The organism is Streptomyces sp. NPDC053431, from assembly GCF_044544925.1.
Classification (GTDB): Bacteria; Actinomycetota; Actinomycetes; order Streptomycetales; family Streptomycetaceae; genus Streptomyces.
Map to the genome: position 1 here is coordinate 1,084,421 of NZ_JBITXX010000001.1, position 57,671 is coordinate 1,142,091.

The 57,671-nt window shown below is 72.9% G+C and carries 47 protein-coding genes and 1 tRNA gene (1 of these 48 cut by a window edge); 26 read left to right on the top strand and 22 right to left on the bottom strand.

Features of this window, described 5'->3' with window-relative positions; all coding sequences use genetic code 11:
- The 3 genes in view from ACIGXE_RS04815 to ACIGXE_RS04825 are tightly spaced (each overlapping or abutting the next) and all read left to right on the top strand, a layout consistent with a single transcriptional unit that may run on beyond the window.
- Nucleotides 1–142: the final stretch of a VOC family protein gene (locus ACIGXE_RS04815; RefSeq protein ID WP_399743032.1), read on the top strand. The gene continues 755 nt to the left of window position 1, outside the view; only the last 142 of its 897 coding nucleotides appear in the window; the start codon falls outside the window, past its left edge; the stop codon is at nt 140–142.
- Entirely contained in the window at nt 130–588 is a 459-nt protein-coding gene (locus tag ACIGXE_RS04820) for a flavin reductase family protein (RefSeq protein ID WP_399743035.1), read from the top strand. Before ACIGXE_RS04815 ends, ACIGXE_RS04820 begins: the two co-directional genes overlap by 13 nt.
- Nucleotides 585–2,228 (top strand): FAD-dependent oxidoreductase, encoded by a 1,644-nt coding sequence (locus tag ACIGXE_RS04825; RefSeq protein WP_399743038.1) that lies wholly within the window; start codon nt 585–587, stop codon nt 2,226–2,228. Before ACIGXE_RS04820 ends, ACIGXE_RS04825 begins: the two co-directional genes overlap by 4 nt.
- A gap of 178 nt (nt 2,229–2,406) precedes the next feature.
- On the opposite strand, the gene ACIGXE_RS04830 is transcribed toward ACIGXE_RS04825, so the two are convergent.
- Entirely contained in the window at nt 2,407–3,906 is a 1,500-nt protein-coding gene (locus ACIGXE_RS04830; protein ID WP_399743040.1) for an ankyrin repeat domain-containing protein, read from the bottom strand.
- A gap of 55 nt (nt 3,907–3,961) precedes the next feature.
- Nucleotides 3,962–4,789: a hypothetical protein gene (locus ACIGXE_RS04835; protein WP_399743779.1), complete on the bottom strand. Its 828-nt coding sequence runs from the start codon at nt 4,787–4,789 to the stop codon at nt 3,962–3,964.
- Nucleotides 4,790–4,972: 183 nt separating this feature from the next.
- Between ACIGXE_RS04835 and ACIGXE_RS04840 the strand changes: the two genes are divergently transcribed.
- On the top strand, nt 4,973–5,755 hold the full coding sequence (locus ACIGXE_RS04840) for a S1 family peptidase (RefSeq protein ID WP_399743043.1): 783 nt from the start codon (nt 4,973–4,975) through the stop codon (nt 5,753–5,755).
- A gap of 51 nt (nt 5,756–5,806) precedes the next feature.
- Here ACIGXE_RS04840 and ACIGXE_RS04845 read toward each other — a convergent pair whose 3' ends face one another.
- Nucleotides 5,807–7,561 carry a beta-galactosidase family protein gene (locus ACIGXE_RS04845; protein WP_399743046.1) on the bottom strand — a complete coding sequence of 585 codons (1,755 nt, stop codon included), beginning with the start codon at nt 7,559–7,561 and terminating at the stop codon, nt 5,807–5,809.
- Nucleotides 7,562–7,656: 95 nt separating this feature from the next.
- Here ACIGXE_RS04845 and ACIGXE_RS04850 point away from each other — a divergent pair, with 95 nt between their 5' ends.
- From ACIGXE_RS04850 to pepN, 4 genes are all read left to right on the top strand, one after another.
- Nucleotides 7,657–8,544: a helix-turn-helix domain-containing protein gene (locus ACIGXE_RS04850; protein WP_399743049.1), complete on the top strand. Its 888-nt coding sequence runs from the start codon at nt 7,657–7,659 to the stop codon at nt 8,542–8,544.
- An 11-nt stretch (nt 8,545–8,555) separates the two neighbouring features.
- Nucleotides 8,556–8,867 (top strand): chorismate mutase, encoded by a 312-nt coding sequence (locus tag ACIGXE_RS04855; RefSeq protein WP_399743052.1) that lies wholly within the window; start codon nt 8,556–8,558, stop codon nt 8,865–8,867.
- The gene (locus ACIGXE_RS04860; protein ID WP_399743054.1) at nt 8,867–9,880 is read left to right on the top strand and encodes an asparaginase; all 1,014 of its coding nucleotides are present in this window, start codon (nt 8,867–8,869) and stop codon (nt 9,878–9,880) included. The genes ACIGXE_RS04855 and ACIGXE_RS04860 overlap by 1 nt, the downstream gene beginning before the upstream one ends.
- 259 nt (nt 9,881–10,139) lie before the next feature.
- Nucleotides 10,140–12,629: an aminopeptidase N gene (gene pepN, locus ACIGXE_RS04865; RefSeq protein WP_399743057.1), complete on the top strand. Its 2,490-nt coding sequence runs from the start codon at nt 10,140–10,142 to the stop codon at nt 12,627–12,629.
- 15 nt (nt 12,630–12,644) lie between these two features.
- Here pepN and ACIGXE_RS04870 read toward each other — a convergent pair whose 3' ends face one another.
- The gene (locus tag ACIGXE_RS04870; protein ID WP_399743059.1) at nt 12,645–13,535 is read right to left on the bottom strand and encodes a LysR family transcriptional regulator; all 891 of its coding nucleotides are present in this window, start codon (nt 13,533–13,535) and stop codon (nt 12,645–12,647) included.
- A 108-nt stretch (nt 13,536–13,643) separates the two neighbouring features.
- On the opposite strand from ACIGXE_RS04870, the gene ACIGXE_RS04875 reads away from it, so the two are divergent.
- From ACIGXE_RS04875 to ACIGXE_RS04890, 4 genes are all read left to right on the top strand, one after another.
- Nucleotides 13,644–14,021: a hypothetical protein gene (locus ACIGXE_RS04875; protein WP_399743062.1), complete on the top strand. Its 378-nt coding sequence runs from the start codon at nt 13,644–13,646 to the stop codon at nt 14,019–14,021.
- A 4-nt stretch (nt 14,022–14,025) separates the two neighbouring features.
- Nucleotides 14,026–15,600: a multicopper oxidase family protein gene (locus tag ACIGXE_RS04880; protein ID WP_399743064.1), complete on the top strand. Its 1,575-nt coding sequence runs from the start codon at nt 14,026–14,028 to the stop codon at nt 15,598–15,600.
- 356 nt (nt 15,601–15,956) lie between these two features.
- Nucleotides 15,957–17,342, top strand: a complete 1,386-nt coding sequence (locus ACIGXE_RS04885) for a pyridoxal phosphate-dependent decarboxylase family protein (protein ID WP_399743067.1) — start codon at nt 15,957–15,959, stop codon at nt 17,340–17,342.
- The gene (locus ACIGXE_RS04890) at nt 17,339–18,751 is read left to right on the top strand and encodes a lysine N(6)-hydroxylase/L-ornithine N(5)-oxygenase family protein (RefSeq protein ID WP_399743070.1); all 1,413 of its coding nucleotides are present in this window, start codon (nt 17,339–17,341) and stop codon (nt 18,749–18,751) included. Before ACIGXE_RS04885 ends, ACIGXE_RS04890 begins: the two co-directional genes overlap by 4 nt.
- Before the next feature lie 10 nt (nt 18,752–18,761).
- On the opposite strand, the gene ACIGXE_RS04895 is transcribed toward ACIGXE_RS04890, so the two are convergent.
- On the bottom strand, nt 18,762–20,582 hold the full coding sequence (locus ACIGXE_RS04895; RefSeq protein ID WP_399743073.1) for a bifunctional metallophosphatase/5'-nucleotidase: 1,821 nt from the start codon (nt 20,580–20,582) through the stop codon (nt 18,762–18,764).
- Nucleotides 20,583–20,708: 126 nt separating this feature from the next.
- On the opposite strand from ACIGXE_RS04895, the gene ACIGXE_RS04900 reads away from it, so the two are divergent.
- Both ACIGXE_RS04900 and pyk read left to right on the top strand, forming a co-directional pair.
- A complete protein-coding gene (locus tag ACIGXE_RS04900; protein WP_399743075.1) occupies nt 20,709–21,383 on the top strand; it encodes an SIMPL domain-containing protein in 675 nt (224 codons plus the stop codon).
- 146 nt (nt 21,384–21,529) lie between these two features.
- Complete coding sequence (pyk, locus tag ACIGXE_RS04905) at nt 21,530–22,960, top strand: pyruvate kinase (RefSeq protein WP_399743078.1); 1,431 nt, start codon at nt 21,530–21,532, stop codon at nt 22,958–22,960.
- 3 nt (nt 22,961–22,963) lie between these two features.
- On the opposite strand, the gene ACIGXE_RS04910 is transcribed toward pyk, so the two are convergent.
- Nucleotides 22,964–23,749, bottom strand: a complete 786-nt coding sequence (locus ACIGXE_RS04910) for a transcriptional regulator (protein ID WP_399743080.1) — start codon at nt 23,747–23,749, stop codon at nt 22,964–22,966.
- A gap of 109 nt (nt 23,750–23,858) precedes the next feature.
- Nucleotides 23,859–23,933: transfer RNA gene (locus ACIGXE_RS04915), tRNA-Leu, on the bottom strand.
- Nucleotides 23,934–24,033: 100 nt separating this feature from the next.
- Here ACIGXE_RS04915 and ACIGXE_RS04920 point away from each other — a divergent pair.
- Entirely contained in the window at nt 24,034–24,699 is a 666-nt protein-coding gene (locus tag ACIGXE_RS04920) for an ANTAR domain-containing response regulator (RefSeq protein WP_399743082.1), read from the top strand.
- 107 nt (nt 24,700–24,806) lie between these two features.
- Here the strand turns inward: ACIGXE_RS04920 and ACIGXE_RS04925 are convergent, their stop codons facing one another.
- The 9 genes from ACIGXE_RS04925 to ACIGXE_RS04965 form a co-directional block, all read right to left on the bottom strand.
- A complete protein-coding gene (locus ACIGXE_RS04925; RefSeq protein WP_399743085.1) occupies nt 24,807–25,523 on the bottom strand; it encodes an ABC transporter ATP-binding protein in 717 nt (238 codons plus the stop codon).
- Entirely contained in the window at nt 25,520–26,599 is a 1,080-nt protein-coding gene (locus ACIGXE_RS04930) for an ABC transporter ATP-binding protein (RefSeq protein ID WP_399743782.1), read from the bottom strand. The genes ACIGXE_RS04925 and ACIGXE_RS04930 overlap by 4 nt, the downstream gene beginning before the upstream one ends.
- 5 nt (nt 26,600–26,604) lie before the next feature.
- Nucleotides 26,605–28,353 carry a branched-chain amino acid ABC transporter permease gene (locus ACIGXE_RS04935; RefSeq protein WP_399743784.1) on the bottom strand — a complete coding sequence of 583 codons (1,749 nt, stop codon included), beginning with the start codon at nt 28,351–28,353 and terminating at the stop codon, nt 26,605–26,607.
- Nucleotides 28,354–28,358: 5 nt separating this feature from the next.
- A complete protein-coding gene (locus tag ACIGXE_RS04940; protein ID WP_399743088.1) occupies nt 28,359–29,291 on the bottom strand; it encodes a branched-chain amino acid ABC transporter permease in 933 nt (310 codons plus the stop codon).
- Between the two features lie 141 nt (nt 29,292–29,432).
- A complete protein-coding gene (locus tag ACIGXE_RS04945) occupies nt 29,433–30,671 on the bottom strand; it encodes a branched-chain amino acid ABC transporter substrate-binding protein (RefSeq protein WP_399743090.1) in 1,239 nt (412 codons plus the stop codon).
- Nucleotides 30,672–31,109: 438 nt separating this feature from the next.
- Nucleotides 31,110–31,550 (bottom strand): hypothetical protein, encoded by a 441-nt coding sequence (locus ACIGXE_RS04950; RefSeq protein WP_399743093.1) that lies wholly within the window; start codon nt 31,548–31,550, stop codon nt 31,110–31,112.
- Complete coding sequence (locus ACIGXE_RS04955; RefSeq protein WP_399743096.1) at nt 31,547–32,422, bottom strand: trypsin-like serine protease; 876 nt, start codon at nt 32,420–32,422, stop codon at nt 31,547–31,549. The genes ACIGXE_RS04950 and ACIGXE_RS04955 overlap by 4 nt, the downstream gene beginning before the upstream one ends.
- Nucleotides 32,423–32,856: 434 nt before the next feature.
- Nucleotides 32,857–33,366, bottom strand: a complete 510-nt coding sequence (locus tag ACIGXE_RS04960) for a PaaI family thioesterase (RefSeq protein WP_399743099.1) — start codon at nt 33,364–33,366, stop codon at nt 32,857–32,859.
- 85 nt (nt 33,367–33,451) lie between these two features.
- The gene (locus tag ACIGXE_RS04965; RefSeq protein ID WP_399743102.1) at nt 33,452–35,740 is read right to left on the bottom strand and encodes an FdhF/YdeP family oxidoreductase; all 2,289 of its coding nucleotides are present in this window, start codon (nt 35,738–35,740) and stop codon (nt 33,452–33,454) included.
- A 153-nt stretch (nt 35,741–35,893) separates the two neighbouring features.
- On the opposite strand from ACIGXE_RS04965, the gene polA reads away from it, so the two are divergent.
- Nucleotides 35,894–38,614: a DNA polymerase I gene (gene polA / locus ACIGXE_RS04970; protein ID WP_399743106.1), complete on the top strand. Its 2,721-nt coding sequence runs from the start codon at nt 35,894–35,896 to the stop codon at nt 38,612–38,614.
- 96 nt (nt 38,615–38,710) lie between these two features.
- Here polA and ACIGXE_RS04975 read toward each other — a convergent pair whose 3' ends face one another.
- Nucleotides 38,711–39,601 carry a DUF4184 family protein gene (locus ACIGXE_RS04975; RefSeq protein ID WP_399743109.1) on the bottom strand — a complete coding sequence of 297 codons (891 nt, stop codon included), beginning with the start codon at nt 39,599–39,601 and terminating at the stop codon, nt 38,711–38,713.
- 200 nt (nt 39,602–39,801) lie between these two features.
- On the opposite strand from ACIGXE_RS04975, the gene ACIGXE_RS04980 reads away from it, so the two are divergent.
- From ACIGXE_RS04980 to ACIGXE_RS04990, 3 genes are all read left to right on the top strand, one after another.
- Nucleotides 39,802–41,538, top strand: coding sequence for a lytic murein transglycosylase (locus tag ACIGXE_RS04980; protein ID WP_399743112.1), 1,737 nt, complete (start codon nt 39,802–39,804; stop codon nt 41,536–41,538).
- Nucleotides 41,539–41,703: 165 nt separating this feature from the next.
- Nucleotides 41,704–41,844: an SPW_0924 family protein gene (locus ACIGXE_RS04985; RefSeq protein ID WP_365341662.1), complete on the top strand. Its 141-nt coding sequence runs from the start codon at nt 41,704–41,706 to the stop codon at nt 41,842–41,844.
- Between the two features lie 11 nt (nt 41,845–41,855).
- Entirely contained in the window at nt 41,856–42,863 is a 1,008-nt protein-coding gene (locus tag ACIGXE_RS04990) for a DUF3068 domain-containing protein (protein WP_399743115.1), read from the top strand.
- Here ACIGXE_RS04990 and hrpB read toward each other — a convergent pair.
- A complete protein-coding gene (gene hrpB / locus ACIGXE_RS04995) occupies nt 42,847–45,432 on the bottom strand; it encodes an ATP-dependent helicase HrpB (RefSeq protein WP_399743118.1) in 2,586 nt (861 codons plus the stop codon). The two genes, ACIGXE_RS04990 and hrpB, sit on opposite strands and share 17 nt — an antisense overlap.
- Before the next feature lie 125 nt (nt 45,433–45,557).
- Nucleotides 45,558–46,391 carry a class I SAM-dependent methyltransferase gene (locus ACIGXE_RS05000; RefSeq protein ID WP_399743121.1) on the bottom strand — a complete coding sequence of 278 codons (834 nt, stop codon included), beginning with the start codon at nt 46,389–46,391 and terminating at the stop codon, nt 45,558–45,560.
- A gap of 362 nt (nt 46,392–46,753) precedes the next feature.
- Between ACIGXE_RS05000 and rpsA the strand changes: the two genes are divergently transcribed.
- From rpsA to ACIGXE_RS05020, 4 genes are all read left to right on the top strand, one after another.
- Nucleotides 46,754–48,247 (top strand): 30S ribosomal protein S1, encoded by a 1,494-nt coding sequence (rpsA, locus tag ACIGXE_RS05005; RefSeq protein ID WP_031072721.1) that lies wholly within the window; start codon nt 46,754–46,756, stop codon nt 48,245–48,247.
- Nucleotides 48,248–48,394: 147 nt separating this feature from the next.
- Nucleotides 48,395–49,333: a PAC2 family protein gene (locus tag ACIGXE_RS05010; RefSeq protein ID WP_399743125.1), complete on the top strand. Its 939-nt coding sequence runs from the start codon at nt 48,395–48,397 to the stop codon at nt 49,331–49,333.
- Between the two features lie 31 nt (nt 49,334–49,364).
- Nucleotides 49,365–49,970 carry a dephospho-CoA kinase gene (coaE, locus tag ACIGXE_RS05015; protein ID WP_399743128.1) on the top strand — a complete coding sequence of 202 codons (606 nt, stop codon included), beginning with the start codon at nt 49,365–49,367 and terminating at the stop codon, nt 49,968–49,970.
- A gap of 127 nt (nt 49,971–50,097) precedes the next feature.
- On the top strand, nt 50,098–50,469 hold the full coding sequence (locus ACIGXE_RS05020; protein WP_399743131.1) for a tetratricopeptide repeat protein: 372 nt from the start codon (nt 50,098–50,100) through the stop codon (nt 50,467–50,469).
- A 62-nt stretch (nt 50,470–50,531) separates the two neighbouring features.
- On the opposite strand, the gene ACIGXE_RS05025 is transcribed toward ACIGXE_RS05020, so the two are convergent.
- On the bottom strand, nt 50,532–50,801 hold the full coding sequence (locus tag ACIGXE_RS05025; protein ID WP_399743134.1) for a DUF6343 family protein: 270 nt from the start codon (nt 50,799–50,801) through the stop codon (nt 50,532–50,534).
- Nucleotides 50,802–51,077: 276 nt separating this feature from the next.
- Nucleotides 51,078–51,413 carry a hypothetical protein gene (locus tag ACIGXE_RS05030; protein ID WP_399743136.1) on the bottom strand — a complete coding sequence of 112 codons (336 nt, stop codon included), beginning with the start codon at nt 51,411–51,413 and terminating at the stop codon, nt 51,078–51,080.
- 205 nt (nt 51,414–51,618) lie between these two features.
- On the opposite strand from ACIGXE_RS05030, the gene ACIGXE_RS05035 reads away from it, so the two are divergent.
- From ACIGXE_RS05035 to ACIGXE_RS05045, 3 genes are all read left to right on the top strand, one after another.
- Nucleotides 51,619–54,492, top strand: a complete 2,874-nt coding sequence (locus ACIGXE_RS05035; protein WP_399743139.1) for a DEAD/DEAH box helicase — start codon at nt 51,619–51,621, stop codon at nt 54,490–54,492.
- Nucleotides 54,489–55,805 carry an SWIM zinc finger family protein gene (locus tag ACIGXE_RS05040; RefSeq protein ID WP_399743141.1) on the top strand — a complete coding sequence of 439 codons (1,317 nt, stop codon included), beginning with the start codon at nt 54,489–54,491 and terminating at the stop codon, nt 55,803–55,805. The genes ACIGXE_RS05035 and ACIGXE_RS05040 overlap by 4 nt, the downstream gene beginning before the upstream one ends.
- Nucleotides 55,806–56,195: 390 nt before the next feature.
- The gene (locus ACIGXE_RS05045) at nt 56,196–56,954 is read left to right on the top strand and encodes a chaplin (RefSeq protein ID WP_399743144.1); all 759 of its coding nucleotides are present in this window, start codon (nt 56,196–56,198) and stop codon (nt 56,952–56,954) included.
- Nucleotides 56,955–57,008: 54 nt separating this feature from the next.
- Here the strand turns inward: ACIGXE_RS05045 and ACIGXE_RS05050 are convergent, their stop codons facing one another.
- Nucleotides 57,009–57,668 carry a DUF2293 domain-containing protein gene (locus tag ACIGXE_RS05050; RefSeq protein ID WP_399743147.1) on the bottom strand — a complete coding sequence of 220 codons (660 nt, stop codon included), beginning with the start codon at nt 57,666–57,668 and terminating at the stop codon, nt 57,009–57,011.
- Nucleotides 57,669–57,671 lie beyond the last annotated feature (3 nt).

The following is a 57,671-nucleotide window of genomic DNA, read 5'->3' on the forward strand; positions in this document are numbered from 1 at the left end:
CCACATGCTCTCCTTCTACGCCCAGGCCCCCGGCGGCTTCCAGGTCGAGTACGGCTGGGACGGACTGCTCGTCGACCCGGCCACCTGGACGACGAAGGAGATCACCTCCGACAGCCTGTGGGGCCACCAGTGGAACGGCTGACCGACGTCCTCGGGCACTTCGCCACCGGAGTCGCGGTCGTGGCCGCGCGGACCGCCGGAAGCGGGCGGCCGGCGGCACTGACCGTCCGGTCCTTCGCCTCCCTCTCCCTCGACCCGCCGCTCGTCCTCTTCTGCGTCCCGCGCACCTCCACCGCCTGGCCGGAGGTCGAGCGCGCCGGCCGGTTCGGCGTCTCGGTGCTCGCCGAGGAACACCAGGCCCTCGCCGCCGGCGGCGACCCGCTCGCGGACGCCGACCGGACCGCCGGACCCGACGGCGCCTGCCACGTCCCCGGGGCGCTCGCGACCCTCGACTGCGCGGTGCACGCCGTCCACGAGGCGGGCGACCACCTCGTCGTCACGGCCCGCGTCCTCGGCCTCGACGCCCGCCCGGACGGCCTGCCCCTGCTCTCCTACCGCAGCGACTACACGACGGGAGTGTTCCCGTGACCCGGACGCCCACCTACGACGTCGTGGTCGTCGGCTCCGGCGCCGCCGGGTTCGCCGCCGCGCTCACCGCCCGGCTGCGCGGTCTCACCGTCCTCGTCGTCGAGAAGACCGACCGCTACGGCGGCTCCACCGCCCTGTCCGGCGGGGCGATCTGGGTGCCCGGCAACCAGCTCCTCGACGCGGCCGGGCTCGGCGACACCCACGAGAAGGCCCGCGCCTACCTCGACGCCACCGTCGGCGACCGGGTCCCGGCCGCCCGCACCGAGGCCTATCTGCGCCACGGACCGCGCATGGTCCGGGAGTTCCACGAGCGCACCCTGGTCCGCTTCCGCCACACCCCCGGCTACCCCGACTACTTCCCCGAAGCGCTCGGCGGCATGGCCCAGGGCCGCTCGATCGAGCCGGAGATCTTCGACCTGAAGCGGCTGGGCCCGCTCGCGGCCGGCCTGCGCCGGGCCGGACTGCCCACCTACGGGCTGACCATGACCTCGTACGACTTCCGCTTCCTCAACATGGTCGCCCGCACCTGGGCGGGGCGGCGGGCCGCCCTCCGGGTCGGGCTCCGTGCGGTCGGCGCCCGGCTCACGGGGCGCACCCTGCTGTCCCTCGGCGAGGCGCTGGTCGCCCGGATGCGGCTCTCCCTGCACGAACTCGGCGGCGACCTGTGGCTCTCCGCGCCGCTCGCCGGACTGCTCACGGCGGACGACGGCCGGGTGACCGGTGTCCGGCTCGCCGACGGACGGACCGTGCGCGCCCGGCGCGGGGTCGTCCTCGCCTCCGGCGGCTTCTCGCACGCCCAGGACCTGCGCGAGAAGCACCTCCCGGCACCCACCTCGACCGCCTGGACGCACGCCTCCGAAGGGCAGACCGGGGACGCGCTGCGGCTCGGCGAGGAGCTCGGCGCGGCGACCGACCTGCTGGACCGGGTGTGGGGCGCGCCGTCGGTGTGCCCGCCGGGCGAGCGCCCCTTCTTCCTCGTCGCCGACCGGGGCATCCCGGGGATGGTGATCGTGAACGCGGCGGGGGAGCGGTACGCGAACGAGGCCGCGCCGTACCACGCCTTCGTGGACCGGATGTACGCGTGCGACCGGCCCGGCGCGACGACCGTGCCGTCCTGGCTGGTCCTCGACGCCCGCTCCAAGGCCCGTTACCTCTTCGCCGGCCTCTTCCCCGGACAGCCCTTCCCGAAGCGCTGGGACGGCTTCGTCCGCCGGGCCGGGACGGTCGAGGAACTGGCCCGCGCGATCGAGGCGCCGCGGCTCCCGGCGACCGTCGCCCGCTTCAACGCCTTCGCCGAGCGGGGCGTCGACGAGGACTTCGGCCGCGGCGACTCCGTCTACGACCGCTACTACGGCGACCCGACCCTCCCCAACCCCAACCTGGCCCCGCTGGAGAAGGGCCCGTTCTACGCGATCCCCGTCCACCCCGGCGACATCGGCACCAAGGGCGGCCTGGTGACGGACGCCGACGCCCGGGTCCTGCGCGAGGACGGCGCCGCCGTCCCCGGCCTGTACGCGGCGGGCAACTGCTCGGCCGCCGTGATGGGCGAGACCTACCCGGGCCCCGGCGCGACGATCGGCCCGGCGATGGCCTTCGCGTGGGCGGCGGTCAACACGATGGCCGAGGGCGCCGCTTCCTAGGGCGTGTCGTCGAACTCCCGCCTGCCCGCGACGCCATGCACGCCCTACGACGTGCCCGTCCGGACCGGCCGGCTCCGCGCCCTCCCGCCCGGTCCGAAGGTCCCCCCCACCTCCTGGGCCGTCGTCGAACTCCCGCCTGCCCCGCCCTCCGGGCGACGACGGGAGTTCGACGACAGGACTAGCGGCACCGCGGCGTCGTCCACTCCAGCCGGGTCCTGATCCGCGGATCCGCGATGTGCTCCAGGGCGGCCAGGGCCGTCTCGCGGGCCGGGTCGTCGGGAGCGGCGTCCGCGAGGATGCGGGCCAGCACCTCGACGGCCCGGGGATCCTGACGGATCGCCAGGCCGCGGGCCGCCTCGGCGGCCGTCTCCGGGTCCGGGTCGCCGAGCCGGGCGGCCAGCGCCTCACGGACCGACGGGGTGTCGTCGGGCAGCTCGCCGAGGGCGAGCGCCGCCCAGTCCCGCACCCGCGCGTCGGTGTCCCGGCTGAGGGCCACGAGCACGCGGACCGCCTCCGCGTGCCCGGCCGGTACGAGGCCGGCGAGCGCCGCGGCCACCTGCTGCCGCACCCGCGCCACGGGATGCGCGGCGAGCCCGAGCAGCTCGCCCACGGCGCTCGCGTCCCCGCACCGCCCGAGCGCGTCGGCGACGGACAGTGCGGGCTCACGGGCCCCCACCCGCTCCGCGAGCCCCGCCGGGTCCGCCGTGGCGCACTCCGACGCCAGGCGGCGCAGGATCGGCACCGCGCGAGACCTCCCCTCCGGGAGGGCGCCCAGGACGTGGGCGCCGAGGGCGCGGCGCAGGGGTTCCGGGTGGGCGCACCAGGCGGCGGCGGTGGCGGACACGGTCTCGTCGGCGCGGTCCACGAGGGCCGCGACGGCCGTGGTCCAGTCGTCCTGTTCGGGGTCGCCGCAGCGCAGCGCCCGCCCGGCCAGCTCCTCCGGCGGGACGCGGATCCCGAGAGCGCCCTCCAGGAGGGTGGCGATCGCGGCGTGCCCGGTCTGGCGTTCGTCGCCGCGGCTCGGGGCGCCGTTCTCGCGGAGCAGCTCGACGACCACGGTGACGCCGCCGTCCTCGGGGACGCGCCGCACCACCGCCTCGTACGTCTCCGCGACGCCGCCGCTCTCGACGAGCCCGCGCCGCAGCACGCCCGCCATGTCGACGCCGATCCACCGCCGGGCCTCGTCGAGCGCCTCCTCGTGGTGCCCCGCGCCGTGGTCGAGCAGGACCCGGACGAGGGAGGCCGAGCCGCGCCGGGCGGCGGCGACGAGCGGCGGGAGCCCGTCGGGGCCCGGCCGGTCGGGCGCCGCGCCCGCCTCGAGCAGCGCCCGCGCCACCCCGGTGTGGCCGAGTCGCACCGCCCAGGCCAGGGCGGTGAACCCGTAGGCCTCCTCCTGGTCCGGCTCCGCGCCGGCCGCGAGCAGCGCCCGTACGACCTCGGTGTGGCCGCCGCACGCGGCCCCGCACAGCGGCAGGTCGCCGTCGTCCGCACCGCTCGGCCGCGCGGGGTCCGCACCCGCCGCGAGCAGCACGCGGACCGCCACCGGGCGGTTCCCGACGGCGGCCCGGTACAGCGGTGTCTCCCCGTCGTCCCGTCCCTCCGGGTCGGCCCCCTCCCGCAGGGCCCGGACCACCCCGTCGTCGTCCTCGTCCACCAGCGCGTCGAACAGCTTGCTCATGCGCCGACCCTCACCCGGAGCGCCCGAACGGCGCAAACCCATTCCGCGCGGGGAGTTACGGCGCGCAGTCCAGGACCGTCCGGCACACCCCGCACCGCGCCTTCACCCGGCGCTCCCGTGCCACCCGCAGCCGCTGTCCGCAGACCGGGCAGGGGAAGACGCCGTCGCCGGTGGCGCGGGCGCGGCGGCGGGCGGCCCAGCCGGCGCCGGCGAGCGGCGGGCGGCGCCAGTCGCGGGCGGCCTCGGCCCGGCCCCGTACCCAGGCCTCGTAGGCCACCGCGCTGGTGAACCACGGCGAGGGGTCCTCGTCGAAGACCTCGGCCCGCTTGGCCAGCACGTAGCCGAACTCCTCCGGCGTCAGATAGCCGAGCTTCTGGTGGGAGACGCCGTCCTGCCGGAAGGCGTCGAGGAGCAGCCAGCCCGCGCCGAGGTAGGTGGTGACGACGTCGGTGAGGATCTCGTTCCGGGCCGTCGTGGGGAAGGCGAGGCCGAGGCGGTGCAGCAGCACGTGGGTGATCTCGTGCGCGAGGGCCGCGCCGATGTCGCGCCGGTGGGTGCGGAAGCGGTCGTTCAGCTCGACGAAGTACTCGGGGCCCGCGGACAGCTCGACGCTCGCCGCGTGCTCCATCGTCCGGAAGCCCACCACCATCCGGGCGTCCGGCAGCCGCAGGTGCCGGACGAGGGCGCGGGCCGCCCGCTGGGCGCCGAGGTGGAGCCCTCCGTCGGCGTCGTCGACGACCACGTCCCCCGCCGGGACGCTCGTCCCGTAGCGCCGTACGCCGTCCGGGGAAAGGCGCCGGTAGAGCGCGGCGATCGAGGCACGGACCGTGTCGAGGTGCGGGAACCCGTGGATCACCGGGGAGACTTCATCGCTGTGCGACACGTACGGCACGCCGGACCACCCCCTGCCGTCCAGGGTACGGGCGGTCTCCCGCCGCTCCCAGGACGTCCCCCATATGGCCGAAAAGGCCTTCTTGTGACGCCTGTTGGGCGCTGTTCATAATCCCGACACGTCTTGACGGGCACATGCCATCAAGATCAACCCCCCATGAAAGAAGGCAGTCCTATGCAGAAGAACAGACTCGTTCGTGCCCTGCAGAAACTCGCCGCCGCCGGCGCCGTCGTTCTCGCGGCCGTCAGCCTCCAGCCCACCACCGCCTCCGCCGCGCCCGCACCGGTCGTCGGCGGCACCCGCGCCGCCCAGGGGGAGTTCCCCTGGATGGTCAGGCTCTCCATGGGCTGCGGCGGCTCCCTGATCACCCCTCAGGTCGTCCTCACCGCCGCGCACTGCGTGAGCGGCTCCGGCGCCAACACCGGCATCACCGCCACCGCCGGAGTCGTCGACCTCCAGTCGAGCAGCGCCATCAAGGTCAGGTCCACCAAGGTCTACCAGGCCCCCGGCTACAACGGACAGGGCAAGGACTGGGCCCTCATCAAGCTCGCCTCGCCCATCACCGGCCTGCCGAACCTGAAGATCGCCGAGACCACCGCGTACAACAGCGGCACCTTCACCGTGGCCGGCTGGGGCGCCACCCGCGAGGGCGGCGGCCAGCAGCGGTACCTGCGCAAGGCCACCGTCCCGTTCGTCTCGGACGCCGCCTGCCAGTCCGCGTACGGCAGCTCCCTCGTCCCGAGCGAGGAGATCTGCGCCGGCTTCGACCAGGGCGGCGTCGACACCTGCCAGGGCGACTCCGGCGGCCCCATGTTCCGCAAGGACGACAGCGGTGCCTGGATCCAGGTCGGCATCGTGAGCTGGGGCGAGGGCTGCGCCCGCGCCGGCTACCCCGGCGTCTACACCGAGGTCTCGACCTTCGCCGCCGCGATCAAGAGCGCGGCGGCCACGCTGTAACGGCGACCGGCGTACGGGTGCCCGGGCCGGACGGCTCCGGGCACCCCCCGTTCAGGCGAGCTCGACCGGTCCCCCCGGCCCGCCCGCCAGCTCCAGGAGCCACACCTCGTTCGCGCCCTCCCGCAGCACCGGGCCCGGCACGAACAGCGACTCCTGCGGGCCCGCGCTCCAGTAGCGCCCCAGGCAGAAGCCGTTGACCCACACGAAGCCGCGGGTCCATCCCGGCAGCCGCAGGGCCGCGTCCCCCGGCGACCCGACCGCCACCGAGCCCCGGTAGAGCCCCGGCCCGGCGCCCTCCGGCACGGGACCGCACGGCACCTTCGCCACCGCCGCCGCCTCGAACGCGTCGAGCCGCAGGCCCCGCGCCCGCACCCCGTGCAGAAACTGACGCTCGTGCCGCACCCCGCCCGTCACGCCCTTCGGCTCCGCGAGCCGCGGCCCGTAGTTGACCCGGCCCAGGGACTCCACCCACAGCTCGACCACCGCCGGCCCCGCCACCGGCTCCGGAAGCTCCGCCTCCTCCGCCTCCAGCACCCCCGCGAACACCCCGTCCACGTACACCGTCGCCCGGTCCCGCAGCCCCGACACCGCCAGCGGATACGGCTGCCGCGGCCCCGGCACCTCCAGCCGGTAGCGGACCAGACCCCGGTCCACCCCCAGCTCCTCGAACGACGGCGGCAGCGGCGTGTCCGACTCCTCGTCACCGAGCGCCTCCAGGACCTCCGCCAGCGGCGCCCACTCCGCCACCACGCCCGCCACCGGCGCCCCGATCCGCGCCGGCGGCTCCGGCACCTCCGGCAGCGGCCCCTCCGCGAACTCCGCCAGCACCTCACGGAAGCGCCAGAACTTCTCCGTCGGCAGCCCCGCCTCGTCCACCGGCGCGTCGTAGTCGTACGAGGTCACCGTCGGCCGCAGCGCCCCGCCGTGCAGCCGGCCCGCCCGGTTCGCGCCCGCCCAGCCGGCGAAGCTCGTCCCGCCGTGCGCCATGTAGACGTTGACCGACGCCCCGCACTCCAGGATCTCCCGCAGCGTCGCCGCCGCGTCCGCCGCGTCCCGCCCCACGTGGTCCGCCCCCCAGTGGTCGAACCAGCCGCACCAGAACTCCATGCACATCAGCGGCCCCGTCGGCCGGTGCCGCCGCAGCACCTCGAACGCCTCCCGCGCCCCCGAGCCGAAGTTCGCCGTCGCCAGCACCCCCGGCACCGAACCGCCCGTCAGCATGTGGTCCTCCGCGCCGTCCGAGGTGAACAGCGGCACCTCCACCCCGCACGCCACCAGCAGCTCCGCCACGCGCCGCAGATACCCGGCGTCCGTGCCGTAGCTGCCGTACTCGTTCTCCACCTGCACCATCAGCACCGGACCGCCCCGCCCGACCTGCCGCTCCACGACCTGCGGCAGCAGCCGCCGGAACCAGCGGTCCACGTGCCCCAGGTACGCGGCGTCGTCCGTCCGCACCCGCCGCCCGAGCCGCCCCGTCAGCCAGTGCGGCAGCCCCCCGTTCTCCCACTCTGCGCAGATGTACGGCCCCGGGCGCACGATCGCCCACAGCCCGGCCCGCGCCACCGCGTCGAGGAACCGGCCGAGCGCCGCCACGTCCCCGTACCGGCCCGGCTCCGGCTCGTACAGATTCCACGGCACATAGGTCTCGACACAGTTGAGGCCCATCGCCCGCAGCATCCCGAGCCGGTGCTCCCACTGCTCCTCGTGCACCCGGAAGTAGTGCAGCGCCCCCGACAGCAGCCGCACCGGCCGCCCGTCGAGAAGGAAGTCCTCGTCACCCACCACGAACTGGCTGAACTCGCTCATGCGCCTCACCTTCACCCTCTGGCGGCGGACGGGTCCATGGACAAAGATCGTCGCAGTTTGGACGTTCCGATCGAGGTCAGGAAGGCGGTCGCGCCGTGTACCACACCTGGATGCGCTACTTCACGCCCGGCCCGGCCCACCACCGCCTCGGCCTGGTCTGCCTCGGCGTCGGACTCCAGCACGGCGCCCTGCCCACCGTCGGCCCCCGCACCCTCGACCACCACGTCGCCGTCCTCGTCAGCTCCGGCAGCGGCTGGTACCGCGGCACCGACGGGCGCCGCACCACCGTCACCGCCCCCGCCCTCATCTGGCTCACCCCCGGCACCCCGCACCACTACTCCGCCGACCCCGGCACCGGCTGGGACGAGTCCTTCGTCGACTTCACCGGACCCGCCACCGCCACCTACACCGAACTCGGCTACATCGAACCCGACCGGCCCGTCGTCCCCCTCGCCGACGCCGCCCCCGCCCGCGCCGTCATCGCCCGCATCGCCCGCGCCGCCCGCCCCGGCAACCCCCTCCTGGAGGTCGAGACCGGCGCCGCCGTCCACGAGCTCCTCGTCGCCCTGCGCCGCGCCCGCGCCGACACCGACGCCGACGGCGCCCCCCTCCTCGCCGCCCTCGCCCGCGACGCCTTCAGCCGCCTGTCCGTCGCCGAACACGCCGCCCGCCACGGCATGACCCCCGCCGAGCTGCGCACCGCCGTCCGCCGCACCGCGGGCTGCAGCCCCAAGGACTACCTGCTCACCGTGCGCCTCGGCCGCGCCAAGGAGCTCCTCGCCGGCACCGACCTGCCCGTCGCCGCCGTCGCCCGCCGGGTCGGCTACGACGACCCCGCCTACTTCTCCCGGCTGTTCACCCGCCGGGTCGGCGCCGCCCCCGTCCGCTTCCGCGAACAGCAGGGCAGGACCGTGCCGGGCGGCTGGAGCACCACCGTTCCGGATTCCGAACACCCGCCGACCGTCCTCACCGGATCCGGATAGGCTCGCGCATCATGAACGACAGCGATATCGACGAGTCCGTACGGGCCGAGCTGACCCGACTGCGCGAGAGCATCGACAACATCGACGCGGCGGTGGTCCACATGCTCGCCGAGCGCTTCAAATGCACCCAGCAGGTCGGTGTCCTCAAGGCGAAGCACAACCTGCCGCCCGCCGACCCCGCCCGCGAGGCCCGCCAGATCGCCCGGCTGCGCGAACTCGCCGAGAGCGCGAAACTGGACCCGGCGTTCGCGGAGAAGCTGCTGAACTTCATCATCGCGGAGGTCATCCGCCACCACGAGACGATCGCGGACGGAGCACGCTGATGGCCCGCGTCACCGTATTCACCCTGGGGGGCACCATCTCCGCGCGGGGCGGTGACGCGTCCCGCATGTCCGGCGCCGAGGTCCTCGCCGAGCTCGGCGTCGACCCCGTGGGCCCCTCGAACGTCGAGGTCGAGCTCCGCGACTTCCGGCGCGTCCCCAGCTCCTCCCTCTCCTTCGAGGACCTGGCGGCCCTCGCCGACGAGGTCGCCAGGACCGTCGCCGCCGGCTCCGGCGTGGTCGTCGTCCAGGGCACCGACACCCTGGAGGAGACCGCCTTCCTGCTCGACCTGCTGTGCACCACCGAGGAGCCGATCGTCGTCACCGGCGCCATGCGCCGCCCCGACCTGCCCGGCGCCGACGGCCCCGCCAACCTGGCCGCCGCCCTCGCCGTCGCCGCCGCCCCCGGCTGCCGCGAGCTCGGCGTCCTCGTCGTGCTCGCCGACGAGATCCACGCCGCCCGCTTCGCCCACAAGACCCACACCACCTCGATCGCCACCTTCGCCTCACCCGGCGCCGGCCCCCTCGGCTCCGTCGTGGAGGGCGAGCCGCGCCTGCTGCTCCGCCCGGCCGTCCCCACCCGGATCCACCCGCTCCGCTTCGACCCGGCCGTCCGGGTGGCCCTGCTGACCCTCTCCCTCGGCGACCGCGGCGACCTCCTCGAACACGTCACGGAGCGGCCCGAGCGATACGACGGCCTGGTCGTCGCCGCCTTCGGCGCCGGACACGTCCCCAGCTGGCTCGTCGAGCCGCTCGCCGCGCTCACCGAGCGCATGCCCGTCGTCCTCGCCTCCCGCACCGGCGCCGGCGCGACCCTCTCGCACACCTACCGGAGCCCCGGCTCCGAGTACGACCTGCTGCACCGCGGCCTCATCCCGGCCGGCCCCCTCACCCCGGTCAAGGCCCGGCTGCTGCTGCACGCCCTGCTCTCCAGCGGCGCCAAGGGACCCGCCGGCTACGACCGCCCCCGGATCTCCGCCGCCTTCGCCCACCTGGACGGCGCGGGCCTCGCCTGACGGACCCCGCGACGGACCTCCCGGGGTCTCCGACAGGCATCTCCCGGCATCTCCGCCACGGATCTCCCAGGGATCCCCGTCCGGGATCTCCCGGCGGTCTCCGCCAGGGTCCGCGGCGGACCCCTGAGGGATCTCCCGTGGATCGGGTCCTAGATCTCCCGGGGACCGCGTCCGGGATCTCCCGGGGATCTCCCGGGATCTCCTGAGCTCTGGGTGAACGCCCCTCCCCGGGCCCGACGCCATCGGGCAGCATGGCCCCATGTCCGTACTGACGCGCGACGAAGCGCAGACCCGTGCCCAGCTCCTCGACGTCCACCACTACACCGTGGACCTCGACCTCACCACCGGCGACGAGACCTTCGAGTCCACCAGCCTCATCCGGTTCACCGCCCGCGCCGCCGGGGACACCTTCGTCGAGCTCAAGCCGGACGCCCTCCACTCCGCCGTCCTCGACGGACAGCCGCTCGACACCGCGGCCCTCGACGGCAACCGGCTCCCGCTCACCCTCACCGAGGGCGAGCACACCCTCAGCCTCGCCACCACCATGCGCTACTCCCGCACCGGCGAGGGCATGCACCGCTTCACCGACCCCACCGACGGCGAGGCGTACGTCTACACCCAGCTGTTCATGGAGGACGTCCAGCGCGTCTTCGCCGCCTTCGACCAGCCCGACCTCAAGGCCGTCTTCGAGGTCACCGTCACCGCCCCCGAGGGCTGGACCGTCCTCGCCAACGGCATCACCGAGCAGCAGGCCGACGGCCGCTGGAAGGCCGCGCCCACCCCGCTGCTCTCCACCTACTTCGTCTGCGTCGCCGCCGGCCCCTGGCACTCCGTCCGCACCGAGCACGCCGGCCTGCCCTTCGGCATCCACTGCCGCCGCTCCCTCGCGCCCCACCTCGACGCCGACGCCGACGAGATCCTCGACATCACCAAGGCCTGCTACGACCGCTACCACGAGAAGTTCGACGAGCCGTACCCCTTCGACTCGTACGACCAGGCCTTCGTGCCCGAGTTCAACGCCGGCGCCATGGAGAACCCCGGACTCGTCACCTTCCGCGACGAGTTCGTCTTCCGCTCCGCCGTCACCGACACCGAGCGGATGACCCGCGCCATGGTCATCGCCCACGAGATGGCCCACATGTGGTTCGGCGACCTGGTCACCCTGCGCTGGTGGGACGACATCTGGCTCAACGAGTCCTTCGCCGAGTACATGGGCTTCCAGACCGTCAACGAGGCCTGCGCCGACCGCTTCGCCGACACCTGGATCGACTTCGGCGTCACCCGCAAGTCCTGGGGCTACGAGGCCGACCAGCGGCCCTCCACCCACCCCGTCGCCCCCGACCCGGACGCCGTCCCCGACACCGCCTCCGCCCTGCTCAACTTCGACGGCATCTCCTACGCCAAGGGCGCCTCCGCGCTGCGGCAGCTCGTCGCCTGGATGGGCGAGAAGGACTTCCTCGCCGGCATCAACATCCACTTCAAGCGCCACAGGTTCGGCAACGCCACCCTCGCCGACTTCATCGACAACCTCGCCGCAGCCACCGACCGCGACGTCCACGGCTGGGCCGAGCAGTGGCTGCGCACCACCGGGGTCGACACCCTCACCCCGCGCCTGGAAGGCGAGGGCCAGCACTGGCGGCTCACCGTCGACCGCGCCGGCAGCCGTCCGCACCGCCTCGCCGTCGGCGTCTACGACCGCGGCGCCGCCGGCGACCTCGTGCTCCGCGAGCGCCCGTGGGTCGACGTCCCGCAGGAGACGCCGCTCGACCTGAACGGCCCGCGCCCCGCCCTCGTCGTCCTCAACGACGGCGACCTCACGTACGCCAAGATGCGCTTCGACGAGGTGTCGGAGGAGACCGCCCTGCGCGGCCTCTCCCGCATCCCCGACGCCCTCACCCGGGCCGTCGTGTGGAACGCGCTGCGCGACATGGTCCGCGACGGCGAACTGGAGCCCGCCGCCTACCTGGAGACCGCCCTCGCCCACCTCCCCGAGGAGACCGACCTCGCCCTCGTCCAGGGCGTCCTCGGCTTCGCCCGCACGCAGATCGCCGACCGTTACGTCACCGAGGCCGACCGCCCCGCCGCCCTCGCCACGATCTGCGAGATCGCCCGCGCCCTGATGCGCCGCACCGAGGACGGCGACGCGCCCGGCCTGCGCCTCACCGCCGTGCGCACCTACATCGACAGCGCCACCACCCCGGACAAGATCGCCTCCTGGCTCGCCGACGGCACCGTCCACGGCGGCCCCGAACTCGACCCGGAACTGCGCTGGCGCATCCTCGCCCGCCTCGCCGTCCTCGGCGCCACCGACGAGGCCGCCATCGCCGCCGAGCTCGACCGCGACCCGAGCGCCACCGGCCAGGAAGGCGCGGCCCGCTGCCGCGCGGCCCTGCCGACGGCGGAGGCCAAGGAGGCCGCCTGGGCGGCCATGTTCGCCACCGACGACCTGTCCAACTACCTCTTCACAGCCACCGCCCAGGGCTTCTGGAAGCCCGAACAGGCCGAGCTGGTACGGGACTACGTGGCCCGCTTCTACCCCGACGCCGTCGCCATGGCCGGACGCCGCAGCCCCGCCATGGCCGAGGCGGCCGGCCGCTTCGCCTTCCCGGCGTACGCGGTCGACGCCGAGTCCCTGGCCCTGGGCGAACGCCACCTCGCGGAGGACGACATGATCCCGGCCCTCCACCGCAAGCTGGTCGACCAGCTGGACGACCTGCGCCGCGCCCTGCGCGTACGGGGCGAAGGCTGACCCGCCGGACTCCGCCTACACGGGACCCGACGCCCAGTCCCAGCCGGTGAGCGCCGCGTGCAGAAGACGCGCGGCGCCCGCCGGACACCCGTCCGCGCTCCGGAGCAGGGTGAGGGTGCGCCGGCAGTCCGGCGCCTCGACCGGGATCCAGGCGACCGGCGCGCGGGTGGCGCTGCGCCGGGCCATGTCCGGGATGAGGCCGATGCCGAGCCCCGCCGCGACCAGGATCGCGGTGGCGCTCGGCTCGTCGCCCTGACAGACGATCCTCGGCGGGCCCAGGCCGTTGCCGACGAAGAGCCGGTCGAGGAGCCGCCGCTGCCAGTGCCCCCGGCGGGTGGTGACGAAGGGCTCGTCGGCCAGCTCGGCCACCGACACCGAGGAGCGGCCCGCCAGGGGGTGGCCGAGCGGGGTGACCACCCACACCGCCTCGTCGAGCAGTTCCACCGCCTCGAGCCCCTCCCCGCCCACCGGCTGCGAGGCGACGCACAGGTCGACCTCCCGGGCACGGAGCCGGCGGGCCATCTCCCCGGCGGCCATCTGGTGCAGCTCGACCTCGACGGCGGGATGGGCCCGCTTGAACGCCCCGAGCGGTCCGGTCAGCGTCAGGAAGGTCTCCGACGCGAGCCGTACGGTGCCGAAGCCCTCGCCCGAGGCCTCGGCGACGGCCCGGCGGCCCGCGTCCAGCTCACCGAGGCAGCGCTCCGCATGCCGGAGGAAGACCCGCCCCGCGTCGTTCAGCCGCATCCGGCCGCCGCGGTCGAAGAGCGGCGTGCCCAGGTCGCCCTCCAGGCGGGCGATGGTGCGGCTCAACGAGGGCTGCGCCACCCGGAGTTCCTCCGCCGCGCGGCTGAGGTGCTCCAGGCGTGCCACCACGACGAACTGCCGGAGCGCGTGGAGATCCATCATGTCCCCCCGGGTATGACGCCATAGCGATATTGATCTTGGACAGGCTAGCGCCCACAGCCCTAGCGTCGAAGGCGTTCACCCACCGACGACAAGGGGGAGAGGCGCCTCATGCTGAGGAGCGTATGGCGGGCCGTCGTCACCGCGCACGTGGTCGCGATACTCGGCCAACCGGTGTTCGCCGGCGTCTATCTGAGCGGCGACTTCGACGGACTCGGCCTGCACGGGACGGGCGCCGACGTCGTCACGTCCCTGTGCCTGGTCCAGCTGGTCGTCGCCGTCGTGCTGTGGGTGCGACTGCGCCGCTCCTGGCCGTTCCTGGTCACCGTGGGCCTGACGGTCGCCGAGTCGGTCCAGTACCTGGCCGGCCTGTCCGGCGCACTGTGGCTGCACGTCCCCCTGGGCGTGTTCACCGTCGTCGCCGCCGTCCTGCTCTTCGTCGCGGTCTGGGCCCGGCCCCTCGCACGACGGGAGACCGCCGATGCCTGAGGGGATGACACGACGACAGGTCCTCGCCGTCGGCGGAGCGCTCGGCGCACTGGCGGCCGGCGGACTGACCGCCGCGGCCGGGCTGTCCCGCCGCCCGGCCGTCACCGGCGCCGAACTGCGCAGCGCCGTACCCCTGCCGCCTCCGTTCACCACACCGCTGCCGCTCCCCACCGTCCTCCGGCCGGTGGCGACCACCGGCGGCACCGACCGCTACGAGATCGTCCAGCGCGAGACGACCGCGGAGATCCTGCCCGGCGTCGCCACGCGCCTGTGGACGTACGGAGGCACCTTCCCCGGCCCGACGATCGAGTCGCGCCGCGGCCGGCCGGTCACCGTGACGCACCGCAACGAACTGCCCGTACCGACCGTCGTCCACCTGCACGGCGGACGGACACCGGCGGAGTCGGACGGCTACCCCACGGACCTGGTCACCCCGAAGGACTGGCCCGCGCCCGGAACCCACGGCGCCCCTCACACGATGCACGACCCGCGAGCCGTGCGCACCGCGCTGACCCGGGACTACACCTTCCCGCTCGACCAGCGGCCGGCACTGCTCTGGTACCACGACCACCGCATGGACTTCACCGCTCCCGCGATCTGGCGGGGCCTCGCCGGGCTGCACATCGTCCGCGACGACGCCGAGGAGGCGCTCGGCCTGCCCGCCGGGCCGCGCGAACTGCCCCTGATGATCACCGACCGGGCGTTCGCCGCCGACGGCAGCCTCGACTACCCGTCCCTCGACCCCACCCTCCGCAGCCACCCGGGCGTCCACGAGCCGTACCTCGCCGGAGTCCTCGGCGACGTCGTCCTCGTCAACGGCGCCCCCTGGCCGGTGCACGAGGTCGACGCGGCCCGCTACCGCCTGCGCGTCCTGAACGCCTCGAACGCCCGCCACTACGACCTCGCCCTCGTCGACGGCGACGGCCGCGGCCTCCCCCTGGTACAGATCGGCTCCGACCAGGGCCTGCTGGCCGCACCGGTCACCCACGGCAGCCTGCCGGTCGCGCCCGCCGAACGCTACGACCTCGTCGTCGACTTCGCGCACGCACCCGTCGGCGGCCTCGTCCGCCTCGTCAACCGCCTGGGCACCGGCCACACCCGCGACGTGATGGCCTTCCGCGTCGCCCGCAAGGCCCCCGACCCCAGCCGCGTGCCCGGCACCCTCTCCACCGACCTGCCCACCTGGCGCCGCCAGGACGCCGTCCACGTCCGGGACTTCGGCTTCCGCGCCGGCCGCACGGGCGAGGACGGCGGCCACGGCTGGCTGATCGGCGGCCGGCCCTTCGACCCGGCCCGCCCCGACGTACGGGTCCGCCTGGGCGACGTCGAACTCTGGCGCCTGGTCGCCGACGTCCACCACCCGGTCCACCTCCACCTGACCGGCTTCCGCATCCTCTCCCGAGGCGGCAGGCCCCCGCTGCCCCACGACGCCGGCCTGAAGGACACCGTCTCGCTGCGCCCCGGCGAATCCGCCGAACTCCTCACCCGCTGGGACGGCTACCGCGGCCGCTACCTCTTCCACTGCCACAACGCCGAACACGAGGACATGGGCATGATGGCCAACCTGGAGGTCGTCTGACACCGGCCGCGCCGCCGGGTCGCGGGCAGCCGTCCCGCTGACCCCGGCCGCGCCGCCGGGTCGCGCGCCGCCATCCGGGCCGCCGGGGTCCCCCTGTTCGGGAAGTCGTCCCCGACCCCGCCGAAGTGCCCGGCGTGGCCCGCCCCCGCCCCCACCCGACAGCCCGGGGGAGGCCCACGTCGGGCCCCACCCGACAGCCCAGGGGAGGGGGCACCCCGAGCCCCACCCCAGAGCCCGGGGACGAGGCACGAACCGACCACCGGACCGCACCGCTCCGGCAACCCCCTGTCCCTCGTTCGGGTCACATCGCGACCCTCTTCGGACACACCACCAAAAACCCCGGCACGCTGTCGTCCATGCGTGCCGCACCCCTCGCCGGAGGCGCCCCCGGCCCCGAAGCCCTCCGCCCGCTCCTCGACACCGTCCTCGACGCCCTCCGCACCGGAGCACAGGACCGCGGCGGCCCCCTCCCGGCCGGCGGCCCCGACGCCGTCGCGCACCGCCTGCGCGAGGCACTCGCCGGCCCCGCGCTCCCGGACACCGGAACCGGCCCCGACGAGGCACTCCGCACCCTCGTCCACGCCCTCACCGCCGGCGCCGCCGACCCCGCGCACCCGCTGTGCGCCGCGCACCTGCACACCCCGCCCCTCGCCCTCGCCGCCGCCGCCGACCTCGCCGCGTCCGTGCTCAACCCGTCCCTGGACTCCTGGGACCAGGCGCCCGCCGCCTCCGCGCTCGAAGCCCTGGTGTCCGCCGCCCTCGCGACCGAGGTGTTCCCGGCGGCAGCCGCCGCCGACGCCCTCGTCACCACCGGCGGCACCGAGTCCAACCAGCTCGCCCTGCTCCTCGCCCGCGAACGCCACGGCTCCGTACAGACCGTCGTCGGGGCCAACGCCCACCACTCCTTCCACCGCGCCGCCTGGCTCCTCGGACTGCCCGAGCCGGTCGTCGTACCCGCCCCCAACGGCACCATCGACCTCGTCGCGCTCGACGAGGCCCTCACCGACCTCGCCGGCCGGCACCCCCTCCTCGTCGCCGCGACCGCCGGCACCACCGACGCCGGCCTCGTCGACCCGCTCCCCGAGATCGCCGAACTGTGCGCGGCACACGGCGGAACGGAACTCCACGTCGACGCGGCCTACGGCGGCCCCGTCCTGTTCAGCGACACCCACCGCCCGCTCCTCGCCGGACTCGACCGGGCCCGCACGGTCACCGTCGACCTGCACAAACTGGGCTGGCAGCCGGCCGCCGCCGGACTCCTCGCCGTACGGGACGCCGCCGACCTCGCCGTCCTCGGGCACACCGCCGACTACCTGAACGCGGACGACGACACCGAGGCCGGACTCCCCGACCTCCTCGGACGCTCCCTGCGCACCACCCGCCGCCCCGACGTCCTCAAGACCGCCGTCACCCTGCGCGCCCTCGGCCGCGCCGGCCTCGGCACCCTCGTCGACGCCTGCATGGAGCGGGCGGAGCAGCTGGCCGACCTCGTCGAGAAGGCCCCGGGCCTCGAGCTCTACGCCCGGCCCACCCTCACCACCGTCCTCTTCCGGCCCGACGACGCCGACGACACCACCGTCGCGGACATCCGCCGCACCCTCATCACCGAAGGCCGCGCCGTCCTCGGCCGGGCCGCGGCCGACGGCCGGCTCTGGCTCAAGGCCACCCTCCTCAACCCCCACGCCACCCCCGACGACCTGGCAGAGATCATCACCCTCGTGGAAGGCGGCATCGACCGATGACCGGCAGCACCCCCCAGCACGACCTCGACCGCCCGTACGACCTGGTGGGCGTCGGCATCGGCCCCTTCAACCTCTCCCTCGCCGCGCTCGGCCACGGCGTCCCCGGCGGCCTCGCGACCGCCTTCTACGAGCAGCGCCCGGCCTTCCACTGGCACCCGGGCCTCCTCATCGAAGGCGCCACCCTCCAGGTCCCCTTCCTCGCCGACCTGGTCACCCTCGCCGATCCCGCCAGCCCCTGGACCTTCCTCAACTACCTCCGCTCCCGCGACCGCCTCTTCCCCTTCTACTTCGCGGAGAAGTTCCACATCCAGCGCGCCGAGTACGACGCCTACTGCCGCTGGGTCAGCGAACGGCTCCCCGGACTGCACTTCGCCCACCAGGTCGACTCCGTCCGCTGGAACCCCGAACGACGCCTGTTCGAAGTCGACTTCACCCAGCTGGACGCCGACGGCGAGGCCGAGGCCCTGGGCCGCTCCTACACCCGCAACGTCGTCCTGGGCGTCGGCACCGAGCCCTACGTCCCCGAGCCGCTGCGGCCGCTCGCCGAGGCCCCCGGCGTGCCCGTGATCCACTCCGCGGACTACCTCGCCCACCGCGAGACCCTCCTCGCCGCCGAACACGTCACCGTCATCGGCTCCGGCCAGTCCGGCGCCGAGATCTTCCTCGACCTGCTGCGCGCCCGCCCGGCCGGCCGCGAGGGAATCCACTGGCTGGCCCGAACCGAGGCCTTCGCCCCCATGGAGTACTCCAAGCTGGGCCTGGAGCACTTCACCCCCGACTACACCCGCTACTTCCACGCCCTGCCCGAACACATCAGAGGCGAACTCGTCCCCCGCCAATGGCAGCTGCACAAGGGCATCGACACCGACACCATCGCCGCCATCCACGACGAGCTCTACCGCCGCACCCTGCACGGCGGCTGGCCGGACGCCGTCCTCACCCCCGGCGTCCGGGTCCGCACCGCCGGCCGGGTCGCCACCACCAAGGTCGAGCTCCACCTGGAGCACACCCAGCAGAACAGCCGCTCCCGGCTCACCACCGACGCCGTCGTCCTCGCCACCGGCTACCGCGAGCGCCCGGTCGACCGGATGCTCGCCGGCCTCGACCCCTATCTGCGGCACGACTCCGCGGGCCGGGCCCGGATCGACAGCGCCTACCGGCTGGTCCTCGACGACTCGGTGACCGGCTCCGTCTACGTGCAGAACGCCGAGAAGCACACCCACGGCGTCGGCGCCCCCGACCTCGGCCTCGCCGCCTGGCGCAGCGCCGTCATCCTCAACTCGGTCACCGGCAAGGAGCCCTACCCCCTGCCCCGCCGCACCGCCTTCACCACCTTCGGCCTGGACGCGCGAGAGGCGCCGAGCATCCCGGCCCAGGGCCAGAAGCTGACGCCTCTCGTACAGCAGTAGCGAACGGGCCCTAGAAGACCGGCACGCCGTCCCGCGTCAGCTTCCAGTCCACCGAGGCGAACGCCGCCGGGTCGACCGTCCCCTTCGCCTTCACCCACTGGATGATGGTGTTGCGGATCTCGTCCGAGTTCGCCCACAGCTGCTGCGCCTTGGCCACGTGCGGGAACGCGCCGCCGCCGCTCGCGCGGTAGTTGTTCACGGCCAGCACGAACTGCGCGGCCGGGTCCAGCGGCCTGCCCTGGAAGGACAGGTTCGCGATCCGCTGCCCGACCGGCCTGGCGATGTCGATGTCGTACGACAGGCCCGACACGGCGTCGTAGTTGTAGTCCGGGGTGCTCTCCGCGTTGGTGAGCTTCGCGGTGTCGACGGGCGCGCCCGCCGGGGTCTGGACGTAGTACTTCGCCGAGTACTCCAGGTAGTCCTTGAGCTGGGCGCCCGTCATCAGACGGGCCTCCAGGGTGTTCTCGAAGGGGTAGAGCCCGGCGGCGTCCTTGATGGAGATCGCACCGGCCGGGATGCGGGCCGTGCGGGAGAAGCAGGAGGCCTGCGACAGCACCGGCAGGTTCGCGTACGGGCCGGCCGCGAGGGCGGCCCGCACCGTCTCGGCCTGGACGACGTTGATCAGGTCGATGATCGGCTCGTCCTTCCACGGCGCGTCGGCCGTGGTCATGGCGGTGGTGGAGGTGCCGATGACCTGGTTGACGTACTCCACGACCTTCTTGTGCTCGTCCGCGAGCAGCCCGGTGATCTCGGGGTCCTCGGCCACCGTGTTGGAGTTGAGGACCTGGGCGCCGACCTTCTCGACGACCCAGCGGCCCTTCTCCCACACCAGCTTGAAGTCGAAGAGCGTGAGGCGCTGGCCCCACTTCAGCGGCTCGGACAGGACGACGTCCTTGCCCGTCTGCTTGTTCCTGACCTTGTACTCGGGGATCTCCGTGTGGGCGTGGCCCACCAGGATCGCGTCGATGCCCGGGACCTGCTCGGCGACCAGCCCGGCCGCGTTCTCGATGTACGGCAGCTGGTCACCGTACGAGGAGGTGCCGCTGGAGCCCGAGTGCGCGGAGACGATCACCACGTCGGCGCCCATGGAGCGCAGCTTCGGCACCCACTTCGCCGCCTGCTCCTCCAGGCCCGGGAACACCATCTTGCCCGTGACGTTGGCCTTGTCCCAGATGGCGATGCCCGGGTTGGTCAGACCGAGCACGGCGACCTTCACGTCCCGGCCGTGCGGGGTGCGCAGACAGTGGAGGCTGAACGGCGGGAAGGCCGGGCGCAGGGTCTTCGCGTCGAGCGCGTTGGCGCCGAGCAGCGGGAAGTCGCACTGCTCCTGGAACTTCCGCAGCACCGGGATGCCGTAGTTGAACTCGTGGTTGCCGAGCGCGGCGGCGTCGTAGCCGATGGCGTTCATGGCCTGGGCCATGGGGTGCACGGGCCCGCCGGTCTGGGTGATCGGGTCGACCTTGGCGTAGTAGTAGGAGAGCTGGGTGCCCTGGATGGTGTCACCGGCGTCGATGAGCAGGGTGTTGCCCTCGCCCTTCTCGGCGCGCACCTGGTTCACCAGGGTGGAGATCTTCGCGAGGCCGACGTCGTTGTGGGCCTTGTCGTCGAACTCCCTGTCGGTGAAGTAGTCCCAGTTGAAGACGTTCCCGTGCAGGTCGGTGGTGCCCATCACGGTGAACGCGTACCGCTTCCGCGGGTGCGGACGGCCGGCGCCGACGGTCTCCTCGGCGGCCTCGGCGGCCTCGGCGGGCGCCGTGACGGCCCCGGCCAGGGCCACACCGGCCCCGGCGGCGGCCGAGCGCTCCAGGAACGTCCTGCGGTTCAGCGGCATGAGTGTTTCTCCCCTTTTGTTCTGTGGCGCAGGCGCCGACGGGTGGCGCACAACGCGCGTAGATTCTGGCTCAGACCGCGCGGTCGCAACAGACCTTTCGAGTTACGGAGTGGGAAAGTGTTCGGTATGACGCAACAGCACCCCACCGCCGAGGCCCCCCAGGTGACGGTCCGCGGCGAGGGCCGCCTGGAAGTCGAACCCGAGCTCGCCCGGATCGGGGTCTCCGTCCGCGCCCGGGGCACCGACCGGGCCACCGTCCTGGCCGCCCTGACGAGCCGTAACGCCGAGGCGATCACCCTCGTGAAGTCCTACGGCGAAGCCGTCGCCACACTGGAGACCGGCACCCTGTCCGTCACCCCCGAACCCGCCCGGCACGGCCGCGGCGAGCGCGTACGCGGCTACCAGGGCTGGGTGCACCTCTCCGCCGAACTGACCGACTTCACCGCCCTCGGCGAACTCGTCACCCGCCTCGCCGACCTGGAGTGGACCCGGGTCGACGGCCCCTGGTGGGCCCTGCGCCCCGACTCCCCCCAGCACGCGGAAGCCCGCCGACAGGCCGTGCGCGACGCGGTCCGGCGGGCCCGCGAGTACGCCGAGGCACTCGGCACCTCCCTCGTCGCACTGCTCGAACTCTCCGACACCGGACTCGCCCCCGGGATGCCGGCGCCGGCCGGCGGCATGCGGATGGCCTTCGCGGCCGAGACCGTGGACGCGCCCGCTCCGCTCGAGCTGGAACCCCAGCGTCAGACGGTCACCGCGGAGGTCGCGGCACGGTTCACCATGGCCCCGCCCGCACTCTGAGACGAACGCCTTTTCGCCCCGAAATCCGCTCATCGGAGCAACCCGGCGCACAAATTCAATACTTGTCAACAACCTTTCACCGAAAGGTTGTTGAGTCGTCATGCCCGGCCCCTTCGCTACCCACTGGTAAGGCCTAGGCTCGCCTCATGCGCCGAGCAAAAATCGTCTGTACCCTTGGGCCCGCCACCGAAACATACGACCAGATCAAGGCGTTGATCGAGGCCGGAATGGACGTGGCCCGCCTCAACCTCAGCCACGGCGGCTACGTCGACCACGAGGTGCGCTACCAGCACGTTCGCAAGGCCGCGGAAGAGACCGGCCGCAGCATCGGCATCCTCGCCGACCTTCAAGGCCCGAAGATCCGCCTCGGCCGATTCCGCGAGGGCCCCGTACTCCTTGAACGCGGCGACACCTTCACCATCACCGTCGAACCCGTCGAAGGCGACCGCCACCACTGCGGCACCACCTACGCCGGCCTCGCCGACGACGTCACCGCCGGCGAACGCATCCTCGTCGACGACGGCCGCGTCACCCTCGAAGTCACCTCCGTCGACGGACCCCGGGTCCACACCCGCGTCCTCGAAGGCGGCCTGGTCTCCGACAACAAGGGCCTCAACCTCCCCGGAGTCGCCGTCTCCGTCCCCGCCCTCTCCGAGAAGGACGTCGACGACCTGCGCTGGGCCCTGCGCACCGGCGCCGACGTCATCGCCCTCTCCTTCGTCCGCAGCGGCCGCGACGTCGAGGACGTCCACCGCATCATGGACGAGGAAGGCCGCCGGATCCCCGTCATCGCCAAGATCGAGAAGCCCCAGGCCGTCGAGAACATCGAGGACATCGTCGCCGCCTTCGACGGCATCATGGTCGCCCGCGGCGACCTCGGCGTCGAAATGCCCCTGGAACAGGTCCCCATCGTCCAGAAGCGCGCCGTCAAGCTCGCCAAGCGCAACGCCAAGCCCGTCATCGTCGCCACCCAGATGCTCGACTCGATGATCGACAACTCCCGGCCCACCCGCGCCGAGGCCAGCGACGTCGCGAACGCCGTCATCGACGGCACCGACGCCGTGATGCTCTCCGGCGAGACCAGCGTCGGCAAATACCCCATCGAGACCGTGCGCACCATGAGCCGCATCGTCGAGGCCGCGGAAGAGGACATCCTCGCCAAGGGCCTCCCGCCCCTCACCGAACACAACAAGCCCCGCACCCAGGGCGGAGCCGTCGCCCGCGCCGCCGCCGAGATCGGCGACTTCCTCGGCGCCCGGTTCCTCGTCGCCTTCACCCAGTCCGGCGACACCGTCAAACGCCTCTCCCGCTACCGCTCCCCGATCCCCCTCCTGGCCTTCACCCCCGACCCGGCGACCCGCTCCCAGCTCAACCTCACCTGGGGCGTCGAGACCTTCCTCGGCCCACACGTCGACTCGACCGACGCGATGGTCGCCCAGGTGGACGAAGAACTGCTCCGCATCGGCCGCTGCCGGAAGGGCGACATCGTGGTCATCACCGCCGGCTCCCCGCCGGGCGTCGCGGGCTCGACGAACATGGTGCGGGTCCACCACATCGGGGATCCGGTGTCCAACTGAGGTTCAGTACTTGGGGCCGACGTGGGCGTCCATGAGCGCGACGGAGGCTTTCCGGGCGACGGAGATGTTGTACGGATCGCCGCCTCGCGCGAGAGTCGTCCACTCGACGCCGACGCTACGGAGCGCGTCGCAGAAGAGCTTCCTGATGTCGTCGGACTTGTTGGTGAAGAAGTACCGCGGGTATTCGTAGCGCTTTCGCTCACCGCCGACGAGGCGCGTCGTCCAGTTGGTGATGCGGCAGCCGTCGGAGTGGACGAGCCCGCGGATGAACGCCCAGGGGTGGGCGTCGACGATCTCCTGCTGCCACGGTTCGAGAGCGATGCGCCGCTCGTGCTTCCTGCCGGGGCCGTGCTGGGGGAAGAGGCAGGTGAGGTGCTTGGAGTGCACCTTGAGGTCGTGGCAACCGACCTTCTGGACCCAGCCGACCGAGTTGTCCGGAAACACGGCGCGTAAGGCCGCCACGGCCTCGTGCTGCACACCGGGCCAGGCGTCGTCGAGAGTGATCCGAAGGCTCGGGGTTCGGTGCTGCGGGGGCTGGCTGATGCAGCCGTCGCCGAGGTAGAGCCCGAGGAGGTAGGCGTACGAATCCGCCGAGTCCGGCGAGCCTGGCGCGGAACGGCACCGTACGCAGGGCGCGAAGCGGAGGGAAATGCCGGGACGAGGGTAGAGACGCGTCTGCCAGCTCCGGATGGCGGCGCGGGATATCCCAGTCTGCTTGCTGACGGAGTTGAGACTTCGACCTTGGGCGACGAGAGAGAGTGCCCGCTGGCGTGTTCCGATGTCGTACACACGCCCGAGCGTGGCTGATGCGCCGGAGCGAAGTGTGTGAATCGGTGGGGTTCATGCGTGTGAGTGACAATCACTCCCCACGCTACGGACCTTGGAATCGAAGGAAAAGTGCCCCGGGTCGGACTCGAACCGACACTGTGTGGGTTTTGAATCCACTGCCTGCTGCCAATTGGGCTACCGGGGCCCACGGAATCAAAGGTTTCCCCCGACCCTCCGCGCGTCCACCATACCGCAGCTAGGTAGGCTCATGGGGAGCAGTAGTTGCCCCGCAACGAGGAGCCCCCGTGACCGCCCCCGAGTCGCCCCAGCCCGTCGGCGCCGACGACGCCGCCGCGTCCCACGTCCCGCCGCTGACGACCCGTGTCGTCATCGCCGAGGACGAGGCCCTCATCCGTCTCGACCTCAAAGAGATGCTGGAGGAGGAGGGCTACACCGTCGTCGGCGAGGCCGGCGACGGGGCCGCGGCCGTGGAGCTCGCCCGGGAGCACCGCCCCGACCTGGTGATCCTGGACGTGAAGATGCCCGTCCTCGACGGCATCTCGGCGGCCGAGAAGATCGCCGGTGAGTCCATCGCCCCGGTCCTCATGCTCACCGCCTTCTCCCAGCGTGAGCTCGTCGAGCGCGCCCGGGACGCCGGTGCCATGGCGTACCTGGTCAAGCCGTTCAGCAAGAGCGACGTGGTGCCGGCCATCGAGATGGCCGTCTCCCGCTTCGCCGAGCTGCGCGCCCTGGAGCAGGAGGTCGCCGACCTCTCCCAGCGCCTGGAGACCCGCAAGCTCGTGGACCGCGCGAAGTCGATCCTCCAGACCCAGTACGGGCTGACCGAGCCGGCCGCCTTCCGCTGGATCCAGAAGACGTCCATGGACCGTCGCATGTCGATGCAGCAGGTGGCCGAGGCGGTCATCGAGGACGCCGAGGAGAAGAAGGCCGCGAAGGCCAAGGAGCAGTAGGAGCGTCCGCTCCTCCCGTACGGCCGGCCGGAACGGCCCGTGCGGCCCGTACGGCGAAGGCCCGCCCCACGACGATGTGGGGCGGGCCTTCGGTCTGCGGGGGAGGGTTACTCCTCGCCGAGGTAGGTCTTGCGCACCTCGTCGTCGTGGAGCAGGTCCTGGCCCGTGCCGGACAGCTTGATCTTGCCGACCTCGAGCACGTACGCCTGGTCCGCGAGCGAGAGCGCGGCCTGGGCGTTCTGTTCGATGAGCAGGATGGTCATGCCCTCGGACTTGAGCGTCGCGATCGTCTCCATGATCTTCTGCATCATGATCGGGGAGAGACCCATGGACGGCTCGTCGAGCATCAGCAGCTTGGGCTGGGACATGAGCGCCCTGCCCATCGCCAGCATCTGCTGTTCACCACCGGAGAGGGTGCCCGCGGCCTGCTTGCGACGCTCGCCCAGGATGGGGAAGAGGTCGTAGGCCTTCTGGACGTCCCGCTCGATGCCGTCCTTGTCCTTGCGGAGGAAGGCGCCGAGCTGGAGGTTCTCGGCGATGGTGAGCCGGGGGAAGATGTGCCGGCCCTCGGGGGAGTGGGCGAGGCCCAGTGAGACGACCTTGTGGGCCGGGACGCCGTTGAGCGGCTGGCCGTCGAAGGTGATCTTGCCGCTGGTGGGCTTGAGCAGTCCGGAGAGGGTTCGCAGGGTGGTCGTCTTGCCGGCGCCGTTGGTGCCGATCAGCGCGACGACCTGGCCGGCCTCGACGGAGAAGGAGATGCCCTTGACGGCCTCGATCTTGCCGTAGGCGACCCTGAGGTCCTCGACCTCCAGAAGCGCGGTCACTTGGAGTCTCCTTCGGTGGTGCTGTCCGCTTCGTCGGAAGCGGGGTTCTCGGCCGCCGGGGCCTCGTCGCCGTCCTCGGCGTCGGCGGTGGCCTCAGCGTCGGAGTCGGCCTCGGAGTCGGCCGTGGCCTCGGCCTCGGCCGTGCCCTCGGCGTCCGCTGCCGCCTCGGCCTCGGCGTCGGCCTCGGTCTCCGCCTCGGTCGTGGCCTCGGCCGCCTCGGCGTGCGCCTCCGCGGCCTCCACCTCGGCGACCTCGTCCGCGCCGGGCGCGTCCTCGTACGGCGTGCCCAGGTACGCGGCCACGACGCGGTCGTCGCCCTGGACGACCTCGGCGGTGCCCTCGACGAGCTTCTCGCCCTGGACGAGCACGGCCACCCGGTCGCACAGCTTGAAGATGAACTTCATGTCGTGCTCGATGACCAGGACCGCGATGCCGCGGTCGCGGATCGCGAAGACGAGCTCCTCGGTGGTGCGGGTCTCGCTCTGGTTCATGCCGGCCGTCGGCTCGTCGAGCAGCAGCAGGCCGGGGTCGCTGGCGAGCGCGCGGGCGATCTCCAGCTTGCGCTGCTCGCCGTACGGCAGGTTGCGCGCGAGGTGCTCCGCCTTGGCGGCCAGACCGACGAACTCCAGGAGTTCCATGGCCCGGTCGCGGGAGGCGGCCTCCGCCTTCTTGAAGCCGGGGCCGCGCAGCAGCGCGGACCACAGGCCCTCCTTGGTCCGGGTGTGACGTCCGACGAGGACGTTCTCCAGGACGGTCATGTTGGAGAAGAGGCGGATGTTCTGGAAGGTGCGGGCGATGCCGGCCTGGGTGACCAGGTGCGGCTTCGGCGGGAGGACCGTGCCCTTGTAGCTGACCTGGCCCTCCGTCGGCACGTACAGACCGGTCAGGCAGTTGAAGAAGGTGGTCTTGCCGGCGCCGTTCGGGCCGATCAGACCGACGATCTCGCCTTCGCGGACGGTCAGGTCGACTCCGCGGACGGCGGTCAGACCGCCGAAGCGCATCGTGACGCCGCTCGCCTGGAGGACGGTGGCGGCCGTCGCCGTCGTGGTGGTTCCGGTTTCGGTGGTGGTCGTCATGGCGTTCACGCCCCCGCCTTCGCCGTGCCGGCGTCCGACTCCGCTTCCGCGGACTGTCGTTGTTCCGGTACGTCGACCTGGTCGTCGTTCTCGTGGAATTCCAGCTGTGCCCGCTTGTTGGCGATGAGGCCCTCGGGGCGGAAGCGCATCAGCAGGATCAGGGCGATGCCGAAGCCGAGCAGCTGGTAGTCCTGGAGGAACGAGAGCTTGGCCGGGATCAGGAAGAGCAGCGCGGAGCCGACGATGGGACCGCTGATGGTGCCCATGCCGCCGAGGATGACGGCCGCCAGCAGGAACGCGGAGTTGGGCGGGACGGGGCCGGCGAAGACGTAGTTCTCCGGGACCACCGTGGTGTTGACGTGTGCCTGCACCGTGCCCGCGAGGCCGGCCAGGGCCGCGCCGAGGGCGAAGGCGACGAGCTTCACGCGGAAGCCGTTGATGCCCATGGCGGTGGCGGCGGTCTCGTCCTCGCGGATCGCGACCCACGCGCGGCCGATGCGGCTGTTGCCGGCGCGGGAGAAGACGACCACGACCAGCGCCATGATGAGGATCATGAGCAGGTAGTAGTTGGCGTACGCGCCGAGCTGGACGCCGAGGACGGTGTGGGACTCGCCGAAGTTGTAGCCGAAGAACTCCAGCTGCGGGATGTTCGGGATGCCGTTCGGACCGTTGGTGATCTGCGGGCCGGAGGTGCCGTCGAGGTTGCCCATGGCGATGCGGAAGATCTCTCCGAAGCCGAGGGTCACGATGGCGAGGTAGTCGCCGCGCAGCCGCAGGGTCGGGGCGCCGATGACGACGCCGAAGACCAGCGAGGCGGCCATGCCGGTGAGGGCCGCGGCCCAGAAGGGGAACTGGACTCCGAAGGCGGAGGAGGTGGCACCGGAGACCAGGGCGGCGGTGTACGCGCCGACGCCGAGGAAGGCGACGTAACCGAGGTCGAGCAGACCCGCGAGGCCGACGACGATGTTCAGGCCGAGGGCGACGGTCGCGAAGATCAGGATGTTGACCGCGATCAGCGTGTACGTGTCGCCGCTCTGCTGGATGAACGGGAAGGCGATCGCCATGACGAGGCTGGCGGTGATCGTGACCTGGCGGTTGCGTGCGGTGATCTGGGAGAGGCGGGCGGTGAGCCCGGACTTGACCAGCGCGGTGGCGGAGAAGCCGACCAGGATCAGGTACGCGATGAAGAGCTGCGGCTCGGAGTCGTCGGTGTCGATGCCGAAGGTGACCACGAAGAGGCCCAGGGCGAAGACGGCGACGATGACGAGGACCTCGGCCCAGGAGGGCAGCTGCTTCGCGGGGGCGGCCTTACGGGTGTCGTCGGGCAGCTTGTAGGCGGCGATCGCCGGGACCGCGGCGGCGATGACGGCGACGCCGGCGCCGGGCTCCAGGTCCACCAGGGCGCCCAGCTCGACGATGATCGAGAGTGCGGTGAAGAGGGTGGTGGCGAAGGTGCCCAGGGCCAGGATCCACAGCGCCTTGCGGGAGCCGGTCGGGGTGAGCCAGCCGAGGCCCTTGATGCCGAGCGCGGAGAGCGCGTACAGGCCGGTGAGCACGGCTCCGACCAGCGTGAGCAGCTGGAGCGGGGCGGGGTTGCCGTAGATCGTGAGGTTGCCGGGGAAGGCGGTGGTCCACGTCCAGGCGAGGAAGGTGGAGGCGGCGGTCGCGACGGAGCCGGCGACGACGGTCCAGAGCAGGGCCGCGGGGGAGGCCGGGGCCTTGGCGACGGTCTGGTCGAGGGTGGTGTCGGTCATGGTGCTCACGCCCTGTCCGCGACGCGCTCGCCCAGCAGACCCTGGGGCCTGACGAGGAGTACGAGGATGAGGAGGACGAAGGCCCACACGTTGGACCAGGCACCGCCGCCGAGCTGCTGCATGCCGGGGATGTCCTCGATGTAGGCGATCGAGAGGGATTCGGCGATGCCGAGGACCACGCCGCCGACCATGGCGCCGTAGATGTTGCCGATGCCGCCGAGGACGGCCGCGGTGAAGGCCTTGAGGCCGAGGATGAAGCCCATCTCGAAGTTGATCTGGCCCTTGTCGAGGCCGTAGGCGACGGCGGCGACGGCGGCGAACGCGGCACCGATGGCGAAGGCCATGACGATGATGCGGTCGGTGTTGATGCCCATCAGCTTCGCGGTGTCGGGGTCCTGCGCGGTGGCCTGCATGGCGCGGCCGCTGCGGCTCTTGGAGACGAAGACGCCGAGGGCGAGCATGCACAGCGGGGCCAGGGCGAGGACGAAGGCGTCGGCGCGCTGGATCTGGAGGCTTTCGGTGATCTTGAAGGCTTCACCCTTGAACTCGGGGAAGCTGACGGCCTTCTTGGCGTCCGGGTAGAACTGCCAGACCAGCTGCTGCAGCGCGATGGACAGGCCGATCGCGGTGATCAGCGGGGCGAGTCGGGGCGCGTTGCGCAGCGGGCGGTAGGCGAACCGCTCGGCGGCGGTGGCGACGGCCACGGAGGCGATCGCGCCACCGACGATCATGAGCGGTATCGCCACCAGCAGGGACGTTCCGCTCGGCAGAGCGGTGTAGGTGGTGAGGGCGCCGAAGCCCCCGATCATGAAGATCTCGCCGTGGGCGAAGTTGATGAGCTGGACGATGCCGTAGACCATGGTGTACCCGATGGCGATGAGGCCATAGAGGGCACCGAGGGCCAGGCCGTTGGCCAGCTGTTGCGGCAGTTCGTTCACCGCAGGCCTCCGATGAGCTTGTCGGATAAGACTCCGCGCGAGGGCGCTGTTTGCGCCCTCGCGCGGCGGTGGATCAGGTGGTGCGGGGGCTCCCGGCCCGAGGCCGGGGCGGTGTCCCGGCCTCGGGCCGGGACGGCGTGCTTACTGGTTGAAGGTGTCGCTCTTGACGTCGACCCACTTGCCGCCCTGGACCTTGTAGACCGTGAGCTGCTTGTTGGTGGTGTCGCCGTACTCGTCGAACGAGACCTTGCCGGTCACGCCGTCGAAGGAGACCTTGCCCAGGGCCTCGGTGACCTTGGCGCGGGCGTCGGTCGGGACCTTGCCGCCGTTGGCGGCGACGACGGCCTTGACGGCCTGGATGATCGCCCAGCCGGCGTCGTAGGAGTAGCCGCCGTAGGCCGCGTACGGGTCCTTGTAGCCGCCCGCGTTGTAGTCCGCGATGAACTTCTTGGCGGTGTCGAGCTTCTCGACCGGGTAGCCGATCGAGGTGGCCAGGTCGCCCTCGTTGGCCTCGCCGGAGGCGCTGATGAAGGCCGGGTCGTAGATGCCGTCGCCGCCCATGACCGGGACCTTGGCGCCGGTCTTCTTGATCTGGTCGGAGAGCAGGCCGCCCTCGGGGTACTGGCCGCCGAAGTAGACGGAGTCGGCGCCGGAGCCCTTGACCTTGTCGGCGGTGGAGGAGAAGTCGGTCTCCTTCACGGTGACGTGGTCGGTGCCGACGACCTGGCCGCCGAGACGCTTGAACTCGTCGGTGAAGATCGCCGCGAGGCCGGCGCCGTAGGTCTGCTTGTCGTCGACGACGAAGACCTTCTTCTTGCCGGCGTCCTTGAAGAGGTACTGGGCGGCGAACTTGCCCTGGACCACGTCGGTGGCGGCGGTGCGGAAGTAGGTCTTGAAGGGACGCTTGAACTCGCCCTTGCCCCAGTTGTCACCCTGCGAGAGGGAGGGGTTCGTGTTGGCGGGGGAGACCTGCGCCAGGTTGGCGGCGGCGAAGACGCCCTGCATCTGCTGGGAGACGCCGGAGTTCAGCGGGCCGACGACACCGACGACGTCCTTGTTGCCGACCAGCTTGGTGGCGTTGGCCTGGCCGGAGGCCGGGACGGCCTGGTCGTCGAGGGCCTCGATCTTGAAGGTGACGCCCGGGACTTCCTTGTTCTTGTTGGCGGTCTGGACCGCCAGGTCCACGGAGTTCTTGATGCCCTGGCCCAGAGCGGACAGCGAGCCGGTGAGCGGGGCGTCCACACCGATGACGACCGTGGTGGTGCCGCCGGCGTTGTCGCCGCCGCCGCCCTTGCCCTCGTCGCGCGAACCGCAGGCGGTGAGGGTGAGCGCTCCCGTGGTGAGCACGCTGGTCAGGATGAGCAAAGAACGGTGTCGCACGAAAAATCCTTTCCCTGGCGCGGCCCCCTCAAGCTGAGGCGGTGCCGTGAAGCTGTGTAGCTAGAGGTGCCGTTTTCGATGCCGGGCCGTACTGGTGGAGCAGGGCCGTGCAGAGGAAGCGCCCGGCGGCGCGGTGACTGGCCGTGACTCTAAGCGCAGCCGGGGAAGGTCCGGGAGCGCCCAGGTCAGGATGTGACTGTCTTGTTATGCCGACGGGGGGAACCGGTGTGCGGGCTGGGGGCAAACCGGGGCGTATAGGTCGCTAGTCCAGTGTTCACATGCTGAGAACGCCCAGTTCCGCTAAGGGGCTTGAACAGATCTTGGTGCTGACCGCCCTCTCGGCGGACTCTCCGGATATCGGACACATGCCCTGACGTGAGCGAACGGAAGGCCGGACCGGAGCGCTCCGTTCCATCATTGCGCGGATGTTACGCAGCGTTACGACATGGATGGCCGGGAACCGCTGGTCGGAACTCTCTGTTCGCTGGGCGGGCGCCAGTTCTCCGAACTGCCCGTCGCGCCCTTCGCCGCTTCGCACCTCCGACGGGTCTCCCGGTCGGTCAGCGCGAAGGCCGCCTCGCGCCCCTCGCGCCGCTCCTCCGCCCGCGCCGCGACCAGCACCTCGTCGTGGATCTCGTACTGCTCGTTGGACATGCCCTTCTGCTCCCAGTCGAGCCCCGCCCACTTGCTGCCCTTCAGGGCCTCTTTCACCCAGTACGAGACGAGACTTGTACACACGTCCGCCGGGGAGCTGGTCCGGGCGGCCGGCTCCCCGGCCCGGTCCCGCGGCGCCTCGCAAGCGGCGCACAGGGCCAGAACGCAGCCGGCCAGGACCGCGGCGAGCGCGGCCCTGGCCGGGAGGAAACGGCTGCGTGTCACGGCAGTTGGACGTACGGCTTCAGGAAGTCGCGGGCGCCCGGGGTGTCGAGCCGGTACACCACATTGGTGGCGTAGCAGGGCATGTCACCCGTGATCGTGGTCGCCACCAGGGTCCGCTTCCCACCCAGCGCGGCGAAGTTCGGGCCACCCGAATCGCCGTAACAGGCACCGCCGTTGCCCTGCGGCGCGGTCATGCCGAGCCGGATCCACGCGTCGTTCAGGGCGTTGAAGGTCACCGGCGCCTTCATGCGGACGCCACCGCCCGGGTGGGTCTGGCCGCCGGGGCCGCGCTGCGACTCCTCGGTGCCGTAACCGGCGACCGTGAAGGCGGTCTCGTTCAGTCCCTGGGGGCCCAGCGCGTCGAGCTGCCCGGCCTTCGGGAGCGTGGCCGGCGTGAAGGACCAACGCTCCTTGATCTTGGCCGCGGGCAGTTCGATCACCGAGATGTCATGGGTATCGGCCGCCGGGCCGGGGTACGCGGGGTGACTGTGCGCGACGCCCTCGACGGCCACGGCGCGCGCGACGGCGGCGGGATCCCCCGGATGCTCGGCGGCGGCCCGGTCCAGACCGGCCTGCACGTCCTGGTCGAGCGACACGAAGAAACGCACGTTCTCCGGCCAGTCCGTCGTGCAGTGCGCCGCGGTCAGGAAGGTGTCCGCGTCGATCATGGTGCCGGAACAGACCCAGTCGACCCGGTCCGGGGTGCTCGGGTCGTCGTCGTTGTCCCAGGTGGCCACCAGGGCGCCGACCTCGGTGCGCTCGGGGGCGGGGGTCGCGTTGTACGAGTTGATCGCAGCGGACGGGATCGCGGTGGCGAGCACGGCGGCACAGGCGACGGCGGTCGCCGCGGTCATGGTGCGTATCGCGGTCAAGGAAGTCCCCTCGGTGTGTGAGTGGACCGCCAGTGAAGCGGCTGTGGCCCGTGTGAACAACCCCCTTTGAAACAAGGGAAGTTCAAAAACCACCACCCGCCGCCGCCTACCCCCCTCCTCAACGCCTCCCGCCCCGGCCCCGTGGGCGCCCGCCCGTCCCCCTCCGTGTGGGCAGTCGTCCCGCTGGGGCGGGACGGGTGGGCACGCGGGACGTCGCCCTTTGCCGGGCCCACCCCCTGCGCCTTGACGCCGGCCCCTACGGGCGCCGCGCCTCAACCGTGGGCCCGCCGGGGTCCGGGGCCTCCGCGGACCCCGAACCCCTCCCCGCCGTCGCCGGGTGCGGGGCTGGCTCCCGCCCGAGATGCCTCTTCGCCGTCGACGGGTGCGGCTGGGGGTACGGAAGCACGGGTCGTAGGGGCGAAGCACCTACAGGGTTACGCGCCCGCGCCGTCCGACCGCCCCGCCGCCGGCAGGCTCTCCGCGTCCTTCGCGCCGATCTCCCGCAACATGCACGTCAGCCGCGCCGAGCAGACCCGCTTGTCCTGCTCGTCCGTGATCACGATCTCGTACGTGGCCGTGGACCGGCCCCGGTGCACCGGCGTGGCGACGCCCGTCACCAGGCCGCTGCGCGCACCGCGGTGGTGCGTGCAGTTCAGGTCCACCCCGACGGCGATCTTGGACACCCCGCCGTGCAGCATCGAGCCGATCGATCCCAGGGTCTCCGCCAGCACCGCCGAGGCGCCGCCGTGCAGCAGCCCGTACGGCTGGGTGTTGCCCTCCACCGGCATCGTGCCGACCACGCGGTCCGCCGACGCCTCCAGGATCTGCACGCCCATCCGGTTCCCCAGGTGCCCGGCCGAGAAGAGCGCCGGCAGGTCCACACCGAGCGAGGCGTACTCGTCGATGACCTCCTGCGGGAACTTCACATGCTGCTGCTCACCCATGGCCCGGCTCCGTTCGTCTTCGTACGGCTGCTGATCACTGTTCGCCGCCCGCTGTCCACTCGCCCCACAGTCGCTGAGCAAGCGCTTAGGCGGACGGCCTCGGCGATTCTTCCAGACGCACGATCACGGACTTGCTGGCGGGGGTGTTGCTGATGTCGGCCGTGGACTCCAGCGGCACCAGCACGTTCGTCTCCGGGTAGTACGCCGCCGCGCAGCCCCGGGCCGTCGGGTAGTGCACCACCCGGAAGCCGGGCGCCCGCCGCTCGCTGCCGTCGGTCCACTCGCTCACCAGATCCGCGTACGCCCCGTCCGCGAAGCCCAGCGCCGTCGCGTCCTCCGGGTGTACGAGCACCACCCGGCGCCCGCCCGTGATGCCCCGGTAGCGGTCGTCCAGGCCGTAGATCGTGGTGTTGTACTGGTCGTGCGAGCGCAGCGTCTGCAGCAGCAGCCGGCCCTCCGGGACCTTCGGGAACTCCACCGGCGCCGCCGTGAAGTTCGCCTTCCCCGTCGCCGTGGGGAAACGGCGCTCGTCACGCGGCGCGTGCGGCAGCGCGAAACCGCCCGGGTGCGCCGCGAGCCGCGCGTTGAAGTCCTCGAAGCCCGGGATCACCCGCGCGATGCGGTCGCGGATCACCGCGTAGTCCGCCTCGAAGGCCTCCCACGGTGTGGTCGAGCCCGTGCCGAGCACCGCCCGCGCCATCCGCGCCACGATCGCCGGCTCGGACAGCAGGTGCGGGCTCGCCGGCGGCAGGTTGCCGCGCGAGGCGTGCACCAGACCCATGGAGTCCTCGACCGTCACGACCTGCTTGCCGCTCTTCTGCACGTCCTTGTCCGTGCGGCCGAGGGTCGGCAGGATCAGCGCGCGCGTGCCGGTGACCGCGTGCGAGCGGTTCAGCTTCGTCGACACGTGCACCGTCAGGCGGGCGTTCCGCATCGCCGCCTCGGTCACCTCGGTGTCCGGGGTCGCGCCCACGAAGTTGCCGCCCATGGCGAAGAACACCTTCGCCTCGCCGTCGCGCAGCGCCTGGATCGAGCGCACCACGTCGAAGCCGTGGTGCCGCGGCGAGACGATCCCGAACTCCTTGTCGAGCGCGTCGAGGAAGGCCGCCGAGGGCCGCTCGAAGATCCCCATCGTGCGGTCGCCCTGCACGTTGGAGTGCCCGCGCACCGGGCACACCCCGGCGCCCGGCCGGCCGATGTTGCCCCGCAGGAGCAGGAAGTTGACCACCTCGCGGATGGTCGGCACGGAGTGCTTGTGCTGGGTGAGGCCCATGGCCCAGCAGACGATGGTCCGCTCCGAGGCGAGCACCATCTCCAGGGCCCGCTCGATCTCGGCCCGGGAGAGCCCGGTCGCGGCGAGCGTCTCGTCCCAGTCGGCCGCCTTCGCGGCCGCCGCGAACTCCTCGTACCCGTGGGTGTGCGCGGCGACGAACTCCTCGTCGACCGCTCCGGGAGTCTCCAGCACCAGCTTGTTGAGCAGCCGGAAGAGCGCCTGGTCGCCGCCGATCCGGATCTGCAGGAAGAGGTCGGTGAGCGCGGCGCCCTTGAGCATGCCCTGGGGCGTCTGCGGGTTCTTGAACCGCTCCAGGCCGGCCTCCGGCAGCGGGTTCACCGAGATGATCCTGGCCCCGGCCGCCTTCGCCTTCTCCAGGGCCGACAGCATCCGCGGGTGGTTCGTCCCCGGATTCTGCCCGGCGACGACGATCAGGTCCGCCCGGTGCAGGTCCTCCAGGGAGACGCTGCCCTTGCCGATGCCGATCGTCTCGTTGAGCGCCGAGCCCGAGGACTCGTGGCACATGTTGGAGCAGTCCGGCAGATTGTTGGTGCCGAACTCGCGGGCGAAGAGCTGGAGCAGGAACGCGGCCTCGTTGCTCGTCCGGCCCGAGGTGTAGAACAGCGCCTCGTCGGGGGAGGAGAGCGCGGTCAGCTCCTCCGCGATGATCGAGAACGCCCGCTCCCAGGACACCGCCTCGTAGCGGTCGGCGCCCTCGGGCAGGAGCATCGGACTTGTGATCCGGCCCTGCTGGCCCAGCCAGTAGCCACTGCGGGTCGCCAGGTCCGCCACCGGGTGCGCGGCGAAGAAGTCCGGCGTCACGCGGCGCAGCGTCGCCTCCTCGGCGACCGCCTTCGCCCCGTTCTCGCAGAACTCCGCCACGTGCCGCTTGTCGGCCTCCGGCCAGGCGCAGCCGGGGCAGTCGAAGCCGTCCTTCTGGTTGACCTTGAGCAGGGTCCGGGCGGTCCGCCGCACGCCCATCTGAGCTTGGGCGATCTTCAGCGTGTGCCCGATCGCGGGCAGCCCGGCGGCCGCGTGCTGCGGCGCCGCGACCTGCGGCGCATCCTGGACCGGGTCGCCGACCGGCGGCTTGCTGACCATCGCGCTCTCCCTTGAGCGGTGGAGGACCTCGTACGTCTCCGATCCTGTCACGCCCCACCGACATCGGACCACGCACGGTCGGTCGACGGGCGGGTGCGGTCGGTCACCGCCGGAGTGGACGGGAATGTCAGTGGCGCGTGGCAGGATCGTCCCGTGGCCGAGACAGCAGCGAAGAAGACCGATATGACCGAAGAGAACCGCCCGCGCCTGCTCCTCATGGACGGGCACTCCCTGGCGTACCGGGCGTTCTTCGCGCTCCCCGCGGAGAACTTCACCACCGCGCTGGGGCAGCCGACGAACGCGATCTACGGATTCGCGTCGATGCTGGCGAACACGCTCCGCGACGAGGCGCCCACGCACTTCGCCGTCGCGTTCGACGTGTCCCGCAAGACCTGGCGCTCCGACGAGTTCCCCGAGTACAAGGCGAACCGCTCCAAGACCCCCGACGAGTTCAAGGGGCAGGTCGAGCTGATCGGCGAGCTGCTCGACGCCATGCACGCCCCCCGCTTCGCGATCGAGGGCTTCGAGGCGGACGACGTCATCGCCACCCTCGCCACCCAGGCCGAGGCCGCGGGCTTCGAGGTCCTCATCGTCACCGGCGACCGCGACTCCTTCCAGCTGGTCAGCGAGCACACCACCGTCCTCTACCCCACCAAGGGCGTCTCCGAGCTGACCCGCTTCACCCCGGAGAAGGTCCAGGAGAAGTACGGTCTGTCGCCCTCGCAGTACCCCGACTTCGCGGCCCTGCGCGGCGACCCGTCGGACAACCTGCCCGGCATCCCCGGCGTCGGCGAGAAGACCGCCGCGAAGTGGATCAACCAGTTCGGCTCCTTCGCCGAGCTGGTGGAGCGCGTCGAGGAGGTCAAGGGCAAGGCCGGACAGAACCTCCGCGACCACCTGGAGTCGGTGAAGCTCAACCGCCGCCTCACCGAGATGATCCGCGACGTCGAGCTGCCCCGCACGGTCCAGGACCTGGCCCGCCGGCCGTACGACCGCACGGCCGTCGCCCTGGTCCTCGACACCCTGGAGATCCGCAACCCGTCGCTGCGCGAGCGGCTCCTCGCCGTCGACCCCGGCGCCGCCGAGGAGACCGCCCCCGCCCCGGCGCCCGGCGTCGACCTGGACTTCACCGTCCTCGGCTCCGGCGAGGTCGCCGGCTGGCTCGCCGAGCACGGCGGACAGCCGCTCGGTGTCGCCACGCTCGACAGCTGGGCCCTCGGCACCGGGAACGTCGCCGAGATCGCCCTCGCCTCGGGCGACGGCGCCGCCGCCTGGTTCGACCCGTCGCAGCTCGACGAGGCCGACGAGAAGGCCTGGGCCGAGTGGATCGCCGACCCGGACCGCCCCAAGGTCATGCACAACGCCAAGGGCGCGATGCGGGTCTTCCCCGAGCACGGCTGGAGGGTCGCCGGCGTCACCATGGACACCGCGCTCGCCGCGTATCTGGTGAAGCCCGGTCGCCGCTCCTTCGCCCTCGACGCGCTCTCCGTCGAGTACCTGGGCCGTGAGCTCGCCCCCGCGGCGGCCGCCGACGGCCAGCTCGCCTTCGGCGCCGACGACACCGCCGAGGCCGAGGCCCTCATGACCCAGGCCCGGGCCGTCCTCGACCTCGGCACCGCCTTCGAGGAGAAGCTGGCGGAGGTCGGCGCGAAGGAGCTGCTCCACGAGGTCGAGCTGCCGACCTCGGCCCTCCTCGCCCGCCTGGAGCGGCACGGCATCGCCGCCGACCGGGACCACCTGGAGGCGCTGGAGCAGCAGTTCGCCGGCGCCGTGCAGCAGGCGGTGAAGGAGGCGCACGCCTCGGTCGGCCACGAGTTCAACCTGGGCTCGCCCAAGCAGCTCCAGGAGGTCTTCTTCGGCGAGCTCAACCTGCCGAAGACGAAGAAGACCAAGACCGGCTACACGACGGACGCCGACGCGCTGGCCTGGCTGGCCGGCCAGACCGAGCACGAGCTCCCGGTGATCATGCTGCGCCACCGTGAGCAGGCCCGGCTGCGTTCCACGGTCGAGGGTCTGATCAAGACCGTCGCGGCGGACGGCCGCATCCACACCACCTTCAGTCAGACGGTGGCCGCGACCGGCCGCCTCTCCTCCACCGACCCGAACCTGCAGAACGTGCCGGTGCGGACGGACGAGGGCCGCGCGATCCGGCACGGCTTCGTCGTCGGCGAGGGCTTCGAGGCCCTGATGACCGCGGACTACAGCCAGATCGAGCTGCGCGTCATGGCCCACCTCTCCGAGGACGAGGGCCTCATCGAGGCCTTCACCTCCGGCGAGGACCTGCACACCACGGTCGCCTCCCAGGTCTTCGGCGTCGAGCGGTCCGCCGTCGACGCGGAGATGCGCCGCAAGATCAAGGCCATGTCGTACGGTCTGGCCTACGGCCTCTCCGCCTTCGGCCTCTCCCAGCAGCTGAACATCGACCCGGCCGAGGCCCGTGGTCTGATGGACACCTACTTCGAGCGCTTCGGCGGCGTGCGCGACTACCTGCGCCGTGTCGTCGACGAGGCCCGCGCCACCGGCTACACGGAGACCATGCTCGGCCGCCGCCGCTACCTGCCGGACCTGAACAGCGACAACCGGCAGCGCCGCGAGGCCGCCGAGCGCATGGCCCTCAACGCCCCGATCCAGGGCACCGCGGCGGACATCGTCAAGGTCGCCATGCTGAACGTCGACCGGGCCCTGACGGAGGCCGGCCTCGCCTCCCGCATGCTGCTCCAGGTCCACGACGAAATCGTCCTCGAACTCGCCCCCGGCGAGCGCGAGCAGGTCGAATCCCTCGTCCGCACCCACATGGCCAACGCCGCCGACCTCCGCGCCCCGCTGGACGTCTCGGTCGGCGTGGGCCCGAACTGGGACTCGGCGGCCCACTGACCGGAAGAAGGGCCCGGCTCCTGCGCGAGCCGGGCCCTTTCCGTGCGGACCTCCGCCCACTCGCGTGCGGGCGGTCGTCACGGCGCCGCGTCCGGCTCAGCGGGCTCCCGGCCGGGCGCGTTCCGGCGCGCGTTCCGCCGAAGCGGCGTCCTCAGGTCGAGCCTCCGCGGGCGCGTTCGCCCGCGCCGACCACGCCCGGCCCCGCACGCCCGCCCCGTACAGCACCACCCCGAGGAACAGCCCCGCCCCCGCCCCGAAACAGAACGTCGGGATGACGTCCAGGGGTGTGTCGATCCGGCCCCAGTACGCGTACCAGCGCAGCACGCGATGGGCCGCTCCGGCCAGCACGCACGCCCCGATCACCCCCGCCGCCAGCCGCAGTCCGCGCCGGTCGAGGACCGGAACCCCGGCCGGCAGCGGCGTGCCCGCGGGCACCGCCCGCAGCGCCCGTACCGCGCACCAGGTGAGCAGGACCAGGGCGAGCGCCGAACCCCCGTACTGGGCGTAGAGATAGACGGGAAGGCCGCCCACCACCTCGCCCAGGACGGGGACCAGCCGGGTCCCCCACCGGTCGAGATGGGTGAACGCGTCCCATACGACATGCGTGGTCGCCCCGATCGCCGCCGAGACCGCGAACCACCAGGCGAGCGCCGCCGGACGGCGCTCCCGCCACGGCCGGCCCCGGACGATCGCGTACACCCGGCCGCGCCACCCCCGCGGCAGCAGGGCCACCAGCGGCTCACGCACCATCAGCCACAGCCCCACCATGGCGGCCGTGATGAGCACGTCGACGGTGACGACGCCGAGGAAGGAGTGTGTGACGTCCCCGAAGAACATCGCGTCGGGCACGGCCGTCGCGGCGAAATAGGTCATGTCGGGGGAGAAGGAGCCGGCGACCAGCGCCGACGCCACCAGCGGACCGCGGGCCGTCCCGTTCCGGCGGATGCCCGGCAGGACCGCGGCGGCATGGCTGAGCGTGAACGGCACGAATCTTCCCCTCGTCCGATGTGCCCGGAGCGCGTCCAGTATTCAGGACCGTCGGGTCTCGAACGGCTGGACGGCCAAGTGGTGACGAAACCGTGAAACACGGTCAGGGCGCGGTGTCGACGTGACCGGAGTTGGCATAGGGTCTGCAGTCGGACCCGCGCGGGGAGCGCGGTCGCGGGACACGGGGAGGGACCACACGTATGGCAGCGCACTTGGGCCGTCGGCTGCGCAAGGGAGCCACCAGCGGCGCCGTGGTGGCGGCGGCCGTGGCGGCGCTCGCCGCCTCGCAGGCGCCGGGCACGATCCCGCCGCCCGCGGACAGCGCGAACGGTGACCTGCCGATCGGTGCGGGCGACACGGCCACGCCCCCGGACGGCTCGGCCTCCGGCGACTCGCCGTACTACACGGAGCTGCCCCCGCTCAACACCCCCAACAAGCCGGGTGCTCCGCCGGTCAATCTGCCCGTCATCACCGGCCCCGCGCAGGCGGGCATACCCGCGACCGTGCTCGCCGCCTACCAGCGCGCCGAGCAGTCGATACGGTCCTCCGACCCCGGCTGCAACCTGCCGTGGCAGCTCCTGGCGGGCATCGGCAAGGTCGAGTCCGGGCAGGCGCGCGGCGGCGCGGTCGACGCCAACGGCACCACCACCTCCCCGATCCTCGGGCCCGTGCTCAACGGTGTGGGCTTCGCCAACATCTCGGACACGGACAAGGGCGCCTACGACGGCGACGCCGTGCACGACCGCGCGATAGGCCCGATGCAGTTCATCCCGTCCACCTGGGCCACCTGGGGCCAGGACGCCAACGGCGACGGGAAGAAGGACCCGAACAACATCTACGACGCCGCGCAGGCCGCCGGTCTCTACCTCTGCGCGAACGACCGCGACCTCGCGGTCAAGGCCGACCTGGACCGGGCGATCCTCAGCTACAACCGCTCGACGGAGTACCTGAACACCGTCCTCTCCTGGTTCGAGTACTACAAGCGCGGAACGCACCAGGTGCCCGACGGCAGCGGTGTGCTGCCCGGCGACCGCAGCGACAACCGGGGCGTCACGCCCGGCCGGAGGACGCCGTCCCCGACCACCCCCGTGACCCCGGGGCCGAAGCCCACCCCGGCCAAGCCCAAGCCGACGCCGACCACTCCGCCCGTCACCGACCCCGCGACCAAGGTCGTCCGGCTCAACAGCGCCGCCACCGGCACCCTCACCGCCAAGGCGGGCCGCACCTTCGCCGACCGGCCCACGGTCCTGGCGGTCGACCTCGCGGGCAAGCCGGTCGCCGGCGTCCAGGTGCGGTTCCGCATCGAGGGCGACACGGACGCGCGCTTCGCCGTCGGCGCCCGTGAGATCACCGCCGTCACGGCGAGCAGCGGCAAGGCCGCCGCGCCGACCCTCAAGGCCGGTGAGCGGACCGGCGGTTTCAAGGTGACGGCCACCGTGGTGGGCCGGAGCCTGAACGCGGTGTCCTTCACCGCGACCGTCACCGAGCGCACCGCCGACACGCTCACCCGCCTCGACGCCAAGGACCTCGCGGCCACCACCGGCGGCGAGTTCGCCGACGAGGTGCGGGTCAAGGCCACCGACGGCGGGGTGACCGCCTCCGGCGTCGCCGTGACCGTCACCTTCGTCACCTCGGCGGACGACCCGAAGCCCGCCACCGACGGCCCCTTCTTCAAGGCCGAGGACGGCACTGCGGTCCGTACCCTCACCCTGAGGACGGGCGCCGACGGCCTTCTGGTCCTCCCGAAGATCTTCGCGGGTGACAAGGCCGGCACCTTCACGCTGCGGCTGACCTCGCCCGGCGGCGGCACGGTGGACGTCGTGCTCAAGGTCACCGCCCCGGAGCCCGAGCCGACCCCGACGCCGTCCCCGTCCGAGTCGACCTCCCCGGCCCCGTCGCCGTCCACGTCCACCCCGGGGGCCACGCCCTCCTCCTGACGCCGCCCCTCCGGCGACCACCGCGTCCCGCACCGCCCCCGAGTCCCCCGCGGACCCGGGGGCGGCGCCGTGTGCGGTGAGTGCAACGTGTTCTCATCTCGCGGTCGCGTTGCTACGGTGCCCCAGCCCTGACGCTGTATCAGATCGAGCACCGGGAGGCCGACCATGCGCGCCCTAGCCGCCGCCGTCATCGGACTCGTTCCCGTCCTCCTGTTCGTCCTGCTCGTCTCCCTCGTCGACCTGCCGCCGGACGGACCCACCTCGCCCAAGCCCCTGCTCACCGCCGATCCCGGCCCCAAGAAGTGAGGGGCCGACCGATGCGCCGCCGAGCCAGCCTCGTCCTGCTCGCCCTCGCCGTGTTCTTCGCCGCGATGGCCCCCACCCTGCGCTGGTACGCCTTCCCCCGGCTCGCGAAGATCCCGCCGAACCAGTACCAGGAGACGGTCCTGGAGGCGAAGCCCGCCGTCCTGCTCGACTACTCGACGCTCAGGTCCGAGAAGGTCGACAGGATCACCATCGTCCAGACCCTCAAGGGCAACGTGGAGGAGTCCAGGCGGATCGAGGCCGACGCCGGCCGTGACGTCGTCGTCTGGGACTCCCTCTCCTACGTCCTCGGCCCCGACGGTGCGATGGTCTCCAAGATCCCCGAGCGCTACATCTTCGACGCCCACACCCAGGACCCGGTCCACGCCACCGGCGAGATGGTCGACGGCGACCCGGTCCGGCGCGAGGGCATCGAGTTCAAGTGGCCCTTCCTGACCGAGAAGCGGGACTACCAGTACTTCGACGCCCAGACCCGCACCTCCGCCCCCATCCACTACCAGGGCACCCGCACCTTCCGCGGCCTGGAGGTCTACTACTTCGAGCAGACCATCCCCTGGACCAAGGTGCCCATGCCCAAGACGATGCCCGTCAAGGGCATCACCCCCGACCTCCTCGCCAAGACCGGCCTCACCCGCTGGTACACCACCAAGCGCATGTTCTGGATCGATCCCGTCACCGGAGCCCCCGTCAACGGCGAGGAGATCCACAAGGAGGAGCTCCGCAACGCCCGCGCCCTCATGGGCCGGGACACCGTCACCGTCTTCGCGGGCCACGTGAAGATGCGCGAGGACTACATCGCCTACGTCGTTGACCTGGTCAAGTCGAACCGCCTGATGGTGCTGATGCTCGTCTCCTACCTGCCGTGGAGCTTCACCGTCCTCGCCCTGCTCCTGCTCGCGCTCTCCCTCTGGCTCGAGGCCCGCTCCCGCCGCCCCGCCCCCGCGACGGGCACCGACCCCGGACCGGAGCCCGGGCCCGTCCCGGTCAACGCTCCCGCCTGAGCCGGGCGCTGGTGTGGCGGGTGGCCTCCGCCGTCGAGGGGTCCTCCGGCCACGGGTGCCTGGGATAGCGCCCGCGCAGCTCCGCCCGCACCGCGCGATAACCCTCCCGCCAGAACGAGGCCAGGTCGGAGGTCACGGCCGCCGGCCGCCCGGCGGGGGAGAGCAGATGCACCAGGACCGGCACCCCCGCCACCCGGGGCGTCTCGGCGAGCCCGAACATCTCCTGGAGCTTCACCGCCAGCACCGGCCGCTCCCCGCCGTACTCCACCCGTATCCGCGAACCGCTCGGCACCTCGATCCGCTCCGGCGCCAGCTCGTCCAGCCGCCCCGCCTCACCCGACGCCCACGGCAGCAGCCGCTGGAGCCCCTGGCCGGCCTCGATCCGCCCCAGATCCGCCCGCCGCCGCGCCCGCGACAGCTCCGGCTCCAGCCACTCCTCCGCCCGGTCGAGGAGCGCCTCCTCCGACACCTCGGGCCATGGCTCACCCACCTCCCGGTGCAGGAAGGCCAGCCGGCTCCGCAGCTCCGTCGCACCCTGGCTCCACCGCAGCAGCGAGGTGCCCTCCCGGCGCAGCCCGTCGAGCAGCGCCGCCCGCACCAGCGCCGGGTCGGCGCCGTCCCGCAAGGGCCGGACCGTCAGCTCCACCGCGCCGAGCCGCTCCACCGAGCGGGCCACCACGTCCCCGTCCTCCCAGTGGACCTCCTCGCCCGCCGTGAACAGATGCCCGGCGGCGCCCCGCGCCACCTCCTCGTCCACCACGGCCGCCAGCCGCACCCGGGCCGTGGCGCTCTGCGCGGTGCGGTCCGCCACCGCCACCGCCAGCCAGGGACTCGACCGCAGCCCCGAGCCCTCCGCGAGCCGGGCCCCCGTGCCCGACACCATGAGGTAGCCGCCCTGCTCCCGGGCCCTGGCCACCCGCTCGGGGAACGCGAGCGCGGTCACCAGACCCGCCGCCGCGTCCTCGCCCACCGTTCCTCCCGCGCCTCCCGCGGCCCTCGCCCCTGCCGCGCCTCCCGCGGCTCCCGGCCGCTCGCCGGCCTCCTCGCCGGCCGAGCGCTCCAGGCGCCGCACCTCCGCCTTCCAGCGCGCCGCGTACCCGTCGCCGCCCCTGCGGGCCTCGCGCCAGGCCGCCGCCAGATCGTCCCCGTACTCCCGGGGCGGCTCCTCGCTCAGCAGGGCCACCACCTCCGCGGCCCGCCGCGCGCCCACCTCGGGCGCCCCGTCCAGCAGCGCCCGCCCCAGCCGGGGGTGAAGCCCCAGCCGGGACATCCGCACCCCACGGTCCGTGGCCCGGCCGTCCTCGTCCACCGCGCCGATCGCCGCGAGGACCGAGCGGGCCGCCGCCATCGCCCCGGCCGGGGGTGCGTCGAGCAGGGCGAGTCCGGCCGCCGTCGGATCGCCCCAGCAGGCCGCGCGCAGGGCGAAGTCCGCCAGGTCCGAGATCCTGATCTCGGGGGAGGGGAAACGCGCCCGGGCCCCGTCCTCCGCCTCCGACCAGCACCGGTACACCACCCCGGACGCCTCACGCCCGGAACGGCCGGCCCGCTGGGTGGCCGCCGCGATCGACACCGGCACCGTCGCCAGCGAACCGAGCCCCCGGGCGTGGTCCATCCGCGGCTCCCGCGCGAGCCCGGAGTCGACCACGATCCTGACCCCCGGCACCGTCAGGCTCGACTCCGCCACCGAGGTCGCGAGCACCACCCGCCGCCGTCCGCCCGGCTCGGCGCCCCGCAGCACCGCGTCCTGCACCGCGGCGGGCGCACGGCCGTGCAGCTGGAGCACCTCGGCGTCCAGATCGGCGAGCAGCCCCGCCGTCCGCGCGATCTCGCCCGTGCCGGGCAGGAAACAGAGCACGTCCCCGTCGTGCTGCTCCAGCGCGCCCCGCACCGTCGCCGCCACGTGCCGCAGCAGGGCCGGATCCACCCAGGTGCCGTGCGCCGGCCGGATCCCGGCGGGCGGAGCGGCGAAGCGGACCGCATAGCCGTGCCCCTCGCCCTTGCCCCACACGATCGGCGCCGGCCCGCTGCCGTCCAGGACCGTGAGCAGCTGAGCCCACGCCTCCGCGTCGCTCGTCGCCGACGCGGCGATCAGCCGCAGCTCCGGCCGCAGCGTCGCCCGTACGTCCACCAGGAACGCCATCGCGGTGTCCGCGTCCAGATGCCGCTCATGGCACTCGTCGAGGAGCACCACGTCCACCCCGCCCAGCTCCGGGTCCCGCTGGAGCCGCTGGAGCAGGACGCCCGTGGTCACCACCTCGATCCGGGTCGAGGGCCCGGCCCGCCGCTCGCCGCGCACGGAGAAGCCGACCGAGCCGCCGACCTCCTCGCCCAGCAGCCACGCCATCCGCCGTGCGGCCGCCCGCACCGCCATCCGGCGCGGCTCGGCCACCAGCACCCGCCGCCGCGGCCCGTCCCCTATGAGCCCCGCGAGGGCCAGCGGGACCAGCGTGGTCTTGCCGGTCCCGGGCGGGGCGTACAGCACCGCGGCACCCCGCTCCTCGAGCGCGGTCAGCAGCTCGGGGACGGCGTGGCGGACGGGAAGCAGGTCGAGTGCGTCGTTTCGGATCACGCTGCAAGTCTCGTACGCCGTGCCGACCGGCGGGCACGGTTGTCCACAGGCCCCACCTATAAGTACGACAAGTCGATGTCCGACGACGCCCGACTGATCGCGCCCGGTGGGGCCCGCGGGGTCGCTCAGTCGTCCAGGCGCTCGCAGACGAAGATCGCCGTGCCGGGGATCAGATTCCCCCGCAGCGGGGACCAGCCGCCCCACTCCTGGCTGTTCCAGGCCGGCCACTCCGGCTCGACCAGGTCGAGCAGCCGGAAGCCGCCGGCCACCACGTCCCGCACCCGGTCCCCGATCGTCCGGTGGTGCTCGACGTAGACCGCCTGCCCCCGCTCGTCCTGCTCGACGTACGGAGTCCGGTCGAAGTAGGACGCCGCCACCGACAGCCCTTCCGGCCCGGGCTCGTCCGGGAACGCCCAGCGGATCGGGTGCGTCACCGAGAACACCCACCGGCCGCCCGGACGCAGCACCCGGCGCACCTCGCGGAAGACCCGTACCGGATCGGCCACGAACGGCACGGCGCCGTAGGCCGAGCACGCCAGGTCGAAGGAGCCGTCACGGAACGGCAGGGCCCCCGCGTCCGCCTCCACCAGCGGCACGTCGCCGCCGATCCGCAGCGCGTGCTGGAGCTGCCGGTGCGAGAGGTCGAGCGCGACCGGCCGGGCGCCCTGGGCCGCGAGCCACCGCGAGCACTGCGCCGCGCCCGCGCCGATCTCCAGGACGTCGCGGCCCTTCAGCGAGCCGGCCGGTCCGAGGAGCGCCGCGTCCGCCTCGTCCAGACCCTCCGGCCCCCACACGAACCGGTCGTCCCCGAGGAACGCTCCGTGCTCGCTCTGGTACTCGTCGGCGTTCCGGTCCCACCAGCCGCGGCTGGCCCGGCTGCTCTCCGCGTCCCCCGCGTCACGCCGGGTCGCCTCCGCCTCGTCCTCGGGACCGTCTTCCTGTCCGTACTCTTGGTTCATCTCGCCCGTCGATGTAGTTTGCGCTCAGTGCCGCGCGCGGAGATGCGACGCGGCAACCCGCGCCCAGGGTGCCCTGGGCCGACACGACTTGTGCCGGGTATGTGGCGATCCGCCCCGGGTGTGCGCTTCGCGCATTGACCCTGTCCGGCCGCCCCCGTATGCTAAAGGTTGCGCTGCGGGCCTGCGCGCCTCAGACGGAGCAGGCCGCGCTCGCATCTGTTGTATGTCCCCTCGGTTTTCGAGGCGCCCCCCGCTCGTCGGGAAAGGCGCTTCCTTGGCTGTCCGGCTTCTTCAGCTGCGATACGGGCTCTCGGCGTAGCAGTACCTACGACTTCAATGTCCGTACCGGAGCCCTTTCCCACATGACGAGCAGCACCGAGACCACCGCCACCACCCCGCAGGTTGCGGTCAACGACATCGGTAACGAGGAAGCCTTCCTCGCCGCGATCGACGAGACGATCAAGTACTTCAACGACGGCGACATCGTCGACGGCGTCATCGTGAAGGTCGACCGGGACGAGGTCCTGCTCGACATCGGTTACAAGACCGAAGGTGTCATCCCGAGCCGCGAGCTCTCGATCAAGCACGACGTCGACCCGAACGAGGTCGTCAAGGTCGGCGACGAGATCGAGGCCCTGGTTCTCCAGAAGGAGGACAAGGAAGGCCGCCTGATCCTCTCGAAGAAGCGCGCCCAGTACGAGCGTGCCTGGGGCACCATCGAGAAGATCAAGGAAGAGGACGGCATCGTCACCGGTACCGTCATCGAGGTCGTCAAGGGTGGTCTCATCCTCGACATCGGCCTCCGCGGCTTCCTCCCGGCCTCCCTGGTCGAGATGCGTCGCGTCCGCGACCTCCAGCCCTACGTGGGCAAGGAGCTCGAGGCGAAGATCATCGAGCTGGACAAGAACCGCAACAACGTGGTCCTGTCCCGCCGCGCCTGGCTCGAGCAGACCCAGTCCGAGGTCCGCCAGACCTTCCTCACGACCCTCCAGAAGGGTCAGGTCCGCTCCGGCGTCGTGTCCTCGATCGTCAACTTCGGTGCCTTCGTGGACCTGGGTGGCGTCGACGGCCTCGTGCACGTCTCCGAGCTTTCCTGGAAGCACATCGACCACCCGTCCGAGGTTGTCGAGGTCGGCCAGGAGGTCACCGTCGAGGTTCTCGACGTGGACATGGACCGCGAGCGCGTCTCCCTGTCGCTGAAGGCGACCCAGGAGGACCCGTGGCAGCAGTTCGCCCGTACCCACCAGATCGGCCAGGTCGTTCCGGGTAAGGTCACCAAGCTGGTTCCGTTCGGTGCGTTCGTCCGCGTGGACGAGGGCATCGAGGGTCTGGTCCACATCTCCGAGCTGGCCGAGCGCCACGTGGAGATCCCGGAGCAGGTCGTCCAGGTCAACGACGAGATCTTCGTCAAGGTCATCGACATCGACCTCGAGCGTCGTCGCATCAGCCTCTCGCTGAAGCAGGCCAACGAGTCCTTCGGTGCCGACCCGGCCTCGGTCGAGTTCGACCCGACCCTGTACGGCATGGCCGCGTCCTACGACGACCAGGGCAACTACATCTACCCCGAGGGCTTCGACCCCGAGACCAACGACTGGCTGCCGGGCTACGAGGCCCAGCGCGAGGCGTGGGAGACCCAGTACGCCGAGGCGCAGCAGCGCTTCGAGCAGCACCAGGCTCAGGTCATCAAGTCCCGCGAGGCCGACGAGGCCGCCGCTGCCGAGGGCGGCGCCGCCGCTCCGGCCGCCGCGCCGACCGGTGGCTCCTACTCCTCGGAGTCGGACGACAACTCCGGCGCCCTGGCGTCGGACGAGGCCCTCGCCGCCCTGCGCGAGAAGCTGGCCGGCGGCCAGAGCTGAAACCGGCTCTCCGCTGAGCTCCAGTAGCTAGGCACCGAGGCCCGTCTCCCTTCCGGGAGGCGGGCCTCGATCTTTTCCGCCCCCGACCGGGAATGGCGTCGCGCCGACCGACGTTGTGCTGGAAGAACGCGAGGAGGAGCGGAAATCGTGCTTGATCCCCAGGATTTGTACGAATGGGACCAGAAGGGCCTGGCCGTGGTGGACATGGCCCTGGCCCAGGAGTCGGCCGGCCTGGTCATGCTCTACCACTTCGACGGCTACATCGACGCGGGGGAGACCGGCGAGCAGATCGTCGACGGACTGCTCGACACCCTTCCCCACCAGCTGGTGGCCCGCTTCGACCACGACCGGCTCGTGGACTACCGCGCCCGCCGCCCCCTGCTCACGTTCCGCCGCGACCGCTGGACCTCCTACGAGACGCCCTCCATCGAGGTGCGGATCGTCCAGGACGCCACCGGCGCGCCCTTCCTCGTGCTCTCCGGCCCCGAGCCGGACGTCGAGTGGGAGCGGTTCGCCGCCGCCGTCCGTCAGGTCGTCGAGCGCCTCGGCGTCCGCCTCGCGGTCAACTTCCACGGCATCCCCATGGGCGTCCCGCACACCCGCCCGGTAGGCCTCACCCCGCACGGCAGCCGCACGGACCTCATGCCCGGCCACCGCAGCCCCTTCGACGAGGCGCAGGTGCCCGGCAGCGCCGAGTCCCTCGTCGAGTTCCGCCTCACCGAGGCCGGATACGACACCCTCGGCGTCGCCGCCCACGTCCCGCACTACGTGGCCCGCTCCCCGTACCCGGACGCCGCCCTGACCGCCCTCGAGGCCATCACCGCCGCGACCGGCCTGGTCCTCCCCGGCGTCGCCCACGCCCTGCGCACCGAGGCCCGGCGCACCCAGACCGAGATCGAGCGCCAGATCGGCGAGGGCGACGAGGAGCTGACCGCGCTCGTCCAGGGCCTTGAGCACCAGTACGACGCGGTGGCGGGCGCCGAGACCCGCGGCAGCCTCGTCGCCGAGCCCGTCGACCTGCCCTCCGCCGACGAACTGGGCCGTGAGTTCGAGCGCTTCCTGGCCGAACGGGAGGGCGACGCGTAGCGCCCCGGCCACGGGATCTAAGCTGCCGCTCATGCTGAAGGTGGGCCTGACCGGTGGAATCGGCGCCGGCAAGAGCGAAGTGTCCCGGCTGTTCGTCTCGTACGGGGCCGTACTGATCGACGCCGACCGGATCGCCCGCGAGGTCGTGGAGCCCGGCACCCCCGGGCTCGCGGCGGTCGTCGAGGAGTTCGGACCCGAGGTCCTCACCCCCGAGGGCACCCTCGACCGGCCGAAGCTCGGCTCGATCGTGTTCAACGACCCCCAGCGGCTGGCCGCGCTCAACGCGATCGTCCACCCGCTCGTCGGCGCCCGGTCCGCGGAGCTTGAGGGCTTGGCCGGCCCCGGGGACGTCGTGGTCCACGACGTCCCCCTGCTCACCGAGAACGGCCTCGCGCCCCTCTACGACCTGGTCGTCGTCGTGGACGCCGCCCCGGAGACCCAGCTCGACCGGCTCGTCCGGCTGCGCGGCATGACCGAGTCCGAGGCCCGCGCCCGCATGGCGGCGCAGGCCACCCGCGCGCAGCGCCAGGCCGTCGCCGACCTGGTCGTCGACAACGACGGCCCGCTGGAGGCCCTGGAACCGCAGGTGCGCAAGATCTGGGCGGAGCTCCGGGAGCGGGCCGCGGAAAGCCGCTAGGCCGGCGCAGATCCTCCGCGCGCCGGGCTGGGTAGGGATCACCTGGGGCCGGGCGGAGCCGCGCGAGGTACGGAATACCGCTGCCCGGTCCGATGTTGCACCACCGCAGCGACGGAAGGATGCCAGCGTGGCCGAGCCGAACCCGGAGACCCACGTCATCGCCTTCCGCGCGGCCGAGCAGCTGCTCGACGCTCGGGACCCGCGCGGTGCGATCAAGCTGCTCGACTCCGTCATCGAGGCGCACCCGGAAAGCAGGGCGGCGCGCCTGCTGAGGGCGCGCGCGTACTTCGCCTCCGCCCAACTGCGCAGGGCCGAGCACGAATTCCAGCACATCGTGGACCACGAGCCGGACAACGCGTTCGCGCACTTCGCGCTCGCCCGCACCTTCCAGCGCTCCGGCCGCCCCGAACAGGCCACCCGCCACTTCCGCCTCGCGGCCGCGCTCGACCCGAAGCCGGAGTACCTGGAGGCGGCGGGGTTCGACACGTCGGCCGAGTGACCCGCGCGGCGTCCGGCGGGGCGCTCGCCTCCGGCGGCGCGGCCCGCCTGTCCGAGCCGTCCTCAGCGCCTCCGGCCGCCGTGGTCCGGCTCGTACGGCGGGATGTCCCGCCCCGGCTGCCAGTGCGGGCCCTGTCGGATGTGGCGCGTGACCAGGACCAGGTCGGTGGCCGCCACCACGAACAGCACCCCGCACGCCGCCGCCCACCCCGGCCGCTCGACCAGCGAGAACACCGTCGTCCCGAACGCGGCCCACAGCGCCCCCCACAGGCTCAGCCAGAAGCGCAGCCGCAGCGCGCTGCGCGCGGTCGCCGGTTCACTCCCCGTACGCATGACCCATCTCCCGGGCAAGGGGACCGCAGAGGCCCCGGAGGGCACTTCCAGCATCTACCCACGACGCACGATCCGAAAGGCCCGCTCAGGGCCGCGGCGCAGTGGCCGGCCACAGGACGACAGGACGTGACAGGGCATGAAGGCACGCGACGGGCACCTTCCCGTCCCTGCGGCTGACCCCGGAGGCCTTCGAGGCTCACCTCGCCGCGGCGGGGCCGGCCGTCGACCGCTGCCCGACGGACGACGGCACCGGGGTCCTGGCCCCGCCCGCGCGGGTCAGTGGACGACGCTGTAGCTGCGCCAGGGGAGGGTGCCCGGCGTGATCTCGTCGCCGGTGTTGGTCGCCACGTAGACCGGCTTGTCCCCGCGGCAGTCGCGGGTCCGGTACAGCTGGAGGTCCACCAGCGAGTTGTTCTCGATCCGCGTCGCGCCCGTCGGCGCCAGCCGGTGGCAGCCCTTCACGGAGGGGCTGGTCACCGTCACCAGGAGCTCACGCCCGGTCTCGTACGAGATCGTGCCCACCGCGCTGCGGCCGAGACCCGAGCAGCCCGCGACCGCGAGCGAGAGCAGGGCGGCCCCGGTGGCGATGGTGAGACGCCGGTGAAGGGACATGGCGGAATCCTCGTCTGTCGGGCGTGGGCGGCCGCCGCGTGACCGCGGCCGAAGCCTGTTCCCGCCACAGTGCCGCCTCCCGGTCCGGCTGTCATGTTCCGTTGGGCCGCCCGGGGGAACCGCCGGAGAAGGCCGTTGTCAGACCCCACCCGTAAGGTCGGAGGTCCAGTCGGGATCCGTCGCGGACCAGGAGGTGAGCAGCCCCGTGACCTTGAGCTTGTTCGGCAGCGCCGCCGTCTTCGTGCCCGCCGCCCTGCCGAGGGAGGGCCGGGTCGCCTTCTGGTCCCCGGACGGCGGGCCCCTGCCCGGCACCCGGCCGGACGAGGCCGGCGACCCGGGCCTGCCCGGCTCCGCCGAGCGGGCCGAGCTGACCGTCGTGCGCCGCCACGGCACCGGGGCGCGCACCCGTACCGCGCCCGCCGTCCTGCTGCCCGTCGCGGAGGCCCTGCCCCACCTGGTCGCCGCCCGGCACCACCCGGCGGCGCACCCCGCGGCCGCCTGCTGGGGCGCCGCCGCCCTGCACGCCCTGCACCTGGTCGCCCGCGGACGTCTGCTGCCCGGACTCACGGCCGACGACCACGACGCCTGGCGGGCCGGGCCGCTCGACGCCGACGACATCGCCCACCTGCGGGCGATCGCCGCCGCCATGCCGTACGAGGCGCATGCCACGCCCGTGCCGGGCGACGGCCCGCTCCGGCTGCCCGAGCCCGAGGCGCTCGTCCGCGCCTTCCTCGACGCCGTCGCCGACACCCTGCCGCGCACTCCCGCGGCGCCCCACGCGGTCGGCGCCCCGTTCGCCGCCCGCGAGCCGCGGCACCTGCCCCGTGCGCGGGCGTGGGCCGCCGAGGCCGCCGCCGGCATGGACGCCGGCGTCCGTGTCTCGCTCCGCCTCGACCTGTCCGGGTACGAGCTGTTCGACGTCTCCGGGGACGGCGGCGGGGCGGAGCGGCAGGCCGCCGCCGCCCTCCTCCAGGTGCACAGCCTCGCCGACCCCACCCTGGTCATCGACGCCGCCGCCCTCTGGGCCGGGGACGGCGACGAGCATTTCGGGCCGCGCGCCCGCATCGACGCCGTCCTCGCGCTGCGCCGGGCCGCCCGGGTCTGGCCGCCGCTCGGCCGGCTCATGGAGCGGGACGTGCCCGACGTCCTCTCCGTGTCCGAGGACGAGCTCTACGAGCTGCTCGGCCCCGCCGCCGCCCGGCTCGCCGACGCCGGGGTCGCCGTGCACTGGCCCCGCGACCTCGCCCGCTCCCTCACCGCCTCCGCCGTCGTGCGGCCCGCCCGCTCGGCGCCCGGCTCCGCCACCGACGGCACCGCCTTCTTCGACAGCGCGGAGCTGCTGCGCTTCAACTGGCAGCTCGCCCTCGACGGCGACCCCCTCACGGCCCGGGAGATGGACCTCCTCGCCGAGGCCCACCGCCCCGTGGTCCGGCTGCGCGACCAGTGGGTGGTCGTCGACCCCGACCTCGTCCGCAAGGCCCGCAAGCGCGAACTCGGCCTGCTCGAACCGGTCGACGCGCTCGCCGTCGCCCTCACCGGCACCGCGGAGGTGGACGGGGAGACCGTGCCCGCCGTTCCCGTCGGCGCCCTCGCCACCCTGCGGGACCGGCTGCTCGCCGGCCCGGAGGACGTCCCGCCGCCGCCCGGTCTCGACGCCACCCTGCGCGACTACCAGCTGCGCGGTCTGGCCTGGCTCGACCTCATGACCTCCCTCGGCCTCGGTGGCTGCCTCGCCGACGACATGGGTCTCGGCAAGACCGTCACCCTCATCGCCCTCCACCTGCGCCGCGCCCACCGCGCGCCCACCCTCGTCGTCTGCCCCGCCTCGCTCCTCGGCAACTGGCAGCGGGAGATCCGCCGCTTCGCCCCCGGCGTGCCCGTCCGCCGCTTCCACGGCTCCGACCGCACCCTCGGAGGCCTCGACGGCGGCTTCGTCCTCACTACCTACGGCACCCTGCGCACCAGCGCGCCCCAGCTCGCCGCGCAGGAGTGGGGCATGGTCGTCGCCGACGAGGCCCAGCACGTCAAGAACCCCTTCTCGGCGACCGCCAAGGCGCTGCGCACCCTCCCCAGCCCGGCCAGGGTGGCCCTCACCGGAACCCCCGTGGAGAACAACCTGTCCGAGCTGTGGGCGCTCCTCGACTGGACCACGCCGGGCCTCCTCGGCCCCCTGAAGGCCTTCCGCTCCCGGCACGCCCGCGCCGTGGAGAACAGCGAGGAGATCGAGAACGAGGAGGCGGTCGAGCGGCTCGCCCGGCTGGTCCGGCCGTTCCTGCTGCGGCGCCGCAAGTCCGACCCGGGCATCGCCCCCGAGCTGCCGCCCAAGACCGAGTCCGACCACCCCGTGGCCCTCACCCGCGAGCAGGCCACGCTCTACGAGGCGGTCGTACGCGAGACCATGGCGCAGATCGAGGGCGCCGAGGGCATGGCCCGACGCGGACTGATCATGAAGCTGCTGACCTCGCTCAAGCAGATCTGCAACCACCCCGCCCAGTACCTCAAGGAGCAGCCGGCGCCCGGCTCCCGCGTCCGAGCCACGCGGCTCGCCGGCCGCTCCGGCAAGCTCGCCCTCCTCGACGAGCTCCTCGACACGATCGTCGCCGAGGACGGCTCCGTCCTCGTCTTCACGCAGTACGTGACGATGGCCCGCCTCCTCGCCGACCACCTGGCCGCGCGGGGCATCGGCGCCCAGCTGCTGCACGGCGGCACGCCCGTGGCCGAGCGCGAGCGGATGGTCGACCGCTTCCAGGCCGGCGAGGTCCCCGTCTTCCTGCTCTCCCTGAAGGCGGCCGGCACCGGCCTCAACCTCACCCGGGCCGGGCACGTCGTGCACTACGACCGCTGGTGGAACCCGGCGGTCGAGGAGCAGGCCACCGACCGCGCCTACCGCATCGGGCAGACCCAGCCCGTCCAGGTCCACCGGCTCATCGCCGAGGGCACGGTCGAGGACAGCATCGCCGAGATGCTGCGCGCCAAGCGGGCCCTCGCCGACGCCGTCCTCGGCTCCGGCGAGGCCGCCCTCACCGAACTGACCAACCGCGAGCTGGCCGACCTGGTGTCCCTGAGGAGGCCCGCATGAGCCCCGACGGCGCCCGCCTCCCCGGCCGCAGCCACCGCCTCCGGGCGGGCGGCACCCGCGCCGCCGCCCTGCCCCGTCACGACGACCGGCGCAGGACCTTCCCCCAGCTCGCCCCGCGCGAGGCCCCCGACGGCCGGTTCGCCGCCACCTGGTGGGGCAACGCCTGGGTGGACGCCCTGGAGGACACCGCCCTCGACCCGGCCCGGCTCGCCCGCGGCAAGGCGTACGCCCGGCGCGGCCACGTCGACGCGATCACCGTCACCCCCGGCCGCGTGGTCGCCTACGTCCACGGCAGCCGCCCCCGGCCGTACCGCACCGAGATCCGGCTGCGGACCCTCGGCGACGACGACTGGGAGCGGTTCCTCGACGCGGCCGCCGCCCGGCCCGACCACATCGCCGCCCTCCTCGACAAGGACGTGCCGCACGCCCTTGAGGCCGTCACCGGTCTCCTGCCCGCCCCGGGCGACCTCGTCCCCGACTGCTCCTGCCCCGACGACGGCTATCCGTGCAAGCACGCCGCCGCCCTCTGCTACCAGTCCGCCCGGCTCCTCGACGAGGACCCCTTCGTCCTCTTCCTCATGCGCGGCCGCGGCGAGCAGGAGCTGCTCGCCGCCCTCACCCGGCGCAACGCGGCCCGCTCCGCCGCCGAGAGCGCCGGCGCCGCCCCCGCCTTGCCCACGGTCCCGGCCCGCGTCGCGCTCGCCCCGCTCACCGGCGGCCGCACGCTGCCGGACCTTCCGCCGCCGCTGCCCGTGCCCGCGCACCCGGGACGCCCCGCCGTCTTCCCCGCCGACCCCGAGGCGCCCGACCCGCTGGCCCTCGACCTGCTCGCCTCCGAGGCCGCGGCGCGCGCCCACACCTTCCTCGCCACCGGACACGACCCGGTCGCGGCCCTGACCCCCTGGCAGGACGCGGTACGGCTGGCCGCCGCGCACCCGGGCTCCGGCCTCACCGCCTCCACCCGCGCCCTCTACCGCGACCTGGCCTATGCCCTCGACCGCACCCCGACCGACCTGGCCCGCGCGGTGGCCGCCTGGCGCCAGGGCGGCCCCGCCGGACTCGCCGTCCTGGAGGAGCCCTGGGACCCGCCCGCCGGCCCCTTCGACCGGGCGCGCCCCGCCCTGCTCGCCGCCGACCTGCCCGCCTTCCGCCCCTGGCGCAACCGCCTGTCCACCGGCTCGCTCCAGCTCCGCTTCGGCCGCGACGGACTCTGGTACGGATACGAGTCGGACACCGACCGCGAGGACTGGTGGCCGCGCGGCACACCCGACGCCGACCCGGTCGGTGTGATCACCGATCTCCTCGGCAGATGACCGACGGGTCGGGGTGAGACCCGCCCGCGCCCCCCCGGATCCAGGCCCCAACCCGGCCCGCCCGCCCGCCTCTTGTGCTCGTGGCATGTGAGAGGATGGTCAACTTCCCCTGAGTGTGGTGCAGTTCGTGGCCGTGACCCACGGCGATCGCCGCGTCGGCCTTCCCGCAGCGGCCCGTTCGCTCGCTCGCGGGCACGGCCGCCGCCCGTCACCTCGCCCCTCGCCCGCCGCGGTGGCCCACGGTGAACGCCCCACGTCGGGACATGATCCGCGCCGACGCCCTCCCTCGATGGAGTGAAACACGCCGACGGTCGGATCCGGCCGCCTCGCGAAAGGCGTTGTTTCGGGTACGGGCGAGTGCCCGTGAAGACATCCGGAAGGCAGGAAGCCATGAGGCACATTCGCCGAAGTGGTCTGGCCACACTGTTGGTCAGCGGTGGCGCGCTGGCGCTCTCGGCGGGCGCGGCCCACGCCGACTCCGTGGCGCAGGGCGCCGCGGTCGGTTCGCCGGGGGTCGGCTCCGGCAACACGGTTCAGCTGCCGGTGCACGTGCCCGTGAACGTCTGCGGCAACACCGTCAACGTCGTGGGGCTGCTCAATCCGGCGGCCGGGAACAGCTGTGCCAACCGCTCGGCCGGGACCGACGGTCACGGCTCCGAGGACAGCGGCCCGACCCACAAGGACCTGCCGGGCACCCCGCGCGGCGGTTCCTCCGGCAGCGGCGCGCACGGCGGCGGATCCTCGAACGGCGGCGGCGCCACCGCCGAGGGCCACACCGCGGGTTCCCCGGGCGTGCTCTCCGGCAACGGCCTCCAGCTGCCGATCGACCTCCCCGTGAACGTCAGCGGGAACTCGGTCAACGTCGTCGGCATCGGCAACCCGGCCATCGGCAACACCTCGGTCAACGAGTCCGAGGAGGAGTGCGAGCACCCCGAGACGCCGACCCCGCGCCCGCAGACCCCGGTGCGCCATCTGCCGCCCGCCCCCAGCGCCGAGCAGGCGCCCCGGCCGGCCCCGCAGTCCAGCTCGGTCTCGCTCGCCAGCACCGGCTCCGACGCCGTCGGCTTCGCCGCCCCGGCCGGTGCCGCGCTCCTCCTCGGTGGCGCGCTGCTCTACCGCCGGGCCCGCCGCGCGGGCGGCGAGGCCTGACCCGCGCGGACGCGACGACACGACACCCGTGGACGTGACGGCGCCGCACGCGCCTCAGTCCGCCCGCCAGGTGCGCAGCACCGCCTCTATGGTGGGAGCGACCCTCGCGCGGGCCTGGTGCCGCGGCACCCCGGTCATCAGCAACGTGTCGTAGTCGGTGTCCACATGGCGCACGGCGGCCCGCACCGCGGCCGTGACCGCACTCCGGTCCAGTGCCCGGCCGGCGGCCGTGCGCCCCACCCGCCCGCTGCCCTTGGCCGAGGCGTGCGCGGCGATCCGTACCGCCCGCTCGGCCGGGCAGCCCGGGAAGAGCCGCAGGATCTCCTCCTCCAGGGCCGCGGTGATCTCCGCGTCCCGTTCGGCCCGGCGCGCCGCGTCCCGCGCCCGGCGGCGGGCCCGGGCCTCGGCGTCCGCGAGGCAGGCCGCCTCCGCCCGGACCAGCGCCGGCTCCTCGACGAGCAGGCCCTGGCGCTCGTACCGGGTCCGGCGCCGGTTGTGCCGGACGACCACCGCCCACAGCGCGCTGCCCTCGCGGGCGCGGCGGGTCAGGGCGGTGTCACCGCGGCGCAGGAAGACGAGATGACCCAGGTCCGCGCAGTCCAGACAGACGGGCGCGTTGAACTCGACGATCATCCGCTCCAGCGGCCCCTGGTGGCACTCCGAGCAGCGGCGTCGTCTGAGCGGTTCGACCACGACCGGGGCGACGAGATCCACGGA

What these genes read in the sequence shown, in the direction of transcription:
- ACIGXE_RS04830 (WP_399743040.1), bottom strand. Translation starts at nt 3,906, where the DNA reads ATGAGCAAGCTGTTCGACGCGCTGGTGGACGAGGACGACGACGGGGTG.
- ACIGXE_RS04840 (WP_399743043.1), top strand. Translation starts at nt 4,973, where the DNA reads ATGCAGAAGAACAGACTCGTTCGTGCCCTGCAGAAACTCGCCGCCGCC.
- ACIGXE_RS04845 (WP_399743046.1), bottom strand. Translation starts at nt 7,561, where the DNA reads ATGAGCGAGTTCAGCCAGTTCGTGGTGGGTGACGAGGACTTCCTTCTC.
- ACIGXE_RS04855 (WP_399743052.1), top strand. Translation starts at nt 8,556, where the DNA reads ATGAACGACAGCGATATCGACGAGTCCGTACGGGCCGAGCTGACCCGA.
- ACIGXE_RS04860 (WP_399743054.1), top strand. Translation starts at nt 8,867, where the DNA reads ATGGCCCGCGTCACCGTATTCACCCTGGGGGGCACCATCTCCGCGCGG.
- pepN (WP_399743057.1), top strand. Translation starts at nt 10,140, where the DNA reads ATGTCCGTACTGACGCGCGACGAAGCGCAGACCCGTGCCCAGCTCCTC.
- ACIGXE_RS04870 (WP_399743059.1), bottom strand. Translation starts at nt 13,535, where the DNA reads ATGATGGATCTCCACGCGCTCCGGCAGTTCGTCGTGGTGGCACGCCTG.
- ACIGXE_RS04875 (WP_399743062.1), top strand. Translation starts at nt 13,644, where the DNA reads ATGCTGAGGAGCGTATGGCGGGCCGTCGTCACCGCGCACGTGGTCGCG.
- ACIGXE_RS04880 (WP_399743064.1), top strand. Translation starts at nt 14,026, where the DNA reads ATGACACGACGACAGGTCCTCGCCGTCGGCGGAGCGCTCGGCGCACTG.
- ACIGXE_RS04885 (WP_399743067.1), top strand. Translation starts at nt 15,957, where the DNA reads ATGCGTGCCGCACCCCTCGCCGGAGGCGCCCCCGGCCCCGAAGCCCTC.
- ACIGXE_RS04890 (WP_399743070.1), top strand. Translation starts at nt 17,339, where the DNA reads ATGACCGGCAGCACCCCCCAGCACGACCTCGACCGCCCGTACGACCTG.
- ACIGXE_RS04895 (WP_399743073.1), bottom strand. Translation starts at nt 20,582, where the DNA reads ATGCCGCTGAACCGCAGGACGTTCCTGGAGCGCTCGGCCGCCGCCGGG.
- ACIGXE_RS04900 (WP_399743075.1), top strand. Translation starts at nt 20,709, where the DNA reads ATGACGCAACAGCACCCCACCGCCGAGGCCCCCCAGGTGACGGTCCGC.
- pyk (WP_399743078.1), top strand. Translation starts at nt 21,530, where the DNA reads ATGCGCCGAGCAAAAATCGTCTGTACCCTTGGGCCCGCCACCGAAACA.
- ACIGXE_RS04930 (WP_399743782.1), bottom strand. Translation starts at nt 26,599, where the DNA reads ATGACGACCACCACCGAAACCGGAACCACCACGACGGCGACGGCCGCC.
- ACIGXE_RS04935 (WP_399743784.1), bottom strand. Translation starts at nt 28,353, where the DNA reads ATGACCGACACCACCCTCGACCAGACCGTCGCCAAGGCCCCGGCCTCC.
- ACIGXE_RS04960 (WP_399743099.1), bottom strand. Translation starts at nt 33,366, where the DNA reads ATGGGTGAGCAGCAGCATGTGAAGTTCCCGCAGGAGGTCATCGACGAG.
- ACIGXE_RS04965 (WP_399743102.1), bottom strand. Translation starts at nt 35,740, where the DNA reads ATGGTCAGCAAGCCGCCGGTCGGCGACCCGGTCCAGGATGCGCCGCAG.
- ACIGXE_RS04980 (WP_399743112.1), top strand. Translation starts at nt 39,802, where the DNA reads ATGGCAGCGCACTTGGGCCGTCGGCTGCGCAAGGGAGCCACCAGCGGC.
- ACIGXE_RS04985 (WP_365341662.1), top strand. Translation starts at nt 41,704, where the DNA reads ATGCGCGCCCTAGCCGCCGCCGTCATCGGACTCGTTCCCGTCCTCCTG.
- ACIGXE_RS04990 (WP_399743115.1), top strand. Translation starts at nt 41,856, where the DNA reads ATGCGCCGCCGAGCCAGCCTCGTCCTGCTCGCCCTCGCCGTGTTCTTC.
- ACIGXE_RS05000 (WP_399743121.1), bottom strand. Translation starts at nt 46,391, where the DNA reads ATGAACCAAGAGTACGGACAGGAAGACGGTCCCGAGGACGAGGCGGAG.
- rpsA (WP_031072721.1), top strand. Translation starts at nt 46,754, where the DNA reads ATGACGAGCAGCACCGAGACCACCGCCACCACCCCGCAGGTTGCGGTC.
- coaE (WP_399743128.1), top strand. Translation starts at nt 49,365, where the DNA reads ATGCTGAAGGTGGGCCTGACCGGTGGAATCGGCGCCGGCAAGAGCGAA.
- ACIGXE_RS05025 (WP_399743134.1), bottom strand. Translation starts at nt 50,801, where the DNA reads ATGCGTACGGGGAGTGAACCGGCGACCGCGCGCAGCGCGCTGCGGCTG.
- ACIGXE_RS05030 (WP_399743136.1), bottom strand. Translation starts at nt 51,413, where the DNA reads ATGTCCCTTCACCGGCGTCTCACCATCGCCACCGGGGCCGCCCTGCTC.
- ACIGXE_RS05040 (WP_399743141.1), top strand. Translation starts at nt 54,489, where the DNA reads ATGAGCCCCGACGGCGCCCGCCTCCCCGGCCGCAGCCACCGCCTCCGG.
- ACIGXE_RS05045 (WP_399743144.1), top strand. Translation starts at nt 56,196, where the DNA reads ATGAGGCACATTCGCCGAAGTGGTCTGGCCACACTGTTGGTCAGCGGT.